Source organism: Streptomyces sp. NPDC107562, assembly GCF_055657325.1.
In genome coordinates this window covers 282,194-327,645 of sequence record NZ_JBVKBE010000002.1, presented here as the reverse complement: position 1 = coordinate 327,645, position 45,452 = coordinate 282,194, and the positions used below count along the sequence as shown (strand labels likewise).

At 72.4% G+C, this 45,452-nt stretch carries 43 protein-coding genes (1 of these 43 cut by a window edge); 30 read left to right on the top strand and 13 right to left on the bottom strand.

The window, feature by feature from the left end; genetic code table 11:
- On the top strand, nucleotides 1-2,551 hold a 2,551-nt coding region (gene dnaE / locus ACZ7LV_RS07310), incomplete at its 5' end, for a DNA polymerase III subunit alpha (protein WP_471936677.1).
- Between the two features lie 100 nt (nucleotides 2,552-2,651).
- Here dnaE and ACZ7LV_RS07305 read toward each other — a convergent pair.
- A complete protein-coding gene (locus ACZ7LV_RS07305) occupies nucleotides 2,652-2,819 on the bottom strand; it encodes a hypothetical protein (protein ID WP_401676399.1) in 168 nt (55 codons plus the stop codon).
- 235 nt (nucleotides 2,820-3,054) lie between these two features.
- Between ACZ7LV_RS07305 and ACZ7LV_RS07300 the strand changes: the two genes are divergently transcribed.
- The 4 genes from ACZ7LV_RS07300 to ACZ7LV_RS07285 all read left to right on the top strand — a co-directional run bounded on the left by ACZ7LV_RS07300 (nucleotide 3,055) and on the right by ACZ7LV_RS07285 (nucleotide 7,062).
- On the top strand, nucleotides 3,055-4,272 hold the full coding sequence (locus ACZ7LV_RS07300; protein ID WP_471936674.1) for an NYN domain-containing protein: 1,218 nt from the start codon (nucleotides 3,055-3,057) through the stop codon (nucleotides 4,270-4,272).
- 187 nt (nucleotides 4,273-4,459) lie between these two features.
- Entirely contained in the window at nucleotides 4,460-5,434 is a 975-nt protein-coding gene (locus ACZ7LV_RS07295) for an ABC transporter ATP-binding protein (protein WP_471937774.1), read from the top strand.
- A 79-nt stretch (nucleotides 5,435-5,513) separates the two neighbouring features.
- The gene (locus ACZ7LV_RS07290) at nucleotides 5,514-6,335 is read left to right on the top strand and encodes an ABC transporter permease (protein WP_471936672.1); all 822 of its coding nucleotides are present in this window, start codon (nucleotides 5,514-5,516) and stop codon (nucleotides 6,333-6,335) included.
- A 34-nt stretch (nucleotides 6,336-6,369) separates the two neighbouring features.
- Nucleotides 6,370-7,062: an AAA family ATPase gene (locus ACZ7LV_RS07285; protein WP_471936670.1), complete on the top strand. Its 693-nt coding sequence runs from the start codon at nucleotides 6,370-6,372 to the stop codon at nucleotides 7,060-7,062.
- Nucleotides 7,063-7,227: 165 nt separating this feature from the next.
- Here the strand turns inward: ACZ7LV_RS07285 and ybaK are convergent, their stop codons facing one another.
- The 3 genes from ybaK to ACZ7LV_RS07270 all read right to left on the bottom strand — a co-directional run bounded on the left by ybaK (nucleotide 7,228) and on the right by ACZ7LV_RS07270 (nucleotide 10,149).
- A complete protein-coding gene (gene ybaK, locus ACZ7LV_RS07280; RefSeq protein ID WP_471936668.1) occupies nucleotides 7,228-7,731 on the bottom strand; it encodes a Cys-tRNA(Pro) deacylase in 504 nt (167 codons plus the stop codon).
- A 28-nt stretch (nucleotides 7,732-7,759) separates the two neighbouring features.
- Nucleotides 7,760-8,497, bottom strand: a complete 738-nt coding sequence (locus tag ACZ7LV_RS07275; RefSeq protein WP_471936666.1) for an LON peptidase substrate-binding domain-containing protein — start codon at nucleotides 8,495-8,497, stop codon at nucleotides 7,760-7,762.
- Between the two features lie 71 nt (nucleotides 8,498-8,568).
- Nucleotides 8,569-10,149: an oxidoreductase gene (locus tag ACZ7LV_RS07270; RefSeq protein WP_471936665.1), complete on the bottom strand. Its 1,581-nt coding sequence runs from the start codon at nucleotides 10,147-10,149 to the stop codon at nucleotides 8,569-8,571.
- 182 nt (nucleotides 10,150-10,331) lie between these two features.
- Between ACZ7LV_RS07270 and hisD the strand changes: the two genes are divergently transcribed.
- From hisD to hisF, 8 genes are read left to right on the top strand one after another with little or no spacing between them, the layout of a single operon-like run.
- Complete coding sequence (hisD, locus tag ACZ7LV_RS07265) at nucleotides 10,332-11,657, top strand: histidinol dehydrogenase (RefSeq protein WP_471936663.1); 1,326 nt, start codon at nucleotides 10,332-10,334, stop codon at nucleotides 11,655-11,657.
- Nucleotides 11,654-12,760: a histidinol-phosphate transaminase gene (locus ACZ7LV_RS07260; protein ID WP_471936661.1), complete on the top strand. Its 1,107-nt coding sequence runs from the start codon at nucleotides 11,654-11,656 to the stop codon at nucleotides 12,758-12,760. The genes hisD and ACZ7LV_RS07260 overlap by 4 nt, the downstream gene beginning before the upstream one ends.
- Complete coding sequence (hisB, locus tag ACZ7LV_RS07255) at nucleotides 12,757-13,350, top strand: imidazoleglycerol-phosphate dehydratase HisB (RefSeq protein ID WP_471936659.1); 594 nt, start codon at nucleotides 12,757-12,759, stop codon at nucleotides 13,348-13,350. Before ACZ7LV_RS07260 ends, hisB begins: the two co-directional genes overlap by 4 nt.
- Nucleotides 13,347-13,511 carry a hypothetical protein gene (locus tag ACZ7LV_RS07250; protein WP_471936657.1) on the top strand — a complete coding sequence of 55 codons (165 nt, stop codon included), beginning with the start codon at nucleotides 13,347-13,349 and terminating at the stop codon, nucleotides 13,509-13,511. The genes hisB and ACZ7LV_RS07250 overlap by 4 nt, the downstream gene beginning before the upstream one ends.
- A complete protein-coding gene (gene hisH, locus ACZ7LV_RS07245; protein WP_401676378.1) occupies nucleotides 13,502-14,149 on the top strand; it encodes an imidazole glycerol phosphate synthase subunit HisH in 648 nt (215 codons plus the stop codon). Before ACZ7LV_RS07250 ends, hisH begins: the two co-directional genes overlap by 10 nt.
- A gap of 4 nt (nucleotides 14,150-14,153) precedes the next feature.
- Nucleotides 14,154-14,879 (top strand): bifunctional 1-(5-phosphoribosyl)-5-((5-phosphoribosylamino)methylideneamino)imidazole-4-carboxamide isomerase/phosphoribosylanthranilate isomerase PriA, encoded by a 726-nt coding sequence (gene priA, locus ACZ7LV_RS07240; RefSeq protein ID WP_471936655.1) that lies wholly within the window; start codon nucleotides 14,154-14,156, stop codon nucleotides 14,877-14,879.
- Nucleotides 14,876-15,280: a RidA family protein gene (locus ACZ7LV_RS07235; RefSeq protein WP_471936653.1), complete on the top strand. Its 405-nt coding sequence runs from the start codon at nucleotides 14,876-14,878 to the stop codon at nucleotides 15,278-15,280. The genes priA and ACZ7LV_RS07235 overlap by 4 nt, the downstream gene beginning before the upstream one ends.
- Complete coding sequence (gene hisF, locus ACZ7LV_RS07230) at nucleotides 15,277-16,032, top strand: imidazole glycerol phosphate synthase subunit HisF (protein WP_471936651.1); 756 nt, start codon at nucleotides 15,277-15,279, stop codon at nucleotides 16,030-16,032. The genes ACZ7LV_RS07235 and hisF overlap by 4 nt, the downstream gene beginning before the upstream one ends.
- Before the next feature lie 21 nt (nucleotides 16,033-16,053).
- Here hisF and ACZ7LV_RS07225 read toward each other — a convergent pair whose 3' ends face one another.
- Nucleotides 16,054-16,689 carry a TIGR03085 family metal-binding protein gene (locus ACZ7LV_RS07225; RefSeq protein WP_401676370.1) on the bottom strand — a complete coding sequence of 212 codons (636 nt, stop codon included), beginning with the start codon at nucleotides 16,687-16,689 and terminating at the stop codon, nucleotides 16,054-16,056.
- Nucleotides 16,690-16,771: 82 nt separating this feature from the next.
- On the opposite strand from ACZ7LV_RS07225, the gene hisI reads away from it, so the two are divergent.
- From hisI to lgt, 11 genes are all read left to right on the top strand, one after another.
- Nucleotides 16,772-17,161 carry a phosphoribosyl-AMP cyclohydrolase gene (hisI, locus tag ACZ7LV_RS07220; protein ID WP_471936649.1) on the top strand — a complete coding sequence of 130 codons (390 nt, stop codon included), beginning with the start codon at nucleotides 16,772-16,774 and terminating at the stop codon, nucleotides 17,159-17,161.
- An 11-nt stretch (nucleotides 17,162-17,172) separates the two neighbouring features.
- A complete protein-coding gene (locus ACZ7LV_RS07215) occupies nucleotides 17,173-18,651 on the top strand; it encodes an anthranilate synthase component I (protein WP_471936647.1) in 1,479 nt (492 codons plus the stop codon).
- Between the two features lie 52 nt (nucleotides 18,652-18,703).
- Nucleotides 18,704-19,354: a TIGR02234 family membrane protein gene (locus ACZ7LV_RS07210; RefSeq protein WP_471936645.1), complete on the top strand. Its 651-nt coding sequence runs from the start codon at nucleotides 18,704-18,706 to the stop codon at nucleotides 19,352-19,354.
- Between the two features lie 155 nt (nucleotides 19,355-19,509).
- On the top strand, nucleotides 19,510-19,791 hold the full coding sequence (locus tag ACZ7LV_RS07205; RefSeq protein WP_471936644.1) for an HGxxPAAW family protein: 282 nt from the start codon (nucleotides 19,510-19,512) through the stop codon (nucleotides 19,789-19,791).
- Between the two features lie 104 nt (nucleotides 19,792-19,895).
- Nucleotides 19,896-20,312, top strand: coding sequence for a DUF2752 domain-containing protein (locus ACZ7LV_RS07200; RefSeq protein WP_471936642.1), 417 nt, complete (start codon nucleotides 19,896-19,898; stop codon nucleotides 20,310-20,312).
- Nucleotides 20,313-20,455: 143 nt separating this feature from the next.
- Nucleotides 20,456-21,265 (top strand): indole-3-glycerol phosphate synthase TrpC, encoded by an 810-nt coding sequence (gene trpC, locus ACZ7LV_RS07195; protein ID WP_471936640.1) that lies wholly within the window; start codon nucleotides 20,456-20,458, stop codon nucleotides 21,263-21,265.
- 22 nt (nucleotides 21,266-21,287) lie between these two features.
- Nucleotides 21,288-21,452, top strand: a complete 165-nt coding sequence (gene trpM / locus ACZ7LV_RS07190) for a tryptophan biosynthesis modulator TrpM (RefSeq protein ID WP_471936637.1) — start codon at nucleotides 21,288-21,290, stop codon at nucleotides 21,450-21,452.
- 109 nt (nucleotides 21,453-21,561) lie between these two features.
- Nucleotides 21,562-22,845, top strand: coding sequence for a tryptophan synthase subunit beta (gene trpB, locus ACZ7LV_RS07185; protein ID WP_471936635.1), 1,284 nt, complete (start codon nucleotides 21,562-21,564; stop codon nucleotides 22,843-22,845).
- Nucleotides 22,842-23,660, top strand: coding sequence for a tryptophan synthase subunit alpha (trpA, locus tag ACZ7LV_RS07180; protein WP_471936633.1), 819 nt, complete (start codon nucleotides 22,842-22,844; stop codon nucleotides 23,658-23,660). Before trpB ends, trpA begins: the two co-directional genes overlap by 4 nt.
- Nucleotides 23,661-23,759: 99 nt before the next feature.
- Nucleotides 23,760-24,533 (top strand): DsbA family protein, encoded by a 774-nt coding sequence (locus ACZ7LV_RS07175; protein ID WP_471936632.1) that lies wholly within the window; start codon nucleotides 23,760-23,762, stop codon nucleotides 24,531-24,533.
- A 95-nt stretch (nucleotides 24,534-24,628) separates the two neighbouring features.
- Nucleotides 24,629-25,621 carry a prolipoprotein diacylglyceryl transferase gene (gene lgt / locus ACZ7LV_RS07170; RefSeq protein ID WP_471936630.1) on the top strand — a complete coding sequence of 331 codons (993 nt, stop codon included), beginning with the start codon at nucleotides 24,629-24,631 and terminating at the stop codon, nucleotides 25,619-25,621.
- 67 nt (nucleotides 25,622-25,688) lie between these two features.
- On the opposite strand, the gene ACZ7LV_RS07165 is transcribed toward lgt, so the two are convergent.
- The 6 genes from ACZ7LV_RS07165 to ACZ7LV_RS07140 are packed head-to-tail and all read right to left on the bottom strand — an operon-like array spanning nucleotide 25,689 to nucleotide 32,636.
- Complete coding sequence (locus tag ACZ7LV_RS07165) at nucleotides 25,689-26,516, bottom strand: HpcH/HpaI aldolase/citrate lyase family protein (RefSeq protein WP_471936628.1); 828 nt, start codon at nucleotides 26,514-26,516, stop codon at nucleotides 25,689-25,691.
- Nucleotides 26,513-27,709 carry a CaiB/BaiF CoA transferase family protein gene (locus ACZ7LV_RS07160; RefSeq protein ID WP_471936626.1) on the bottom strand — a complete coding sequence of 399 codons (1,197 nt, stop codon included), beginning with the start codon at nucleotides 27,707-27,709 and terminating at the stop codon, nucleotides 26,513-26,515. Before ACZ7LV_RS07160 ends, ACZ7LV_RS07165 begins: the two co-directional genes overlap by 4 nt.
- A 19-nt stretch (nucleotides 27,710-27,728) precedes the next feature.
- On the bottom strand, nucleotides 27,729-29,096 hold the full coding sequence (locus tag ACZ7LV_RS07155; protein WP_471936624.1) for an ADP-ribosylglycohydrolase family protein: 1,368 nt from the start codon (nucleotides 29,094-29,096) through the stop codon (nucleotides 27,729-27,731).
- Nucleotides 29,084-30,259, bottom strand: coding sequence for an ADP-ribosylglycohydrolase family protein (locus ACZ7LV_RS07150; RefSeq protein WP_471936622.1), 1,176 nt, complete (start codon nucleotides 30,257-30,259; stop codon nucleotides 29,084-29,086). The genes ACZ7LV_RS07155 and ACZ7LV_RS07150 overlap by 13 nt, the downstream gene beginning before the upstream one ends.
- Before the next feature lie 8 nt (nucleotides 30,260-30,267).
- Complete coding sequence (locus tag ACZ7LV_RS07145; protein ID WP_471936620.1) at nucleotides 30,268-31,587, bottom strand: ADP-ribosylglycohydrolase family protein; 1,320 nt, start codon at nucleotides 31,585-31,587, stop codon at nucleotides 30,268-30,270.
- The gene (locus tag ACZ7LV_RS07140; RefSeq protein WP_471936618.1) at nucleotides 31,584-32,636 is read right to left on the bottom strand and encodes an ADP-ribosylglycohydrolase family protein; all 1,053 of its coding nucleotides are present in this window, start codon (nucleotides 32,634-32,636) and stop codon (nucleotides 31,584-31,586) included. The genes ACZ7LV_RS07145 and ACZ7LV_RS07140 overlap by 4 nt, the downstream gene beginning before the upstream one ends.
- A 248-nt stretch (nucleotides 32,637-32,884) precedes the next feature.
- Here ACZ7LV_RS07140 and ACZ7LV_RS07135 point away from each other — a divergent pair, with 248 nt between their 5' ends.
- The 5 genes from ACZ7LV_RS07135 to qcrB all read left to right on the top strand — a co-directional run bounded on the left by ACZ7LV_RS07135 (nucleotide 32,885) and on the right by qcrB (nucleotide 42,647).
- On the top strand, nucleotides 32,885-33,616 hold the full coding sequence (locus tag ACZ7LV_RS07135; RefSeq protein ID WP_471936616.1) for a VIT1/CCC1 transporter family protein: 732 nt from the start codon (nucleotides 32,885-32,887) through the stop codon (nucleotides 33,614-33,616).
- A 370-nt stretch (nucleotides 33,617-33,986) separates the two neighbouring features.
- A complete protein-coding gene (gene gltB, locus ACZ7LV_RS07130) occupies nucleotides 33,987-38,582 on the top strand; it encodes a glutamate synthase large subunit (protein ID WP_471936614.1) in 4,596 nt (1,531 codons plus the stop codon).
- A complete protein-coding gene (locus ACZ7LV_RS07125) occupies nucleotides 38,575-40,038 on the top strand; it encodes a glutamate synthase subunit beta (RefSeq protein WP_471936612.1) in 1,464 nt (487 codons plus the stop codon). The genes gltB and ACZ7LV_RS07125 overlap by 8 nt, the downstream gene beginning before the upstream one ends.
- A 146-nt stretch (nucleotides 40,039-40,184) precedes the next feature.
- A complete protein-coding gene (locus tag ACZ7LV_RS07120) occupies nucleotides 40,185-40,910 on the top strand; it encodes a vWA domain-containing protein (protein WP_471936610.1) in 726 nt (241 codons plus the stop codon).
- Nucleotides 40,911-41,012: 102 nt separating this feature from the next.
- Complete coding sequence (gene qcrB, locus ACZ7LV_RS07115; RefSeq protein WP_471936608.1) at nucleotides 41,013-42,647, top strand: cytochrome bc1 complex cytochrome b subunit; 1,635 nt, start codon at nucleotides 41,013-41,015, stop codon at nucleotides 42,645-42,647.
- Here the strand turns inward: qcrB and ACZ7LV_RS07110 are convergent.
- Complete coding sequence (locus ACZ7LV_RS07110; RefSeq protein ID WP_471936606.1) at nucleotides 42,631-43,587, bottom strand: acyl-CoA dehydrogenase family protein; 957 nt, start codon at nucleotides 43,585-43,587, stop codon at nucleotides 42,631-42,633. The genes qcrB and ACZ7LV_RS07110 overlap by 17 nt on opposite strands.
- Complete coding sequence (locus tag ACZ7LV_RS07105; protein ID WP_471936604.1) at nucleotides 43,587-44,726, bottom strand: acyl-CoA dehydrogenase family protein; 1,140 nt, start codon at nucleotides 44,724-44,726, stop codon at nucleotides 43,587-43,589. The genes ACZ7LV_RS07110 and ACZ7LV_RS07105 overlap by 1 nt, the downstream gene beginning before the upstream one ends.
- Nucleotides 44,727-44,798: 72 nt before the next feature.
- On the opposite strand from ACZ7LV_RS07105, the gene ACZ7LV_RS07100 reads away from it, so the two are divergent.
- Nucleotides 44,799-45,452: the 5' portion of an SDR family oxidoreductase gene (locus tag ACZ7LV_RS07100; RefSeq protein WP_471936603.1), read on the top strand. Its footprint extends 132 nt past the window's final position; 654 of the gene's 786 nt are visible here — the first part of the coding sequence; its start codon is at nucleotides 44,799-44,801; its stop codon lies off the right edge, out of view.

Below are 45,452 nucleotides of genomic sequence, written 5' to 3'. Positions count from 1 at the left end.
CGGCGGCATCCCCGAGGACCGCCAGAAGCAGGTCGAGTACGAGATGGACGTCATCATCCAGATGGGGTTCCCGGGCTACTTCCTCGTCGTCGCCGACTTCATCATGTGGGCCAAGAACAACGGCATCGCGGTCGGCCCCGGCCGAGGCTCCGCGGCCGGCTCGATCGTCGCCTACGCCATGGGCATCACCGACCTCGACCCGATCCCGCACGGACTGATCTTCGAGCGGTTCCTGAACCCCGAGCGCGTCTCCATGCCCGACGTCGACATCGACTTCGACGAGCGCAGGCGCGTCGAGGTGATCAGGTACGTGACCGAGAAGTACGGCGCCGACAAGGTCGCCATGATCGGCACCTACGGCAAGATCAAGGCGAAGAACGCCATCAAGGACTCCGCGCGCGTGCTGGGCTACCCGTACGCGATGGGCGACCGCCTCACCAAGGCGATGCCCGCGGACGTCCTCGGCAAGGGCATCGACCTCGACGGCATCACCAACCCCTCGCACCCGCGCTACAGCGAGGCGGGCGAGATCCGGGGGATGTACGAGAACGAGCCGGACGTGAAGAAGGTCATCGACACCGCCAAGGGCGTCGAGGGCCTGGTGCGGCAGATGGGCGTGCACGCGGCCGGCGTGATCATGTCCAGCGAGCCCATCGTCGACCACGCCCCGATCTGGGTGCGGCACACGGACGGTGTGACCATCACGCAGTGGGACTACCCGCAGTGCGAGTCGCTCGGCCTGCTGAAGATGGACTTCCTCGGCCTGCGCAACCTGACGATCATGGACGACGCCGTCAAGATGGTGAAGTCCAACAAGGGCGTCGACCTCGACCTGCTGTCCCTGCCGCTCGACGACCCGACGACCTTCGAACTCCTCCAGCGCGGCGACACCCTCGGTGTCTTCCAGTTCGACGGCGGCCCGATGCGTTCGCTGCTGCGCCTGATGAAGCCCGACAACTTCGAGGACATCTCCGCCGTCTCCGCGCTGTACCGTCCGGGCCCGATGGGCATGGACTCGCACACCAACTACGCGCTGCGCAAGAACAAGCTCCAGGAGATCACCCCGATCCACAAGGAGCTGGAGGAGCCCCTCCAAGAGGTCCTGGCGGTCACCTACGGCCTGATCGTCTACCAGGAGCAGGTGCAGAAGGCCGCCCAGATCATCGCCGGGTACTCGCTCGGCGAGGCCGACATCCTGCGCCGCGTGATGGGCAAGAAGAAGCCCGACGAGCTGGCGAAGAACTTCGTCCTCTTCCAGAAGGGCGCCCGCGACAAGGGCTACAGCGACGAGGCCATCCAGGCGCTGTGGGACGTGCTGGTCCCCTTCGCCGGCTACGCGTTCAACAAGGCGCACTCCGCGGCGTACGGCCTGGTGTCCTACTGGACCGCCTATCTCAAGGCGAACCACCCCGCCGAGTACATGGCCGCCCTGCTGACCTCGGTGAAGGACGACAAGGACAAGTCGGCCGTCTACCTCAACGAGTGCCGGCGCATGGGCATCAAGGTGCTCCCGCCGAACGTCAACGAGTCGGTGCACAACTTCGCGGCCCAGGGCGACGACGTGATCCTCTTCGGCCTGGAGGCCGTGCGCAACGTCGGCACCAACGTCGTCGAGTCGATCATCAAGAGCCGCAAGGCCAAGGGCAAGTACGCCTCCTTCCCCGACTACCTCGACAAGGTCGACGCGACCGCGTGCAACAAGCGCACCACGGAGTCCCTGATCAAGGCGGGCGCGTTCGACAGCCTGGGCCACACCCGCAAGGGACTCACCGCGCACTTCGAGCCGATGATCGACAACGTGGTCGCGGTCAAGCGCAAGGAGGCCGAGGGGCAGTTCGACCTCTTCGGCGGCATGGGCGAGGAGCAGAGCGACGAGCCCGGCTTCGGACTCGACGTCGTCTTCACCGACGAGGAGTGGGAGAAGACCTATCTGCTCGCCCAGGAGCGGGAGATGCTCGGTCTGTACGTCTCCGACCACCCGCTCTTCGGCCTGGAGCACGTGCTGTCCGACAAGGCCGACGCGGGCATCGCCCAACTCACCGGCGGTGAGCACGCGGACGGCGCGGTGGTCACCATCGGCGGCATCATCTCGGGCCTCCAGCGCAAGATGACCAAGCAGGGCAACGCCTGGGCGATCGCCACCGTCGAGGACCTCGCCGGTTCCATCGAGTGCATGTTCTTCCCCGCGACCTACCAGTTGGTGTCGACCCAACTCGTCGAGGACGCCGTCGTGTTCGTCAAGGGCCGCCTGGACAAGCGCGAGGACGTGCCGCGGCTGGTCGCGATGGAGCTCCAGGTCCCCGACCTGTCGAACGCCGGCACCAACGCGCCGGTGGTCCTCACCATCCCGGCCACCCGGGTCACCCCGCCGATGATCAGCCGGCTCGGCGAGATCCTCACTCATCACAAGGGGGACAGCGAGGTGCGGATCAAGCTCCAGGGTCCGACGAAGACGACCGTGCTGCGGCTGGACCGGCACCGGGTGAAGCCGGATCCGGCGTTGTTCGGCGATCTGAAGGTGCTGCTCGGACCGTCCTGCCTGGCCGGCTGAGGTCGCCTTCCCGCCGTGCGCGACATGACCGAGGGGCGCGTCCGATCCCGGACGCGCCCCTCGTCATCCTCGGGGGCCGCAACGACCCGCTCTGCGGATGTCAGTTGTGGCCGAAGCGCTTCTGCCGGCCCTTGCGGGCCATGTCTATCGGCGACGGCTGCGCGGCCTGCTGCTCCGACATGGGCTCCGCCGACTGCTGCTGCTCCGGCTGCCGGGTGGCACGGCCGGTCTGCTGCTGCTTACGGTCACGGTTCTTGTTCTTGGCCATGGTGATCTGCCTCCTGAGGGGGATCTAGGGGCCAGGGCCGGGACCAGATTCACATATGCCGATAACGATCGCATGTCGGACAATTACCGTCTGTGACAGGGCTTGTCGGTGCGGGAGGGGCGCGGGAATCCCCGAAACGCCACGCCGAAGATCGAGTTCGGGCCGTTAACCCCCGTGTGGTCGGGCAGACTCGAAGGAAGCCCGAAGCAAACCTCCCGGGAAGAGGGTGAGTCGCGTGGACCGCTGCGTCGTCCTGGTGGACGCCGGGTATCTGCTGGGGGCCGCCGCCAGCCTCCTCGCCGGGGAGCCCTCACGGTCCCGCATCACCGTGGATCACGCCGCCCTCATCCAGGGGCTGCGAGAACGCGCCGAGTCCGACACGGAACGGCCGCTGCTGCGCATCTACTGGTTCGACGGCGCCCCGGACCGCGTTCCGCAGCCGGAGCACCGCCGCCTGCGGGTGATGCCCCGGGTCACGGTGCGGCTCGGTGCGCTCACCCGCAGCGACGGCAGGTGGAACCAGAAGGGCGTCGACGCCGCGATGCACGCCGAGCTCACCGAGCTGGCCCGCAACCGCGCCTGCTCCGACATCGTCCTGGTGACCGGCGACGGTGATCTGCTGCCGGGCATGATGGCCGCCAAGGAGCACGGGGTCGCCGTGCACCTGTGGGCCGTGCAGGCCGCCGACGGCGACTACAACCAGTCCGAGGACCTCGTCGCCGAGGCCGACGAGCGGCGCGTGCTCGACCGGACGTGGATCACCAAGGCCGTACGCGCCAAGGAACTGGGCGGGATCTGCGCGCCGCCGCCCGCGCCCCGGCCCGAGATCGCCGCCATCCTGTCCGCGCCGCTGCCCGACTCCACCCTCGCCCCGGCCGCCGAGCGGCCCGCCGACCAGCCGCCCCGCACCGCCCCCGCCGCCGCGCAGAACGGCGCCGAGGAGCGGGTCCCGGCCCCCAAGGGCGTGCCGACGCCCAAGGACCTCGCCGCACTGCGCGCCCACGGCCCGCAGCCCCCGCAGCCCGCCACCGCGACCCTGCGCTGGTCCTCCGACAAGGGCTGGGTGGACCGCCCCGGCGTCGCCGCGGAGCCGGCCGAGGTCGCCTCGATGCCGACGCTGGCCCAGCTGACCACGGCCGAGCAGCGGTGGGCCGACCGGGAGGAGGACATCACGACCGTCGGCGGGGACCCGTACGAGGTCGGACAGGTGTTCGCGCGCCGGTGGATGTCCCGGCTCGGCGACCAGGCCCACCTGCAGAAGCTGTCCGGGATGTACCCGCGCGTCCCGCACCGGATCGACGGGGAACTGCTGCGCTACGCCGCCCGCTTCGGGCTGCTCGCCCACAAGGACGACCAGATCGACGAGCACGACCGGTACGCGATCCGGGCAGGTTTCTGGCGGGAGATCGACGTCCGCACGGCGGCGGAACCCGCCCCCGCCGCGGAGCAGTGAGGCCGCCCGGGGCGGGTGCGGCGCGGCCCGGTGCCGCCGGGGGCGTGTGCCGTTGCGGGGGATTCATGCTCAGAGGCGGTTTTCGTGGCGTAGGCCGACCCGGGAGCGTGCCGGGGGCGCGGACCCCGTAGGCTCGTCCCTTGTGAGTACGCGCGCGGCAGGGGCCTTCCGGGACAGTGGTGAGGTCGTGTGCGCGGTGCGTGGGCTGACGAAGACCTATCCGGCGGTACGGGGCCGGCGCGGGGCGCCCGGCACCCCCGAGGTCCGGGCCACCGACGACGTACGGCTGGACGTGCGCCGGGGTGAGATCTTCGGGCTGCTCGGCCCGAACGGGGCCGGCAAGTCCACTCTCGTGCGCCAGCTGACCGGGCTGATGCGGCCCGACGAGGGCAGTGTCGAGATCCTCGGCCACGACATCGTGCGCCACCCCGAGCGGGCCTCGCGGATCCTCGCCTACCTCGGGCAGGAGTCCACCGCCCTCGACGAACTGAGCGTGGCCCTCGCCGCCGAGACCACCGCGCGGCTGCGCGGACTGGACGCGCGGCCGGCGCGGGACGAGCGGGACGCCGTGCTGGAGGAGCTGGGACTCACCGCGATCGCCGGGCGGCCGCTGAAGAAGCTCTCCGGTGGACAGCGACGGCTGGCCTGCGTCGCCGCGGCCCTGGTGGGGGAGCGGCCGCTGCTCGTGCTGGACGAGCCGACCGCCGCGATGGACCCCGTGGCGCGGCGGGCCGTGTGGTCGGCGGTGGACCGGCGCCGGGCCGAACGCGGCACCACGGTCGTGCTGGTCACCCACAACGTCATCGAGGCGGAGACCGTCCTCGACCGGGTCGCCGTCCTGGACCGGGGGCGCGTGATCGCCTGCGACACGCCCACGGGTCTGAAGGAGCAGGTCGCCGGCGAGGTGCGGGTCGACCTGGTGTGGCGCGAGCGGGCCCCGCTGGACGTGCCCGAGGTGGCCGCGCTGCGGGACCGGGTCGTGGAGTCCGGGCGGCGCTGGACGCTGCGGCTGGCGCCCGAGGAGGCCCGCGCGGTCGTCTCGACCGTCACCGGCGGGGCCGCCTTCGCCGCGCTGGACGACTTCACCCTGACCACGCCGAGCCTGGAGGACGTGTACATGGCACTCGGCGGGGCGGCGCGGCAGGGGCTGGTGAAGGCATGAGCCTGAGTCGTCGAGCCGTCGTATCCGTACGGAACGGGGGAGACGCCGGAGTGAAACCGGGGAAGGGGAGCAGCGCGACGTGAGTGTCGTACCCGCAGAAGTGCTGCCGGGCAGTGTCCTGGCCGCCGACGGAGCGGCCCGGGGCGCGGCCGAGCTCGCACCGCCCGCGCGGCTGTGGCCGTCCCTGGCGGCGGTCTACCGGGCGCAGCTGTCCCGGGCGCGGGTGGCGCGGATCCCGCTGCTGTTCGTGGCGACCTTCCAGTCCGTCGGCATCATGATCATGATGCGGGGCGTGGTGGACGGCGGGAGCGAGGCGCACGCCGTGGTCGCCGGCTCGTCCATCGTGGTCGTCGCGTTCGTCGCGCTGAACCTCCTCGCGCAGTACTTCGGGCAGCTGCGCGCCACCGGCGGGCTCGACCACTACGCCACGCTGCCGGTGCCGCCGGCCGCGGTGGTGCTGGGGGCCGCGGGGGCGTACGCCTCCTTCACCGTGCCGGGCACGATGGTGACCGCCGTCTTCGGCTGCGTGCTGTTCGGGCTGCCGATCGCCAACCTGTGGGTGCTGCTGGCCGTGATCCCGCTCGCCGGGGCCGCGCTGGCCGGGCTCGGGGCCGCCCTCGGACTGCTCGCGCCGCGGCCCGAGCTGGCCACCCTGCTGGGGCAGCTCGGGATGTCGGCGGCGCTGCTGCTGGGCGTGCTGCCGCCGGACCGGATGCCGCAGATCGTGCGGTTCGCCCGCGATCTGCTGCCCTCGACGTACGGCGTGGAGGCCTACGCGCGGACCTTCGCCGCGCAGCCCGACTGGGCCCGGGTAATCGCGGACCTCGCCGTGTGCGCCGGGGTCGGGGTGATCTCGCTGGCGGTCGCCACCTGGGCGTACCGCCGGGCCGCCGTCCGGTGACGCGCGCCACGGACAGGCCTGGCACGATGTCAGGGTGACAGCACCGTTGACGCCGCCTCCGCCGCCGCATGAACAGTCCGCGCACCATGCGTGGCCCCCGGCAGGGGCCGGGCACGGGGCGGGCGCGCACGCCGTCGCTCACCCGCACGCCTACGCAAGCGCCCAGGGAACCAAGGGTGAGGACGGGCCCGGGATGAAGACCGAGGTGCGGGAGGCCGCCGTCATCACGGTGGTCCTGGCGCTGTGCGGAGTGCTGCTCGGGGTGCTGTGGAACTGGCTGGCGCCGCGGGTGCCGCTGGTCGGCGACGTCGTCGGCGGGACCTGGGCCGTCTTCCTCAAGGACACCGAGGGGGAGCAGTCGATCGGGGTGGACGGAACGTTCACTCTGCTCGCGCTGGCGTTCGGCGTGCTCAGCGCGCTCCTGGTGTTCCTGGTGCGGCGGCGCGGGGGCGTGCCGCTCGTGGTCGCGCTCGGCCTCGGTGGGCTGCTCGGCTCGCTGCTCGCCTGGCGGCTCGGCGTATGGCTCGGGCCCGGGGACGACGTGCTGGCCCACGCCAAGGAGGTGGGCAAGGGCGTGACGTTCTCGGCGCCGCTGGAACTCGCGGCGAAGGGGGCACTGCTGGCCTGGTCGTTCTCGGCGCTGCTGGTGCACCTCGGTCTGACGGCGCTGTTCGGGCCCCGGGATCCCGAGCCGGTGGGGTACGGGCCGCACGGGCAGACCCGGTAGCTCACCGGCCGGGACATCGGCCGCGGGCCCGGTCGCCGGACCTCGGCCGCTACGACGGACGCCGGCCGTGGTTGGCCCGTCGTTTGCGTATGCGCCACTTGCGTTTCCGGGTTTTCTTCGACATGTCCTGTCTCCTTAACCGAGAAAGGACATCCCGTCGAGGGGTCACGCGCGCCCGATGGGCGCCAGCGTGGCCTCGGTGAGCCTCGCCAGGTCCTCCGGCGACAGCTCCACCTCCAGGCCCCGGCGGCCCGCCGAGACGCAGATCGTGGCGTGCGCGGCGACCGAGCCGTCCAGCACGGTGGCGAGCTTCCTGCGCTGGCCGAGGGGCGAGATGCCGCCCCGGACGTAGCCGGTGGTGCGTTCCGCCAGGGCCGGGTCGGCCATCGCCGCCTTCTTGCCGCCGACCGCCGCCGCCAGCGCCTTCAGGTCGAGCGAGCCCGCCACCGGGACCACCGCGACCGTCAGGGTGCCGTCCACGTCCGCCACCAGCGTCTTGAAGACGCGCTCCGGCGAGACCCCCATCGCCTGCGCCGCCTCCTCGCCGTAGGAGGGGTGGGACGGGTCGTGGTCGTAGGCGTGGATCGTGAAGTCCACGCCCGCCGCCGTGAGCGCCACCGTGGCGGGCGTGCCGCCGGACTGCTGGTTCTTCTTCGGCTTCTTCGCCATCCGGGCTGTTCCCCAGGTCGTTCGCGGGTCAGTTCAGGCTCGTGGGTGCCCGCGTCAGCTCGGACGCCGGCAGTGACGGCAGCGTACGGATGATCGCCGTCTCGGAGCGAAGGAGTTTCAGCTCGTCGCGCAGCCGCGACGCGGTGTCCGGCGCCTGGAGCAGCCGCTGCTTGGTGGGGGTGTCCAGCATCATGGCCGCCGCGACGAGGTACGACACCACCGACGGCTCGTCCGGCAGGTCGCCCGTCGACAGCGAGCGCTCCCGCGCTCCCGCGAGCCGCTTCTGGTACTGCCGGAACGCCCGCAGCACCCCCGCGGCCAGCGCCCCCGCCTCGTCGCCCGGCTCCTCCGGCAGCTCCTCAAGCTCCGCCGTGAGGAACGGCCCCGAGGCGTCCACCGACAGCAGCCGCACCCGGGTCGTCCCGGTCGCCAGCACCTCGAAGGTGCCGTCCGCCCGCTCCCGGATCGTCGCCGCGTCGGCCACGCAGCCCACGCCGTGGAACGCCTTGACCGGATCGGCGCCGAAGCCGGCCGCCGGGCCCCGCTCGGGCACCGCCGTCGGGTCGGGCATGCCGGGCTCGCTCGCCGCGACCTCGTGGCCGTCGCGGATGGTCACGACGGCGAAGCGGCGCGGTTCGTCCTCGGGGGTCTTCACAAGGGTGCGCATCATGGCGCGGTAGCGCTCCTCGAAGATGTTCAAGGGGAGCACCAGCCCCGGGAACAGCACGGTGTTCAGGGGGAAGAGAGGCAGCCGGACGGTGGTCACGACGCTAGAGCCTAATGGTCGCCGGACCGTACCCGTCCGCCCCGCCCGCTCCCCGGGCGGCGCGGGGCCCGCTAATTGCGCCGCAGCAGCCGTGTCGCCCCGGCCGCGACCGTGGTGGCGAGGATCCAGCCGAGCAGGACCAGCGCGGCGGCCAGCCACTGCCAGCCGCCGTCCAGATGCCAGAAACCCATCTGGCCCAGGTCGATGACCGGCAGCAGCAGGTCGAGGGCGAACAGGGCGGGATTCCACGGCGGCTCGCCCGTGCTGCTGCCGGTCCGGGGGCGCCCGGCGGACGCGAAGGCCAGTGAGCCCGCCGCCCACAGCACCGCCATCCACACCGCGGCCCGCCCCGGCCGGTACCCGTAGGCCACCGCCAGGTCCTGCGCGTACCCCCAGAGCTTCCCGGTCGGCGGCAGGGTCTCCCGGCGCCGCCGGTGCTTGGCGAGCAGCACCTCGCGGGCGTCCTCGTCCTCCCCGCTCGCGCGCAGCACGGCGGCGAGCCGCTCGTAGGGCTCGGGGTGGTACTCGGCGGTCGCGGCGGCCACCCATGCCAGCCGCCGCGTCAGCGGGAACGACCCCTGCGGCACCAGGTTCTCGTAGACGAAGCCCCGCATGGCCAGATCGCCGATGCCGGGCCAGCTGCCGGCCCGGTCGACCAGGTTGATCGTCCGGGCGCCGGACAGCACCACCTTGCCGCGCTGCGGCCGCTCCCCGAGGAAGCGCAGCTCGGGCGCCTGCACCCGGCGCAGGGAGAGCTCCTGGTCGTCGGTGAAGGTGAACCGCGCGCGTTCCAGGTCGACCGCGTCCCCGAACCGGCCGTCGTCCAGGCGTACCCCGCCCTGGCATTCGAAGTGCTGGATGCGGGTCCCGCGCGCGGGGGTGCGTCCGGCCAGCTGCGGGGAGCCGACGCCGGCCGGGGAGAGGTACAGCGTGCGGCCCACCGTCAGCTGCGGGGCGTTCAGCGCGTGCCGGGTGTACGGGTTGCGCAGCCGTGCCCCGCGCAGGCTGAGCGACACGCCGACGTTCGCGCTGCGCAGGCTCAGCTCGCCGTGCGACTCCAGCATCTCGGCCTGGAGGTCCTGGCCGACGGTGATGCCGTCCGCGGAGATCGAGCGGCCCGTGCGGTCCCGGTGCACGACGGCCTGGTTGAGCAGCAGGTCCGTGCCGATGTGCGCGTCGGTCAGCCGGACGCCGCCGGGAAACCTGCAGCGCGGCAGATGCAGATCGCCCTCGGTGTGCACCCGCGCCGCCTCCAGCCGCGGCACCGCGCAGTTCACCAGCCGTACGGTCCTGAACCGGGCCTCCGGCATCGACATCTCCCGCTCGAAGCGGCAGCCGCGCAGCTCGACGTAGGGCACCACCGCGCCGCCCGCGAGGTCGAGGCTGCCGCTGATCCGCACACCGGTCAGCTTCAGCGCGGCCACCCGGCCGGCGAGGGCGGGCGGCCCGTCCAGCAGCAGCCAGCACACGATGCGGGCCCGCACCGTCCGCTCGGGCCCCCAGGGGTGTCCGCCGTGCGGATCGTCCACCACGGCGTCCCCGCTGCTCAGGTCGTACACGCTGCCGTTGCGGAAGGCCTGCCACATGCCGGCCTCGGCGGCGTTCAGGTCGTCGGGCAGGTCCCCGTCTCGGACGCCGGCCCCCTCGGTCACGGTGTGCCCTCCCTCCCCTGCCTCCTCGGTTTCGTACTGCCGTTCATGCCCGCTGGGTGACACCTCGAACACGCCAGGTGAAGGCGATCTTCCGGGTCCTGGCCCGGAGCGTGAGCGGGGTCTCGTATCAGCCATTGATACGTGCGAACGGCGCCGCGTCCGGGTCTGCGAGAATTGGGTGTGTGATCTCCCGAATCGATCTGCGCGGCGACGCCCTCCCGGAGGGTCCCGCCCTGCGCGACCTGCTGCCCCGAGCCGACTTCGACGTTGCGGCCGCCCTGGAGAAGGTGCGTCCGATCTGCGAGGCCGTGCATCATCGGGGCGACGCGGCGCTGATCGACTTCGCCGAGAAGTTCGACGGCGTCCGGCTCGAACAGGTGCGGGTGCCCGCCGAGGCGCTCGCCCGCGCGCTGGAGGAGCTCGACCCGGCGGTGCGCGCGGCCCTGGAGGAGTCCATCCGGCGTGCCCGCCTCGTCCACCGTGCGCAGCGCCGCGCGGGCCACACCACCCAGGTCGTGCCCGGCGGCCATGTCACCGAGAAGTGGGTGCCGGTCGACCGGGTCGGCCTCTACGCGCCCGGTGGCCGCTCGGTCTACCCGTCCTCCGTGGTCATGAACGTCGTGCCCGCCCAGGAGGCCGGTGTCGGCTCGATCGCGCTCGCCTCCCCTGCGCAGGCCGAGTTCGGCGGGCTGCCGCACCCGACGATCCTCGCCGCGTGCGCGCTGCTCGGGGTCGACGAGGTGTACGCGGCCGGCGGCGCGACCGCCGTGGCGATGTTCGCCTACGGCACCGAGTCCTGCCCGCCCGCCAACATGGTCACCGGCCCGGGCAACATCTGGGTCGCCGCCGCCAAGCGCTTCTTCACCGGCCGGATCGGCATCGACGCCGAGGCCGGCCCGACCGAGATCGCCGTGCTCGCCGACGCCACCGCCGACCCGGTGCACGTCGCCTCCGACCTGATCAGCCAGGCCGAGCACGACCCGCTGGCGGCGGCCGTGCTGGTCACCGACTCCGTCGAGCTGGCGGACGCGGTGGAGCGCGAGCTGGAGCCGCAGGTCGCGGCCACCAAGCACATCGACGACCGGATCGTCCCGGCCCTGAAGGGCCGGCAGTCCGCGATCGTCCTGGTCGACGGCGTCGACGAGGGCCTGCGGGTGGTCGACGCCTACGGCGCCGAGCACCTGGAGATCCAGACCGCCGACGCGGCCGCCGTGGCCGACCGGGTCCGGAACGCCGGGGCGATCTTCATCGGCCCCTGGGCGCCGGTCTCGCTCGGCGACTACGCGGCCGGGTCCAACCACGTGCTGCCCACCGGCGGCTGCGCCTGCCACTCCTCGGGGCTGTCCGTGCAGTCCTTCCTGCGCGGTGTCCACATCGTCGACTACACGCGGGACGCGCTGTCCGAGGTCGCGCACCACGTGGTGACGCTGGCGGAGGCGGAGGACCTGCCGGCGCACGGCGCGGCGATCAAGGCGAGGTTCGGGTGGAAGGTACCGGAGAGCAAGTGACTGGCATCGACGATCTCCCCGTACGGGACGAGCTGCGCGGCAAGTCCCCCTACGGCGCGCCCCAACTGGACGTGCCCGTACGGCTGAACACCAACGAGAACCCCTACCCGCTGCCCGAGCCGCTGGTCGAGCGGATCGCCGAGCGGGTACGCGAGGCGGCCCGGCACCTCAACCGCTACCCCGACCGGGACGTGGTGGAGCTGCGGACCCGGCTCGCCGCGTACCTGACCGCGACCTCGGGCCACGAGGTCGGTCCCGCCAACGTCTGGGCGGCCAACGGCTCCAACGAGGTCATCCAGCAGTTGCTGCAGACCTTCGGCGGACCCGGCCGCACGGCCCTCGGCTTCGAGCCCTCGTACTCGATGCACGGCCTGATCGCGCGCGGGACCGGCACCGGCTGGATCTCCGGCCCCCGGCAGCCCGACTTCTCGCTCGACGCTGCGGCCGCCGCGCGGACCATCGCCGAGCACCGGCCCGACGTCGTCTTCGTCACCACCCCGAACAACCCCACCGGCAACGCGGTCCCGCGCGAGACGGTGGTGGCCCTCTACGAGGCCGCGCAGGCGGCGAAGCCCTCGATGGTGATCGTGGACGAGGCGTACGTCGAGTTCAGCCACGGCGACTCCCTGCTGCCGCTGCTGGACGGCCGCCCGCATCTGGTGATCTCCCGGACCATGTCCAAGGCCTTCGGCGCTGCCGGGCTGCGCCTCGGCTACCTGGCCGCGGCCCCGGCCGTCGTCGACGCCGTGCAGCTCGTCCGGCTGCCCTACCACCTGTCGGCGGTCACCCAGGCGACCGCACTGGCCGCCCTGGAGCACACCGACACCCTGCTCGGATACGTGGAGCAGCTGAAAACCGAGCGGGACCGACTGGTCGGCGAACTGCGCGCGATCGGCTACGACGTCGTCGAGTCGGACGCCAACTTCGTGCAGTTCGGCCGGTTCGCCGACGCCCACGAGGCCTGGCGGAAGATCCTCGACCGGGGCGTCCTGGTCCGGGACAACGGAGTTCCGGGGTGGCTGCGGGTCACCGCCGGCACGCCGGACGAGAACGACGCGTTCCTCGACGCGGTCCGTGAGTTGAAGAAGGAGCAGAGTTCATGAGCCGCGTGGGACGCGTGCAGCGCACGACCAAGGAGACCTCCGTCGTGGTCGAGATCGACCTCGACGGCACCGGCAAGGTCGACGTGTCGACCGGGGTCGGCTTCTACGACCACATGCTCGACCAGCTCGGCCGGCACGGCCTGTTCGACCTGACCGTCAAGACCGAGGGCGACCTCCACATCGACTCGCACCACACCATCGAGGACACCGCCCTCGCGCTGGGCGCCGCCTTCAAGCAGGCGCTCGGCGACAAGGTGGGCATCTACCGCTTCGGCAACTGCACGGTCCCGCTGGACGAGTCCCTCGCCCAGGTCACCGTCGACCTGTCCGGCCGCCCCTACCTCGTGCACACCGAGCCCGAGAAGATGGCGCCGATGATCGGCGAGTACGACACGACGATGACCCGGCACATCCTGGAGTCCTTCGTCGCCCAGGCGCAGATCGCGCTGCACGTGCACGTGCCCTACGGGCGCAACGCGCACCACATCGTGGAGTGCCAGTTCAAGGCGCTGGCCCGGGCCCTGCGCTACGCCTCCGAGCGCGACCCGCGCGCGGCCGGCATCCTCCCGTCGACGAAGGGCGCGCTGTGACCGGCACCTCCACACTGCTGATCGTCGTCGGCCTCTTCCTGGTCGGCGGCATCTTCTCCTTCGTCAAGCAGAAGATGCCCAAGGGCCTGATCGTGCTGCTCTCCATCGGCGCCGCGATGTGCCTGGTCGCGGGCGTCATGCGGCTGGAGGTGTGGAATTGAGCGCGTCGAGAAGCGTCGTCGTCTTCGACTACGGCTTCGGCAACGTGAGGTCGGCCGAGCGCGCCCTCGCGCGCGTGGGCGCCGACGTCGAGATAACGCGTGACTTCGACAAGGCCATGAACGCCGACGGTCTGCTGGTGCCGGGTGTCGGCGCGTTCGCCGCCTGCATGACCGGCCTGCGCGAGGCACGCGGCGACTGGATCGTCGACCGCCGGCTGGCCGGCGGGCGCCCGGTGATGGGCATCTGCGTGGGCATGCAGATCCTCTTCGCCCGGGGCATCGAGCACGGCGTCGAGACCGAGGGCCTCGACGAGTGGCCCGGCGCGGTCGAGCCGCTGCAGGCCGAGATCGTGCCGCACATGGGCTGGAACACGGTCGAGGCGCCCGCCGGCTCCGAGCTGTTCGCCGGCCTGGACGCCGACGCCCGCTTCTACTTCGTGCACTCCTACGCCGTCCAGGACTGGACCCTGGAGACGGCGAACCCGGCGATGCGCGCACCCCTCGTCACCTGGTCCACGCACGGCAAGCCGTTCGTGGCCGCCGTCGAGAACGGCGCCCTGTGGGCCACGCAGTTCCACCCCGAGAAGTCCGGCGACGCCGGCGCGCAGCTGCTCACCAACTGGATCGGAACCCTGTAGAGACATGGCCAAGCTCGAACTCCTCCCCGCCGTCGACGTCCGCGACGGCCAGGCCGTCCGCCTCGTGCACGGCGAGTCCGGCACGGAGACCTCGTACGGCTCCCCCCTGGAGGCCGCCCTCGCCTGGCAGCGGGCGGGCGCCGAGTGGCTGCACCTGGTCGACCTGGACGCCGCCTTCGGCACCGGCGACAACCGCGCGCTGATCGCGGAGGTCACCGGGGCGATGGACATCAAGGTGGAGCTGTCCGGCGGTATCCGCGACGACGCCACCCTCGCCGCCGCCCTCGCCACCGGCTGCACCCGCGTGAACCTCGGCACGGCCGCCCTGGAGACCCCCGAGTGGGTCGCCGAGGTGATCGCCGCGCACGGCGACAGGATCGCGGTCGGCCTCGACGTACGCGGCACCACCCTGCGCGGACGCGGCTGGACCCGGGACGGCGGCGACCTCTACGAGACGCTGGAACGCCTCGACAAGGAGGGCTGCGCGCGGTACGTCGTCACCGACATCGCCAAGGACGGCACGCTCCAGGGCCCGAACCTGGACCTGCTGAAGAACGTCTGCGCGGTGACCGACCGCCCGGTCGTGGCCTCCGGCGGGGTGTCCTCGCTGCAGGACCTGCGGGCGATCGCCGAGCTCGTGCCCCTCGGAGTCGAGGGCTCCATCGTCGGGAAGGCCCTGTACGCCAAGGCCTTCACCCTGGAAGAGGCCCTGGAGGCTGTGGCGTCATGACATCGGATGCCGTGCGGCGGGTGCGGGGCGGGAGCCCCTGGGAGGAGTCCTACGGTTTCGCACGCGCCGTCGCGGTGGGCGACCGGGTGCTGGTGGGGGGCACGACGTCCTTCAAGGGCGAGGTGCTGTACGGCGAGGGCGACCCGTACGAACAGGCCAAGGTGGCCTTCACCGGCGCGATCGAGGCGCTCGGCGAGTTCGGGCTCGGCGTCGGGTCCGTGATCCGGACGCGGATGTACCTGTCGCATCCACGGGACGTGGACGAGGTGGGCCGGGCCCACAGGGAACTCTTCGACACGGTGCGGCCGGTGTCCACCCTCCTCGTGGTGGAGGGCTTCGTGGACCCGCGCATCCTGGTCGAGGTCGAAGTAGAGGCATACAGAGGAGCCGAGCGGTCATGACCCTGGCGGTCCGAGTCATCCCCTGCCTGGACGTGGACAACGGCCGGGTCGTCAAGGGCGTCAACTTCCAGAACCTGCGCGACGCGGGCGACCCCGTCGAGATGGCCAAGGTGTACGACGCCGAGGGCGCCGACGAGCTGACGTTCCTGGACATCACCGCGTCCTCCGGCGACCGGGAGACGACCTACGACGTGGTGCGCCGCACCGCCGAGCAGGTGTTCATCCCGCTCACGGTCGGCGGTGGCGTACGCACCGCGGAGGACGTGGACAAGCTGCTGCGGGCGGGCGCCGACAAGGTGGGCGTCAACACGGCGGCCATCGCGCGGCCCGACCTCATCCGTGAGATCGCCGAGCGCTTCGGCCGCCAGGTGCTGGTGCTGTCGGTCGACGCGCGCCGCACCGACGCGGGCTCCTTCGAGGTCACCACCCACGGCGGCCGCAAGGGCACCGGCATCGACGCCGTCGAGTGGGCGCACCGGGCCGCCGAGCTGGGCGCCGGCGAGATCCTGCTCAACTCCATGGACGCGGACGGCACCAAGGACGGCTACGACCTGGAGATGATCTCCGCGGTCCGCAAGCACGTCACCGTGCCGGTGATCGCGTCCGGCGGCGCGGGCAGGCTGGCCGACTTCGCGCCGGCCATCGGGGCGGGCGCGGACGCCGTGCTCGCGGCGTCGGTGTTCCACTTCGGCGACCTGCGCATCGGCGAGGTCAAGGAGACCCTGCGGACGGCGGGCCACCCCGTACGGTGAGGCCGGCCGCCGGTCCGGGTCTCAGATGCCGAGCTGCTTGCCCTCCTCCAGCTTCGCGATCGCGTCCGCGTCGCCGTCGACGTCCACCTTGGCGGCGCTCTGCCGGCCGTAGAGGAACAGCAGCAGCTCCGACGGCTCACCCGTCACGGTGACGACCGGGGTGCCGCGGTGGGCGACCGTCGTCTGGCCGTCGGGGCGGCGCAGCACGAGGCCCGTGACCACGGAGCGGCCCATCAGACGGGCGGTGCGCTCCAGCCGGGACCACAGGGCGTCCTGGAAGACCGGATCGAGCTCGCGGGAGGTCCAGTCGGGCTGGGCGCGGCGCACGTCCTCGGCGTGGACGTAGAACTCGATGGTGTTCGACATCTCGTCGATCTGCTTGAGCTGGAAGGGTGAGAAGCGCGGCGGGCCGGAGCGGATGAGCTGGATCAGCTCCTCGTACGGCTTGTCCGCGTACTCCTCCATCACCTTCTCCAGGCGGGGCGCGAGCTGCTTGATCAGCAGTCCGCCGGCGGCGTCCGGGCGGCGCTCGCGCACGACCACGTGCGCGGCCAGGTCCCGGGTCCGCCAGCCCTCGCACAGGGTGGTGGCCTCCGGACCGGCGGTCTCCAAGAGGTCGGCGAGAAGGAGCCGTTCACGCTTGGCAAAGGTCGACATGAAGTCAGCCTACGACCGCGTATCCGTACCGCACAGTGGACGGCGCCCGGGGCTGTCGGTGCGGCGCGGCACAATGGCACCCATGACCAGCTCTCCCTCCGGTCGCCTCGACCCGAAGATCGCCGCGCGCCTCAAGCGCAGCGCGGACGGGCTCCTGCCCGCCATCGCCCAGCAGTACGACACCGGCGAGGTGCTGATGCTGGGCTGGATGGACGACGAGGCCCTGCATCGCACGCTGACCACGGGACGCTGCACGTACTGGTCGCGCAGCCGCGGGGAGTACTGGGTCAAGGGCGACACCTCCGGCCACTTCCAGTGGGTCAAGTCCGTCGCCCTCGACTGCGACGCCGACACCGTGCTCGTCCAGGTCGACCAGGTCGGCGCCGCCTGCCACACCGGCGCGCGCACCTGCTTCGACGCGGACGTGCTGCTCGCGGACGCCGACCACGGCGTGTCCGCGCGGGATCAGTAAGGTCAGCCGCCATGGACCTCGAGACCTTCCGCAAGCTGGCCTGCGACCGCCGCGTCGTCCCCGTCACGCGCAAGCTCCTCGCCGACGGCGACACCCCGGTCGGGCTGTACCGCAAGCTCGCCGCCGAGCGCCCCGGCACGTTCCTGCTGGAGTCCGCGGAGAACGGCCGCTCCTGGTCCCGCTACTCGTTCGTCGGCGTCCGCAGCGCCGCCACCCTCACCGAGCGCGACGGCCGGGTCCACTGGCTGGGCGAGCCCCCCGTGGGCGTGCCCGTCGACGGGGACCCGCTGGCCGCCCTGCGCGCCACCATCGAGGCCCTGCACACGCCCCACCAGGAGGGCCTGCCGCCCTTCACCGGCGGCATGGTCGGCTACCTCGGCTACGACATCGTCCGCCGCCTGGAGAAGATCGGCCCCGGTGAGCGCGACGACCTGCGGCTGCCCGAGCTGACCATGCTGCTCACCAGCGACCTCGCGGTGATGGACCACTGGGAGGGCTCGGTCCTGCTGATCGCCAACGCGATCAACCACAACGACCTCGACACCGGCGTCGACGAGGCCTACGCCGACGCAGTGGCCCGCCTCGACGCCATGGAGGCCGACCTCACGCGGGCCGTGGCCCAGCCGCCGGCCGAGCTGCCGCCCTCCGAGCTGCCGCCGTACAGCGCCCTGTGGGGCGGCCCCGACTTCCAGGCGGCCGTCGAGGACATCAAGGAGCGCATCCGCGCCGGGGAGGCCTTCCAGGTCGTGCCGTCGCAGCGGTTCGAGACGCCGTGCGCGGCGAGCGCGCTCGACGTCTACCGGGTGCTCCGGGCCACCAACCCGTCGCCGTACATGTACCTGCTGCGCTTCGAGGGCTTCGACGTCGTCGGCTCCTCGCCGGAGGCGCTGGTCAAGGTCGAGGACGGGCAGGCACTGGTGCACCCCATCGCCGGCACCCGGCCGCGGGGCGCCACCCCGCAGGAGGACCAGGCGCTCGCCGAGGAGCTGCTCGCCGACCCCAAGGAGCGCGCCGAGCACCTCATGCTCGTCGACCTCGGCCGCAACGACCTCGGCCGGGTGTGCGAGCCCGGCTCGGTGGAGGTCGTCGACTTCATGTCCGTCGAGCGCTACTCGCACGTGATGCACATCGTCTCCACGGTCACAGGGCGCGTCTCGGCGGGCCGCACCGCCTTCGACGTGCTGACGGCCTGCTTCCCGGCGGGCACCCTCTCCGGCGCCCCCAAGCCGCGCGCGATGCAGATCATCGACGAACTGGAGCCGTCCCGGCGCGGGCTGTACGGCGGCTGCGTCGGCTATCTGGACTTCGCCGGCGACTCCGACACGGCGATCGCCATCCGCACCGCCCTGCTGCGTGACGGCACGGCCTACGTGCAGGCGGGCGCGGGCATCGTCGCGGACTCCGACCCGGTCGCCGAGGACACGGAGTGCCGCAACAAGGCGGCGGCGGTCCTGCGCGCGGTCCACACGGCGAACCGGCTCGCACAATAGGGCGCTTCTCACGTGAACCCCGGGTGACGCCGCACCGCCCGGGCAGGCGATAGTGGAGTACGTGACTGCTGTTCCTCACCCCCGTTCCGAAGCCCCCGGCGACGCGCGCGCCGGGCGCCGGAGTCTTGCCCTCGCCCTGCTGAGCGGTGCGCTCGGGGCTACCGTGGCGCTGCTGGCCACCCGTCAGCAGTGGTCGCAGGGCACGGCGTCGGTGGCCGGTGGCGCCTTCCCGCTGACCGCCCGGGGCAGCGACGTCACCGGCGTGCCGGCGTCCCTCGCCATAGTGGGCCTCGCCGCGCTCGTCGCCGTCTTCGCCGTCCGCCGGGCCGGCCGCTTCCTGGTGGCCGGGCTGCTCGCGCTCTGCGGCGCCGGCACCGTCGCCGCCGCCCTGTACGGCGCCTCCGACAGCTCCGCGCTCGACGAGAAGGCCGCGCAGGCCTCCGGCGACACCTCCGCGGGCGTCGAGGCCCTCACCCACACGGCGTGGCCGTACGCCGCGGCCGTGGGCGGCGCCCTCATCCTGCTGGCCGGGCTGCTCGCCCTGCGCTACGGCCGCCTGTGGCCCGCGATGTCCGGCCGCTACGAGCGCGGCGGCGCCCCCCGGCCGCGCCCCAGCGCCCCGGCGGTGGACCCCGACCGGCCCGAGGACCTCTGGAAGGCCCTGGACCGCGGCGAGGATCCGACGGGCACCGGCCCGGCGTAGCCTCCGGGCCCCTGCCCGGTGCGTCACCGCCCGCCGCGGTGTGGCGAAAGAGACGCACCCGGGATGAGCCCCCGGCACCTGAAGGGCGCGCGGGTACGGGACAATGAATGTCGAGCGTCAGGCTCACACACGCATACAGCAACGAGGAGCAAGCAATGGCGGACAGCAGCCACGGGCACGGTCACACCCCCGCCGCCTGGACCGGTGTCATGATCATCTTCATCGGTTTCTGCGTCGCGGGAGCCTTCATGGTGATGGACAACCCGCTCGGCTTCTGGGGTGGCATGGCGATCATCGCCCTGGGCGGTGTCGTCGGCGGGATCATGCGCGCGATGGGCCTCGGCGCGCCCAAGGCGCAGCCGCTCAAGATGACCGGCGACGCGACCCGGCCCGCGCCGGCCGTGACCACGCGCGAGCCGGTCGCCGCCGAGAGCTGATCCTTCCCGTACGGCCTTCCTCCGTCGCGACCTCGTCGAGGGGCGGACCCGCACCGCGCGGGTCCGCCCCTCGCGCACGTCCGTGGCCGGGCACAATGCGGGGCATGAACGCCGACAGCCGCAGCACCCGGACCGGACGGCTGGCCGCCCCCGTCGGCGTCCTCGCGGCCGTCGCCGCCGCCTTCGCCTACGTGGCCGCCGTGGACCCCAACGAGCCCGGCCACTACCCCGTCTGCCCCCTGCTGCGCGTGACCGGCCTGTACTGCCCCGGCTGCGGCGGCCTGCGCAGCGCGCACGCCTTCGTGCACGGCGACCTGCCCGCGGCGCTGCACGCCAACGCCGTCGCCGTCGTCGGCTTCCTGCTCTGCGCCGCGCTGTGGACCGTATGGGTGGTCCGTGCGGCGCGGGGGCGTCCGACGCGGTGGGATCCGTCGCCCGCGGCCCTGTGGACCGTGGGCGCGTTGCTGCTGCTCTTCACGGTTGTCCGGAACCTGCCGTTCGGTGGCTGGCTCCACCCTTGATCAACTGGCGGATGTCCAGGTAGTGGGACCGCCGTCAACCGGATGTGAGGCCAACGCCCGGCTCCGGATACCATCGCAGTGACCACCGGTTTTCCTCTTCGGTGCCGCTTCGACAGTCAACCGTCTGGAAGGGGGCCACTCGCGTGAGTGTGCTCGACGAGATCATCGACGGAGTCCGTGCCGACCTCGCGGAGCGGCAGGCGCGCGTGAGCCTCGACGAGCTCAAGGAGCGCGCGGCGAAGGCCCCCGCCGCCAAGGACGGACTGGCCGCCCTGCGCGGCGACGGCGTCAAGGTCATCTGCGAGGTCAAGCGGTCCAGCCCCTCCAAGGGGGCGCTGGCCGCCATCGCCGACCCGGCCGGCCTCGCGGCGGACTACGAGGCGGGCGGCGCGGCCGTCATCTCCGTCCTCACCGAACAGCGCCGCTTCGGCGGCTCCCTCGCGGACCTGGAGGCGGTCCGCGCGCGCGTGGACATCCCCGTCCTGCGCAAGGACTTCATCGTCACCTCGTACCAGCTGTGGGAGGCCCGGGCCTACGGCGCCGACCTCGCGCTGCTGATCGTCGCGGCCCTCGACCAGCCCGCCCTGGAGTCCCTGATCGAGCGGGCGGTGTCCATCGGACTCACCCCGCTCGTCGAGGTGCACGACGAGGACGAGGTCGACCGCGCGGTCGACGCCGGCGCCAAGCTGATGGGCGTCAACGCCCGCAACCTCAAGACGCTGGAGGTCGACCGGGGCACCTTCGAGCGGGTGGCCCCCGAGATCCCGGAGGGCGTCGTGAAGATCGCCGAGTCCGGCATCCGCGGCCCGCACGACCTGATCGCGTACGCCAATGCGGGCGCGGACGCCGTGCTCGTCGGTGAGTCCCTGGTCACCGGCAAGGACCCGAGGACGGCGGTCTCCGACCTGGTCGCGGCGGGCGCCCACCCGGCACTGCGGCACGGCCGGGGCTGACCCGCCGGTAGGCTTGGCCGCGATGACGACCACGACGACCCCGGACCGGCACCCCCGCCTCGCGCGCGGCTGCCGCCCGCGAGGCTGCCGCGCCCCCGCCCGCCGGGTGCACGGCCGCCGGGTCCGCTACGTCATCGGTGACGAACCCGGCCAGGTCAACGGCCGTCGATGGCAGCAGGCCTTCTAGGGGCGCGGGGAACTGCGCGAGAAGCCACAGCGCATCCGCAGCCGATCGAACCACCCCCGCCCCCACGGCGCTCAGTGTCCTTTCCGCACACTCACCGTGAGGCCCACGCATGCCCAGCAACTTCTTCATCCCCGACCCACTGGGTCAGCTCCCCAGCACGGAGGGCTACTTCGGCTCCTTCGGCGGCAAGTTCATCCCCGAGGCCCTCGTCGCCGCCGTCGACGAGGTCGCCGTCGAGTACGACAAGGCCAAGGCCGATCCCGAGTTCGCCCGCGAGCTCGACGACCTGCTCGTCCACTACACCGGCCGCCCCAGCGCCCTCACCGAGGTGCCCCGGTTCGCCGCGGAAGCGGGCGGTGCCCGGGTCTTCCTCAAGCGCGAGGACCTGAACCACACCGGCTCCCACAAGATCAACAACGTGCTCGGCCAGGCTCTGCTCACCCGGCGGATGGGCAAGACCCGTGTCATCGCCGAGACCGGTGCCGGCCAGCACGGCGTCGCCACCGCCACCGCGTGCGCCCTCTTCGGCCTCGACTGCACGATCTACATGGGCGAGATCGACACCAGGCGCCAGGCGCTGAACGTCGCCCGGATGCGCATGCTCGGCGCCGAGGTCATCGCCGTGCGGTCCGGCAGCCGCACGCTGAAGGACGCCATCAACGAGGCGTTCCGCGACTGGGTCGCCAACGTCGACCACACCCACTACCTGTTCGGCACCGTGGCCGGCCCCCACCCCTTCCCCGCCATGGTCCGCGACTTCCACCGCGTGATCGGCGTCGAGACCCGCCGCCAGCTGCTGGAGCGCGCCGGCCGGCTGCCCGACGCCGCCGTCGCCTGCGTCGGGGGCGGCTCCAACGCCATCGGCCTGTTCCACGCCTTCATCCCGGACGCCGACGTACGCCTCATCGGCTGCGAGCCCGCCGGGCACGGCGTGGAGACCGGCGAGCACGCGGCCACGCTGACCGCGGGCGAGCCCGGCATCCTGCACGGTTCACGCTCGTACGTCCTCCAGGACGACGAGGGCCAGATCACCGAGCCGTACTCGATCTCCGCCGGACTCGACTACCCCGGCATCGGCCCCGAGCACTCCTACCTCAAGGACATCGGCCGCGGCGAGTACCGCGCGATCACCGACGACGCCGCCATGCAGGCACTGCGCCTGCTCTCGCGGACCGAAGGCATCATCCCGGCCATCGAGAGCGCGCACGCGCTCGCCGGGGCCCTGGAGGTCGGCCGGGAGCTCGGCGAGGACGGGCTGATCGTGGTCAACCTGTCCGGCCGCGGCGACAAGGACATGGACACCGCCGCCCGCTACTTCGGGCTGTACGACACCGACGCCGAGGTCGCCGAGGACGCCTCCGGCACCGCCGAGATCGAGGGGGACGCCAAGTGAGCGGGAACATCCAGCTGCTGAGCGACACCCTCGCCGCCGCCAGGTCGCAGGGACGCTCCGCCCTGATCGCCTACCTCCCGGCCGGGTTCCCGACCGTGGACGGCGGCATCGAGGCGATCAAGGCCGTCCTGGACGGCGGCGCCGACGTCGTTGAGGTGGGGCTGCCGCACAGCGACCCCGTGCTCGACGGCCCGGTCATCCAGACCGCCGACGACATCGCCCTGCGCGGCGGCGTGAAGATCGCGGACGTCATGCGCACGGTCCGCGAGGCGTACGAGGCGACCGGCAAGCCGGTCCTCGTCATGACCTACTGGAACCCGATCGACCGCTACGGCGTCGAGCGCTTCACCGCCGAACTCGCCGAGGCGGGCGGCGCCGGGTGCATCCTGCCCGACCTGCCGGTGCAGGAGTCGGCGCTGTGGCGGGAGCACGCCGAGAAGCACGGCCTGGCGACGGTCTTCGTGGTCGCGCCGAGCAGCAAGGACGAGCGGCTCGCGCAGATCACCGCGGCGGGCAGCGGCTTCGTGTACGCCGCCTCGCTGATGGGTGTCACGGGCACCCGCGAGACGGTCGGCGCGCAGGCCCAGGACCTGGTGCGGCGGACCCGGGCCACGGGCACCGAGCTGCCGGTCTGCGTCGGGCTCGGCGTCTCCGACCCCGCGCAGGCCGCCGAGGTGGCCGGCTTCGCCGACGGGGTCATCGTCGGCTCGGCCTTCGTCAAGCGGATGCTGGACGCGCCGGACGACGCGGCCGGCGTCGAGGCGGTCCGCGCGCTCGCGGGCGACCTGGCGAAGGGCGTGCGGGGACAGGCGTAGCGGCCCCCAGGAAGAAGCGGCACGTCATACGGGTCCCTCGTACGGGTGGACCTGGGACCGGGGAGGCGCGGTGCGCCTCCCCGGTTCGTTCTGCGGGGTGTGAGCGAGAAGAACCGTGACGGAAAGCGCACCGCCCGTGAGCGGCTGGCGGTCGAGCGTGACAAGCAGAAGGCCGCGGAGAAGCGCCGGCGGACGCTGATCGTCGGCACCGCGGTCGTCGGCGTCCTGGGCCTGGCCGCGGTGATCGGCGTGGTCGCCGCGAACGCCGGCAAGGACACCGGCGACAGCGCGGGCCCGGTCGTGGCCCCCTCGGGGGCGAACGGCGAGGACAACCTCGCCATCCCGGTCGGCAGGAGCGACGCCAGGTCGACGCTCACGGTCTGGGAGGACTTCCGCTGCCCGGCCTGCCAGTCCTTCGAGCAGACCTACCGCTCGACGATCCACGAACTGACGGATGCCGGCCAACTGCGGGTGGACTACCGGCTGGCCACGATCATCGACGGCAACATGGGCGGCACCGGCTCCCGCAACGCGGCCAACGCCGCCGCCTGCGCGCAGGACGCCGGCCACTTCACGGCGTACCACGACGTGCTCTACGACAACCAGCCCCCCGAGACCGACGACGCCTTCGCGGACAACGCGAAACTGATCGAACTGGCCGGGAAGGTCAAGGGACTCGACACGCCAGCGTTCCGCACGTGCGTCGAGGACGGCCGGCACAACAGCTGGGTCGACAAGTCCAGCGCCGCCTTCGGCAAGGGGGGCTTCAGCGGCACGCCGACCGTGCTGCTCAACGGCAAGAACATCTACCAGGACCAGACGATGACGCCACAGAAGCTGAAGCAGCAGGTGCAGGAGGCCGCCAAGGGCTGAGGCGCGAGCCCACCGGGCCGCCGTGGCCCTGTTATGGAGCCGTTGCCGGGCTGCTCGACATCGGGCCTGCCCGGCACGGTAGCGTCGACCTTGCCATGGAACTTGCCTACATCCCCAGCCCCTCGCGCGGAGTGCTGTACATCGGCCCGATCCCGCTGCGCGGCTACGCGTTCTGCATCATCCTCGGCGTCTTCGTGGCCGTGTGGTACGGCAACAGGCGCTGGATCGCCCGTGGTGGGCGCACCGGCACGGTGGCCGACATCGCGGTCTGGGCGGTGCCGTTCGGCCTGGTCGGCGGCCGTCTGTACCACGTGATCACGGACTACGAGCTGTACTTCAGCGAGGGCCGTGACTGGGTGGACGCCTTCAAGATCTGGGAGGGCGGCCTCGGCATCTGGGGCGCGATCGCGCTGGGCGCGGTCGGCGCGTGGATCGGCTGCCGCCGGCGGGGTATCCCGCTGCCCGCGTACGCCGACGCCGTCGCCCCCGGTATCGCGCTGGCGCAGGGCATCGGGCGCTGGGGCAACTGGTTCAACCAGGAGCTGTACGGGCGGCAGACCGACCTCCCCTGGGCACTGCACATCACCTCCACCGCGGACGGCCGGGTACCGGGGTACTACCACCCGACGTTCCTGTACGAGTCCCTGTGGTGCATCGGTGTCGCGGTGCTGGTGGTCTGGGCCGACCGGCGGTTCCACCTCGGCCACGGCCGGGCGTTCGCGCTGTACGTCGCCTCCTACTGCGCGGGCAGGTTCTGGATCGAGTACATGCGGGTCGACGACGCGCACCACATCCTCGGGCTGCGCCTGAACAACTGGACCGCGCTGCTGGTGTTCGTGCTGGCCGTCGTCTACATCGTGGTGTCCGCGAAGAAGCGGCCGGGCCGTGAGGCCGTGGTGGAACCGGATCCCGCCGCCGTCGACGACGGAGCCGTGGCCGGGGAGACCGACGCGGCGGACGAGACCGACGCGGCCGGCGATGCCGACAAGACGCGGACGGCCGAGAAGGCCGACGGTGACGGTGCGTCCGGCACGGCCGGGGACGAGGCCGAGGCCGATGAGGCCGGGACGGCGACGAAGAAGACCTGACGACCGCGTCGTACACGTCCGAGGGCGCCCGGAGTTCCGCCGGGCGCCCTCGTCGTGTTCCGGGGCGTCAGTCGCGGTGCGCCAGCGCCAGCGTCCGGGTCGCCTCGCCGACCACGGCCGCGTCGATGAACGTGCCGTCCGGGAGGGCCTGGGCGGAGCTGTTGACGGCCGCCGCCCGGAGGATGGTCTGCGCCTTCTCGATCTCCTCCGGGGTGGGGAGGTAGGCCCGTTCGATGATCGGGAGCTGGCGGGGGTGGATCGCCGCCCGGCCCATGAAGCCGAGGGCCCGGCCGTGGGCGCAGGTCGCCGCGAGCCCCTCCAGATCGCGGACGTCGGGGTGCACCGACTGGGGTGGCGGGGCGAGGCCCGCCGCCCGCGCCGCGTTGACGACGCGCGAGCGCGGCCAGTCGAGCCCGCTGTCGCACCGCACGCCCAGGTCGGCCCGCAGATCGGCCTCCCCCAGGGAGATGCCGCGCAACGCAGGGTGGGCGCAGGCGATGGCGTAGGCGTGCTCGATGGCCAGGGCCGACTCCAGCAGCGCGTACAGAGGTGGCCGACTGCCGTCGGCGTCCGTCCGGTCCGCCGTCTCCGTGATGTGGCAGGGCGACGCCACCTTGGGCAGGCGCAGTCCCGCCACGCCGGGGAGGGCGGCCAGCGTCTTCAGGTCCGTGTCGGCCCACGGGGTGTCCAGGGCGTTGACACGGACGTGCACCGGTGTGGGGTGACGGGGCTCGGAGAGGAGTTCCGCGGTGGCGGCGCGGGCGTAGTCCTTGCGCTCGGGCGCGACGGCGTCCTCCAGGTCGACCACGACGACATCGGCGCCCGCGACGAGGGCCTTGCCGACCACGTCGGGGCGGTCACCGGGGGCGTACAGCCAGGTCAGTGGGGTGGTCACAGGGCGCCCTCCGCGCGCAGGGCGGTCAGCTCCTCGGGGGTCAGACCCAGCTCGGTGAGCACCTCGTCGGTGTCCGCGCCGTGCGGGCGGCCCGCCCAGCGGATCGAGCCGGGCGTGGCGGAGAGGCGGAAGAGGACGTTCTGCATACGGAGCGGGCCCAGGTCGGGGTCGTCGACGGTCGTGACGGTGTCCAGGGCCGCGTACTGGGGATCGGTCATCACGTCGCGGACGTCCTGGATCGGGGCCACCGCCGCCTCCGCCTTCTCGAAGGCCGCGAGGACCTCCTCGCGGGGGCGTTCGGCGATCCAGCTGCCGACCGCCTCGTCGAGCACGTCCGCGTGCCGGGCGCGGTCGGCGCCCGTGGCGAACCACGGCTCGTCGATCAGCTCGGGGCGGCCCACCAGCCGCATGACACGTTCCGCGATGGACTGGGCCGAGGTCGAGACCGCGACCCAACTGCCGTCGGCGGTGCGGTAGGTGTTGCGTGGGGCGTTGTTCTGGGAGCGGTTGCCGGTACGGGGCTGGACGTGGCCGAGCTGGTCGTACCAGAGGGGGTGCGGGCCGAGGACCGTGAGGATCGGTTCGATGATCGCCATGTCGACGACCTGGCCCTCGCCCGTGCGGTCGCGGGCGGCGAGGGCGGCCATCACCGCGTACGCCGTGGCCAGTCCGGCGATGGAGTCGGCGAGGCCGAAGGGCGGGAGGGTCGGGGGCGCCTCGGGCTCCCCCGTGATCGCGGCGAAGCCGCTCATCGCCTCGGCGAGGGTGCCGAAGCCCGGGCGGTGGGCGTAGGGGCCGAACTGGCCGAAGGCGGTGACGCGGGTGAGGACCAGGCGGGGGTTGACGGCGGACAGCTCCGGCCAGCCGAGGTCCCATTTCTCCAGGGTGCCCGGGCGGAAGTTCTCGATGACGACGTCCGCGTCGGCGACCAGGCGGCGCAGGGTGGCCTGACCGCCGGGCTTGGAGAGGTCGAGGGTGATGGTGCGCTTGTTGCGGCCGAGGTGCTTCCACCACAGGCCGATGCCGTCCTTGGCGGGGCCGTGGCCGCGGGAGGGGTCCGGTTTCCTCGGGTGCTCGATCTTGACGACCTCCGCGCCGAAGTCGCCGAGCAGGGTGGCGGCGAGGGGGCCGGCGAAGAGGGTGGCCAGGTCGAGGACGCGGAGGCCGCCGAGCGGCGGGGTGGGCGTGGTCATGTCGTGCACTCGGTACGGGTCATGGGCGGGTCGCCTCCAGGAGGGTGAGGTGGGCCAGCGTGTCGAAGCCGGTGCCGTCGAAGTCCGCGATGGAGGTGGCGAGGCGGTTCTTGAGGGGGGCCGTCCAGTGGTCCGGGAGCGCGGCGGGGGTGCCCGCGAGCAGGCCGGCGACGCTGCCGGCGGTGGCCCCGTTGGAGTCGGTGTCCCAGCCGCCGGAGACGGCACGGCAGACGGCGCCCGTGAAGTCGCCGTCCGCGTGGGTGAGGGCGGCGGCGATCAGGGCGGTGTTGGGCACGGCGTGCACCCAGTGGTAGGCGGCGTGCCGGATGTGGAGTTCGTCCACGACCGTGTCGAAGTCCTCGTGGGACCGGGCGAGTTCGACGGCGTGCCGGACGGCCTCGGCCAGGCGGGAGTGCGGGGGGACGACACCGAGTCCGGTCCGCAGGCTGGTGTGGACGTCGGCGGTGCCGGTGGCCGCGGTGGCGATGGTGGCGGCGGTGAACATCGCCGCGTAGACGCCGTTCGCGGTGTGGCTGAGCGTGGCGTCCCGGTGCGCCTGTTCGGCCGCGGCGGCGGGGTCGCCGGGACGGGTCCAGCCGTGCAGGTCGGCGCGGATGAGGGCGCCGATCCACTCGCGGAAGGGGTTGCGGTGGCGGGCGGTGTGCGGGGGCTCGATGCCGGTGAGGAGATTGCGGTAGGCGACGCGTTCGGCGGTGAAGGCGCGGCCGGCGGGGAGTTCGTCGAGCCAGAGTCCTGCCACGTCCGCGGTGGTGAAGTCCCTGGTGCGCCGCTGGAGCAGGAGGAGGTTGAGGAGGGCGTAGTTGAGGTCGTCGTCCTCGGGCATGCCGTCGATGTTCTCGGCGAGCGAGGTACCGGCCGAGCGGCGGTTCCAGGGGTAGATGTCGAGGAGCGCCTGGGGGACTCCCCGGGCGGTGAAGTAGGCGGCCAGGGGCCAGTTGCCGGCGGCGCGGGCGAGCCGGCGGATTCCCGTGAGGGGGAGCTTCTCGACGGGTTTGCCCAGCAGACAGCCGACGGCCCGGCCCAGCCAGGCGGCGTGCAGGCGTGCCTCCAGGCCGGCCGGCACTCCGGCGGCGCGGTCCGGCGACGGCCAGTCGGGGCACAGGGACCTGATCCTCGCCAGTCCCGTCGGCTCCCGGTCCTGGAGCCGGCTGGGCAGGTCCGCCAGTTCGTCCAGCAGGTCCTCGGCCAGTTGCCGCAGGTAGCGGGAGGCCGGTTGCGGGGAGGCGCCCGCCCGGACGGGGGCGTCGGGACCGCCCGCCAGTTTCCAGCGCCTCTCGACGGCGGTCGGGCGGCGGCCGTCCTGGTGCGCCTGGCGGAGTTCGTGGCCGAGCAGGTCCTCGGGCTGGACCCAGGTCAGTCGGAGCATCCGCTGCCTCCCAGCGCGGTGAACGACTCCTCGTGGGCACGGCGCCGCTTCACGTCCCGCTGGAAGATCTCCGCCGTGACCTCGCCGAGCGCGCGCGCCGGTTCCCACAGGTCGAGGCGGCTCGCCTCCGCCACCGTCTTCGACCACTCGTCCGGGACCGGGGAGCCCAGTGCCCCGGCCAGGGCGCCCGCCATCGTCGCGATCGAGTCGCAGTCGCGGCCGTAGTTGACCGCGCCGAGGACCGCCTGGCGGTAGTCGCCGCCCGCCACCAGCAACATGCCGAGCGCGACGGGCAGTTCCTCGATGGCGTGCAGCCGGGAGGGGCGGCGGGCACCGAGCGAGGGGGCGCGGTAGTCGGGGCCCACCGTGTCGTACGGGGTCACCGCCTCGCGCAGCGGAGTCAGCGCGGACTCGAAGTCCGAGTACCGGCCCGCCACTTCGCACACCGCCGCGATCGCGGCCCGTGTGCCGTCCTTCGCGTGCTCCAGGCAGGCCGCCACCACCGACTCCGGTGTCGCCCCGGGGACGCAGGCCGCCGCCACCGCCGCCGCGAAGACGCCCGCCGCCTCGCGGCCGTACGAGGACTGGTGGGCGCCCGCGACGTCCAGGGCCTCGGCGTAGGCGCCGGCCGGGTTGGCCGCGTTGACCAGGCCGACCGGGGCCATGTACATCGCGGCCCCGCAGTTGACGATGTTGCCGACGCCCGCCTCCCGTGGGTCGACGTGACCGTAGTGGATCCGTGCCACCAGCCACTTCTCCGCCAGGAAGATCCGCTGCAGGGGGAGTGCCTGCGCCTCCAGCTCCGGGATCCAGCGCGGGGTGCTGATCAGGTCCGGGACCAGGTGGTCGGCGACGGCATAGGCGTCGAGGTGGTCGCGGACCTCGGTGTAGACCCGTACCAGCGCATGGGTCATCAAGGTGTCGTCGGTGACGTGGCCGTCGCCCTTGTGGTACGGCGCGAGGGGGCGGGCGGTGCGCCAGGCGCCGCCGTTCCAGGGGCCGACGATGCCGTGGACGCGGCCGCCGTGGCGCTCGGTGATCTGGTCGGGGGAGTAGCCCTCGACGGGGCCGCCGAGAGCGTCGCCGACGGCCGCGCCGACCAGGGCGCCGGTGATCCGCTCGCTGAGGGAGTCTGCTTGGCTTTCTGCTCCTTTGGGGGTCATGAGCCGAATCATCCCCCTGGCGGGGCCGGTTGTGCGGCTTCCAGGAGTTCGGCGAGTTCCACCAGGTCGGTGCCGGTGAGGCGGGGGAGTACGCAGCCGGAGAGGTGCCGGCAGGTCTCGCGCCAGGTGCCGGGGATCGCCGCGCCGCCGCCGAGCGCGCCGGTCAGGGCCCCCGCGAGGGCCGGGGCCGAGTCCGCGACGCGCGAGAGGCAGGCCGCGGCGGGCACCGCCTCCGCGATCCGGCCCCGGGAGGCCAGGGTGAGCGCGAGGGCGACCGGGACGGTCTCGGCGGCGGCGATGCCGTAGCTGTAGACGTGGTCCACGATCTGATGTTCCAGGAGGGGGATCAGCGCGAAGGCACTGACGGCCTCCGCCGCCAGCTTCAGGGCGTGGCGGGCGTTGCGGCCGATCTCCGTCCCCTCGGGCAGTTCGGCGAGCGCCGCGGTCGCGCAGGCGTGCGGGCTCGCGCCGGTGAGCGCGACGGACACGGCGGCGGCCATCGCCCGGGCGCCGTGCACCCCGTCGCCGTCCTGGGTGTAGCGGGCGTCGAACTCGGCGAGGGACGCGGCGAGCGCGGGGTCGCCGGGGTGGGCGACGGCCAGCACGCAGGCGCGGACACAGGCGGCGTCGTCGAAGTAGTGCGGGTTGTCGTGGCCGGTGGCGGGCGGGCGCAGGCCGGCGGCGAGGTTGCCGAGGCCGGCCCGCACGGAGATGCGGGCGCGCAGCGGGAGGACGGCGGACTCGATCTCGGGGGCACGCATCGCCGCCGCCGCGACCTCGCTGGCCACGGAGTTCCAGGTGAGGTCGATGGCCGCCCGGACCCGGCGTTCCCGGCTGAGGTCGCCGAGGACGGTGTCGTCGCCGGCGCGCAGCACGGCCTCCGCGGCGAAGGCCGCCCACTCGGCGTCGTCGGAGGGACCGAGGCGCAGGGGCTCGGGGGGCTGGTTGAGGGCGATGGGGACGGGGAGGGTGGTCGTCGCGTTGTTCTCGGCGAAGGTGTCGAGTTCGCGGGTGAGGCGCCGGGTCCATTCGGGCATGCGGGCGGCGCGGTGGCGGGCGGCGGGCCAGCCGGCGGCGTCACCCGCTGCCAGGCCCAGGAGGAGGCCCTCGATCCTGCTGCCGGCGGGGCGGGGTGCCGTCCCGGCCTCGGCTGCGACCCTGGGTTGCTCGACCGCACCGCCCGTGCGGGTTGCGTCGGCTGTGTCTGTGTCTGTCTCTGTGGGCTCGGGGTCCGGGTGGCCTGTCAGGGCCTCTTCGAGGTCCGTCGACGTCGGCGGGGTGTCCAGGGTCAGCGGGGCCGTCTCGTCCCACGGGGCCGGAGGTCTCATCGGACCGCCTCTCCCGGCGCGGCCGTCGCCCGCCCGCCCCGGTGGGGGCTGTCGTCCTCCGGGGTGAGCAGGTCCGCGACCTCCAGCACGTGGTGGCCGGCCATCGACGGCAGGCAGCTCCCCCGCGCCGGGCCGATCGCCGCCGCCCACTCCTGCGGGATCGCGGACTCGCCCTGCGAGGCCCCGGCCAGGGCGCCCGCGACCGCGGCCGTGGTGTCGGCGTCCCGGCCCATGTTGACGGCCGTGAGCACCGACTCCTTGAAGTCGCCGTCGGCCGCCGCGTAGGCCCCGAAGGCCAGGGCGACGGCCTCGGGGGCCAGGTCGGTCCAGGGGTAGCCGCCGATGACCACGGCGGAGCGCACCGCGCGTTCGCCGCGGTGGGCCACGACCACGGCCCGGCGCAGGGAGCGCGCGGTCCAGGAGTCGTCCGGCACGACGGCGAGCGCGGAGGCGACCACGGCGGTCGCCGGGGCGCCCGCCATCGCCGCGGCCACCCCGGCCGCGACCGCCTGGCCGCCGTAGATGCCCTCGCCCTCGTGGCTGACGGAGCCGTCGATCGCGACCAGCCGGGCCGCCTCGGCGGGGCGGCCGGCGGCGAACACCCCGAACGGTGCGGCGCGCATCGCGAGGCCGTCGCTCCAGGCGTGCCGGTGCTGGGCGGAGATGGGAGCGGCGAGGCCGCGGCGGAGGTTCTCCAGCGTGCCGCGCTCGCTGAAGCCCGCGCCCCGGAACTGGCCCTCGGCGCGGTCCGCGATCCAGGCGTGCCATGCCGCCTCCACATGGGCGGGGGTGAGCGCGGAGCCGTGCCGGGCGAGCAGCAGGCCCGAGAAGATCGCGTACTCGGTGTCGTCCGTGCCCGACGGGCGCTCGGCGACGTAGCCGGTGATACGGCCCCAGCGGGCGCGGATCTCGGACGGCTTCATGTTCTCGGCGGGGGCGCCCAGGGCGTCGCCGACGGCGAGGCCGAGCAGGGCGCCGCGGGCCCGGGACCGTAGTGCGTCGGCCTCCCCGGGGGCCGGTACCGAGGGAACGCGGGCGATCGATGGCATCGCGGCCTCTCCTCTCAGGGCGTTCAACCCTTTGCGGAACTGTCCCCGGTGCGGTGTGCCGCGCAGCCTCACGCGCCTCAGTGTCACCCGGTCGACATCTGAGCGGATGAGTATTCGAATGAGCAAGAAAGGGTAAAGCCGCAGGTTAGACGAGCCTTTCCTTCCTGGCGGGGGTGAAATCCAGAGCGTAGGCTGGGTGATGTCAAAAAATAGAACGCATCCAAGTTTGCTCTCCTGGGGGACCTGTCATGGCGATCATCGAGACCGAGGCCGCGCTGCACGAGGCGCATCGCGACAACCACACGCACCGGGACGTCAACGGCGGCTGGCTGCGCCCCGCCGTCTTCGGTGCGATGGACGGCCTGGTCTCCAACCTCGCCCTGATGACCGGTGTCGCGGGTGGCGCGGTCGGCCAGCAGACGATCGTGCTGACCGGCCTCGCGGGCCTCGCCGCCGGTGCCTTCTCGATGGCCGCCGGCGAGTACACCTCGGTGGCCTCGCAGCGTGAGCTGGTCGAGGCCGAGCTGGACGTCGAGCGCCGCGAGCTGCGCAAGCACCCGCAGGACGAGGAGGCCGAGCTCGCCCGGCTCTACGAGGCCCGCGGCGTCGAGCCGGGGCTGGCCCGTGAGGTGGCCCGGCAGCTGTCGAAGGATCCCGAGCAGGCGCTGGAGATCCACGCCCGCGAGGAGCTCGGCATCGATCCGGGCGATCTGCCCTCGCCGCTGGTCGCGGCGGTGTCGAGCTTCGGTTCCTTCGCGCTCGGGGCCCTGCTCCCCGTCCTGCCGTACCTGCTCGGTGCGACGGTGCTGTGGCCCGCGGTGCTGCTCGCGTTGCTCGGGCTGTTCGGATGTGGTGCCGTGGTGGCGAGGGTGACGGCGCGGACCTGGTGGTTCAGCGGGCTGCGGCAGCTCGCCCTCGGCGGTGCGGCCGCCGGTGTGACGTATGCCCTGGGCAGTCTGTTCGGAACGGCCGTAGGATAGGGTCTCCGGGCTTTATGCGGAGGACCGCATAAGTAGCCGTTACCGCCTGGTTTCGAGTGCGTAATCGCCGGGCATGAGCCGTAAGCGCTGTGGGCAATGAGGCCTTTGGCGCACTCACGGGGCGAGCGGCGCTGCTTGCCCCTCTACCGGGCCGACGGACAAGGATCTGTCCTCCCCGGCCCCCCATAATCTGCTGCCGCCGAGCCGCGGTGCCTTCGTCGCGCACCCTCGCGAGAAGTCCGCATGTTGGAATGGTCTATCCGGTTCCCGAGATCCGCTCCATCATGTAACCTGCACGAAATTTTGATCCACGCGAGGGCCAGCGTCGTCCCTCGGCACTTGAACATGCCACTTGACGACGGGAGAGCCGATGCGTACGCCGCGCCAGCCGTCCCAGCACTCCGCGAATGGCCGGAACTGGTCTTTCATGGATGCTCGCCCTGCTGCGCAGGGTATGTACGACCCCCGCAACGAGCACGACGCCTGCGGCGTCGGCTTCGTGGCCACCCTCACCGGTGAGGCGAGCCATGCGCTGGTCGAACAGGCGCTCACGGTGCTGCGCAACCTGGAGCACCGCGGGGCCACCGGCTCCGAGCCGGACTCCGGTGACGGCGCGGGCATCCTCGCCCAGGTGCCGGACTCCTTCTTCCGCGAGGTGGCCGGATTCGCACTGCCGCAGGCCGGTGGCTACGCCGTCGGTATCGCCTTCCTGCCCGAGGGCGGCACCGACGAGGCCGTCTCGCGGATCGAGACGATCGCCGCGGACGAGGGCCTGACCGTCCTCGGCTGGCGCGAGGTGCCGGTCGCGCCCGAGCTGCTCGGCGCCACCGCCCGCTCGACGATGCCCGCCTTCCGGCAGATCTTCGTGACGGACGGCGCGTCCGAGGGCATCGCGCTGGACCGCAAGGCCTTCGTGCTGCGCAAGCGCGCCGAGCGCGAGGCCGGCGTCTACTTCCCCTCGCTGTCCGCGCGGACGATCGTCTACAAGGGCATGCTGACCACCGGCCAGCTGGAGCCGTTCTTCCCGGACCTGTCCGACCGCCGGTTCGCCTCCGCGATCGCGCTCGTGCACTCCCGGTTCTCCACGAACACCTTCCCGTCCTGGCCGCTGGCGCACCCGTACCGCTTCGTCGCGCACAACGGTGAGATCAACACCGTCAAGGGCAACCGCAACTGGATGCGGGCCCGCGAGTCGCAGCTGTACTCCGAGCTGTTCGGCGCCCCCGAGAAGCTGGAGAAGGTCTTCCCGGTCTGCACGCCCGACGCCTCCGACTCGGCGTCCTTCGACGAGGTGCTCGAACTGCTGCACCTCGGCGGGCGCTCGCTGCCCCACTCGGTGCTGATGATGATCCCCGAGGCGTGGGAGAACCACGACTCCATGGACCCGGCCCGGCGCGCGTTCTACCAGTACCACTCCACGATGATGGAGCCCTGGGACGGCCCGGCGTGCGTCACCTTCACCGACGGCACCCAGGTCGGCGCCGTTCTCGACCGCAACGGTCTGCGCCCCGGCCGCTACTGGGTCACCGACGACGGCCTCGTCGTCCTCGGCTCCGAGGTCGGCGTCCTCGACATCGACCCGGCGAAGGTGGTCCGCAAGGGACGCCTCCAGCCCGGCCGCATGTTCCTCGTCGACACCGTCGAGCACCGCATCATCGAGGACGACGAGATCAAGCGCTCGCTCGCGGAGGATCAGCCCTACGCGGAGTGGCTGGAAGCCGGCGAGATCGAGCTCTCCGACCTGCCCGAGCGCGAGCACATCGTGCACACCCACGCCTCGGTCACCCGCCGCCAGCAGACCTTCGGCTACACCGAGGAAGAGCTGCGCATCATCCTGGCGCCGATGGCCAAGACCGGCGGTGAGCCGCTGGGCTCGATGGGCACGGACTCGCCGATCGCGGCACTCTCCGAGCGCCCGCGCCTGCTCTTCGACTACTTCACCCAGCTGTTCGCGCAGGTCACCAACCCGCCGCTGGACGCGATCCGCGAGGAGCTGGTCACCTCGCTGCGCTCCTCCCTCGGCCCGCAGGGCAACCTGCTCGAGCCGACGGCCGCTTCCTGCCGCTCGGTCACCCTGCCCTTCCCGGTGATCGACAACGACGAGCTGGCCAAGCTGATCCACATCAACGCCGACGGCGACATGCCCGGCATGAAGGCCGCCACGCTCTCCGGGCTCTACCGCGTCAGCGGGGGCGGTGACTCGCTCGCCGCGCGGATCGAGGAGATCTGCGCCGAGGCCGACGGCGCCATCGAGAACGGCGCCCGGCTGATCGTGCTGTCCGACCGGCACTCGGACGCCGAGCACGCCCCGATCCCCTCGCTGCTGCTCACCGCGGCCGTCCACCACCACCTCATCCGCACCAAGCAGCGCACCCACGTGGGCCTGCTGGTCGAGGCCGGTGACGTCCGCGAGGTCCACCACGTCGCCCTGCTGATCGGCTACGGCGCCGCCGCCGTCAACCCGTACCTGGCGATGGAGTCCGTCGAGGACCTGGTCCGCGCGGGCACCTTCCTGCCGGGCATGGAGGCCGAGAAGGCCATCCGCAACCTGATCTACGCGCTCGGCAAGGGCGTGCTGAAGGTCATGTCCAAGATGGGCATCTCCACCGTCGCCTCCTACCGCGGCGCCCAGGTCTTCGAGGCCGTCGGTCTCGACGAGACCTTCGTGGAGAAGTACTTCAACGGCACCGCCACCAAGATCGGCGGCGTGGGCATCGACGTCGTCGCCAATGAGGTCGCCGCCCGGCACGCCAAGGCGTACCCGGCCTCGGGGATCGCCCCGGCGCACCGCGCGCTGGAGATAGGCGGCGAGTACCAGTGGCGCCGCGAGGGCGAGCCGCACCTGTTCGACCCGGAGACGGTCTTCCGCCTCCAGCACTCCACGCGCACCGGCCGCTACGACATCTTCAAGAAGTACACCGAGCGCGTGAACGAGCAGTCCGAGCGCCTGATGACGTTGCGCGGCCTGTTCGGCTTCGCGTCCGGCCGGCAGCCGATCCCGCTCGACGAGGTCGAGCCGGCCAGTGAGATCGTCAAGCGGTTCTCCACCGGCGCCATGTCCTACGGCTCGATCTCGCGCGAGGCGCACGAGACGCTCGCCATCGCCATGAACCAGCTGGGCGGCAAGTCCAACACCGGTGAGGGCGGCGAGGACCCGGACCGCCTGTACGACCCTGCCCGCCGGTCGTCGATCAAGCAGGTGGCCTCCGGCCGCTTCGGCGTGACCAGCGAGTACCTGGTCAACTCCGACGACATCCAGATCAAGATGGCGCAGGGCGCCAAGCCCGGCGAGGGCGGTCAGCTGCCCGGCCACAAGGTGTACCCGTGGGTGGCGAAGACCCGGCACTCCACGCCGGGCGTGGGGCTCATCTCCCCGCCGCCGCACCACGACATCTACTCCATCGAGGATCTGGCCCAGCTGATCCACGACCTGAAGAACGCCAACCCGCAGGCACGCATCCACGTGAAGCTGGTCTCCGAGGTGGGCGTCGGCACCGTCGCCGCCGGTGTGTCCAAGGCGCACGCCGACGTGGTGCTGATCTCCGGTCACGACGGCGGCACCGGTGCCTCGCCGCTGACCTCACTGAAGCACGCGGGCGGCCCCTGGGAGCTCGGTCTCGCCGAGACCCAGCAGACGCTGCTGCTCAACGGCCTGCGTGACCGGATCGTCGTCCAGACCGACGGTCAGCTCAAGACCGGCCGCGACGTCGTGATCGCCGCGCTGCTCGGCGCCGAGGAGTTCGGTTTCGCGACCGCGCCGCTCGTCGTCTCCGGCTGCGTCATGATGCGCGTCTGCCACCTGGACACCTGCCCGGTCGGCATCGCCACCCAGAACCCGACGCTGCGCGAGCGCTTCACCGGCAAGGCCGAGTACGTGGTGAACTTCTTCCAGTTCATCGCCGAGGAGGTCCGCGAGCTGCTGGCCGAGCTGGGCTTCCGCTCCATCGAGGAGGCCGTCGGCCACGCCGAGGCGCTCGACGTCACGCGCGCCGTCGACCACTGGAAGGCGCAGGGCCTGGAGCTGGAGCCGCTGTTCCACGTGCCCGAGCTGCCCGAGGGCGCGGTCCGCCACCAGCTGATCGCACAGGACCACGGTCTGGAGAAGGCGCTCGACAACGAGCTGATCAGGCTCGCCGCCGACGCCCTGGCCGCGGCCGGTGCCGCCGACGCGCAGCCGGTGCGCGCCCAGGTCGCCATCCGCAACATCAACCGCACGGTCGGCACCATGCTCGGCCACGAGGTGACCAAGAAGTTCGGTGGCGCGGGCCTGCCCGACGACACCATCGACATCACCTTCACCGGTTCGGCCGGCCAGTCCTTCGGTGCCTTCGTCCCGCGCGGCATCACGCTGCGCCTGGAAGGCGACGCCAACGACTACGTCGGCAAGGGCCTGTCGGGCGGCCGTGTGATCGTGCGCCCGGACCGGGGCGCGGACCACCTCGCCGAGTACAGCGTCATCGCGGGCAACACCCTCGCGTACGGCGCGACCGGCGGCGAGATGTTCCTGCGCGGCAGGGTCGGCGAGCGCTTCTGCGTGCGCAACTCCGGCGCGCTGGTGGTCTCCGAGGGTGTGGGCGACCACGGCTGCGAGTACATGACCGGCGGCCACGCGGTGGTGCTCGGCGAGACGGGCCGCAACTTCGCGGCCGGCATGTCCGGCGGCATCGCGTACGTGATCGACCTCGACCGCGACAACGTCAACGTCGGCAACGTCGGGGCCGTGGAGGCCCTCGACGACACCGACAAGCAGTGGCTGCACGACGTGGTGCGCCGTCACCAGGAGGACACCGGCTCCACGGTCGCCGAGAAGCTCCTGGCCGAGTGGGACACCGCGGTCGACCGCTTCAGCAAGATCATCCCCAGCACGTACAAGGCAGTGCTCGCCGCCAAGGACGCCGCCGAGCGAGACGGTCTGACCGAGTCCGAGATCACCGAGAAGATGATGGAGGCGGCGATCAATGGCTGACCCGAAGGGCTTTCTGAACCACGGCCGCGAGGTCGCCAGGTCCCGCCCGGTCGAAGAGCGCGTCCGGGACTGGAACGAGGTCTACGTCCCCGGTTCGCTGCTGCCGATCATCAGCAAGCAGGCCGGCCGCTGCATGGACTGCGGCATCCCGTTCTGCCACAACGGCTGTCCGCTCGGGAACCTGATCCCCGAGTGGAACGACTTCGCCTACCGCGAGGACTGGGGCGCCGCGTCCGAGCGCCTGCACGCCACGAACAACTTCCCGGAGTTCACGGGCCGTCTGTGCCCGGCCCCGTGCGAGTCGGCGTGCGTGCTCGGCATCAACCAGCCGGCGGTCACCATCAAGAACGTCGAGGTCTCGATCATCGACAAGGCGTGGGAGACCGGGGACGTGGCCCCGCAGATCCCGGAGCGCCTGTCCGGCAAGACGGTCGCGGTGATCGGCTCGGGCCCCGCGGGTCTGGCGGCGGCCCAGCAGCTGACCCGCGCCGGCCACACCGTGGCGGTGTACGAGCGGGCGGACCGCGTCGGCGGCCTGCTGCGCTACGGCATCCCCGAGTTCAAGATGGAGAAGCGGCACATCAACCGCCGCATCGAGCAGATGCGCGCGGAGGGCACCCGCTTCCGCACCGGTGTCGAGATCGGCCGCGACCTGAAGGCGACGGACCTGCGCAAGCGCTACGACGCGGTCGTCATCGCCGCCGGTGCCACGACCGCCCGTGACCTCCCCGTCCCGGGCCGGGAACTCCAGGGCATCCACCAGGCGATGGAGTACCTGCCGCTGGCCAACAAGGTCCAGGAGGGCGACTACGTCACCACCCCGCTCTCGGCCGAGGGCAAGCACGTGGTCGTCATCGGCGGCGGCGACACCGGCGCCGACTGCGTGGGCACCGCCCACCGGCAGGGCGCGGCCTCCGTCACCCAGCTGGAGATCATGCCCCGCCCCGGCGACGACCGCGACGCCGTCGCGCAGCCGTGGCCGACCTTCCCCATGCTGTACAAGGTCACGTCCGCGCACGAGGAGGGCGGCGAGCGGGTCTACGCCGTCTCGACCACCCACTTCGAGGGCGACGAGGACGGCAACGTCCAGTGGCTGCACCTGGCCGAGGTCGAGTTCGTCGACGGCAGGCCGACCCCGCAGCCGGGCACGGAGCGCAAGATTCCCGCCCAACTGGTCACGCTGGCGATGGGCTTCACCGGCACCGACCGCGACAACGGCCTGGTCGACCAGTTCGGCCTGGACCTCGACGAGCGCGGCAACATCGCCCGCGACGCCGACTTCCAGACCAACGTGCCGGGCGTCTACGTCGCCGGTGACGCCGGTCGCGGCCAGTCCCTCATCGTGTGGGCGATCGCGGAGGGCCGCTCGGCCGCCCGCGGCGTGGACCGCTTCCTCACGGGCGCCAGCGACCTCCCGGCCCCGATCCGCCCGACCGACCGCGCGCTGATGGTCTGACGCGCCGGCCGAAGAAGACGTCCCGTACAACGGCGTACGGGCTGGTTGTCTGGGGGTCCCCCAGACACCCCCGAGACGGCGCCCGCCCGCCAGTCCCCGACCGGACGACAGGGCGGGCGCCGTCAGTTGTGCCGTAGTCTCGCCGCGTGGCAGCCATCAGTCTCACCAAGGTGGAACAGAGCGCGCCCGCGCTCGTGAACCTGTACAAGAGCGCCGCGGTCTCGCTGGCCAAGCACGGTCTGGAGGGACAACGGGCCGCGGTGTACCTCGTCGTCGACTACTCGGGGTCCATGAAGCCGTACTACCAGGACGGCAGCGTGCAGGCGCTCGCCGACCGGGTGCTGGGGCTCTCGGCGCACCTGGACGACGACGGGAGGGTGCCCGTGGTCTTCTTCTCCACGGACGTCGACGCCGTCACCGAGATCGCGCTAGCCGACCACCAGGGCCGGATCGAACGGATCGTGTCGGGCCTCGGACACATGGGCAGGACCAGCTACCACCTGGCCATGGACGCCGTCATCGACCACTACCTCGACAGCGGCTCCCGCCACCCGGCCCTCGTCGTCTTCCAGACCGACGGCGGACCCATCAACCGGCCGGCCGCCGAGAAGTTCCTCTGCAAGGCGGCGAAACTGCCGCTCTTCTGGCAGTTCATAGGCTTCGGGGATCCGCACAGCAAGCAGTTCGACTTCCTGCGCAAGCTCGACGAACTGCCCGTGCCGCAGCGGCGGGTGGTCGACAACGCCGGGTTCTTCCACGCCGGTGAGGACCCGCGCGAGGTGTCCGACGCCGAGCTGTACGACCGTCTCGTGGGGGAGTTCCCCCAGTGGCTGGCGGCGGCACGGGAGCGGGGCATCGTGACGGCCGGCTGAGCAGCCTCCGTTCCGGCCGAGATCTTTCGCGCACCTTTGGCTTGAGCTCTCCGCCCTGTCACTGTCACCCTGAGGGTGATCCGACGGGGAGGGCGGCGACGCATGGACGGCGCGGGATCGGTGAACACGGCGCAGGGCAGGGGGAGTTCCCCGGCGCGGGGCGAGAAGCTGGCCGACTGGGCCGATGGGCGCCTCGGGCTCTACTCGCTCGCCAAGGCCAACATGCGCAAGGTGTTCCCGGACCACTGGTCCTTCATGCTGGGAGAGGTCTGCCTCTACAGTTTCCTGATTCTCCTCCTCACCGGCGTCTACCTCACGCTGTTCTTCGAGCCGAGCAGCGTCGAGGTGGTGTACGAGGGGTCCTACACGCCGCTCAACGGCATCGTGATGACCCGGGCGTTCGAGTCCACCCTGGAGATCAGCTTCGACGTCCGCGGTGGTCTGCTGATCCGGCAGATCCACCACTGGGCGGCCCTGGTCTTCGTCGCCGGGATGCTCGTGCACATGATGCGGGTGTTCTTCACCGGGGCCTACCGCAAGCCCCGCGAGGTCAACTGGGTCTTCGGCTGGACCCTGTTGCTGCTCGGCGTCATCACCGGCCTCACCGGCTACTCGCTCCCCGACGACCTGCTCTCCGGCACCGGCCTGCGCTTCGCCCAGGGCGCCATCCTGTCGATCCCGATCGTGGGCACGTACGTGGCGTTCTTCCTGTTCGGCGGCGAGTTCCCGGGCCACGACATCATCTCGCGGCTGTTCCCGATCCATGTGCTGCTGCTGCCCGGCATCATGCTGGGCCTGGTGGTGGCCCATCTGATCCTGGTCTTCCACCACAAGCACACGCAGTACCCCGGCCCCGGCCGTGAGGAGAGGTCCGTCGTCGGCATGCCCTTCCTGCCGGTCTACATGGCCAAGGCCGGCGGCTTCTTCTTCCTCGTCTTCGGCGTGCTCGCGATGATGGGCGGACTGGCGCAGATCAACCCCGTGTGGGCGTTCGGCCCCTACCGCGCCGACCTCGTCACCACCGGCGCCCAGCCCGACTGGTACCTCGGCTTCTCCGAGGGGCTGATCCGGGTGATGCCGGGATGGGAGATCGACCTCGGCGGGCACACCCTCGTCCTCGGCGTCTTCATCCCCTTCATGCTCTTCCCGCTGATCCTGGCCGCCATCGGCGTCTATCCCTTCATCGAGGCCTGGATCACCGGCGACAGACGCGAGCACCACCTCCTGGACCGGCCGCGCAACGCCCCCGTCCGCACCGGCCTCGGCGTCGCCTGGCTCACCCTGTACGTGGTGTGCCTGATCGGCGGCGGCAACGACATCGTCGCCACCCATCTGCATCTGTCGATCAACGCCATCACGTGGTTCGTGCGGATCGCCTTCTTCGCCGGGCCGGTGCTGGCCTTCCTCGTCACCAAGCGCATCTGCCTGGGCCTGCAACGCCGGGACCGCGAGAAGGTGCTGCACGGCCGGGAGACCGGCACCATCAAGCGGCTGCCGCACGGCGAGTACGTCGAGGTCCACGAGCCCCTCAGCCAGGCCGACCGGCACACCCTCACCCAGCACGAGCAGCAGCCGCCGTACGAGATCGGGCCGCGGGTCGACGCGAACGGTGTGCGGCGTCCCGTCACCGTCTCCCAGCGGGTGCGCGCCCGGCTGGCCCGGGCCATGTTCGGACCCGACAGCCAGATCCCGAAGCCGACCCCGCAGGAGTACCGGGAGATCACGCGCGGGCACTGAGGACGACGTCCCGGCACTCGTCCGGGCCGCCCCAGGCACCGAGCAGGGCCCGTGCCTTGGTCAGCCACAGGGACAGGTCGTACTCCGCCGTGTAGCCGAGCGCGCCGTGCAGCTGGAGCGCCGTGCGGGCCGTGCCGTACGCCGCCTGGCACGCCGTGACCTTGGCCGCGGCCACGTCGGCGGGGTCCATGGTCAGCGCGGCGCCGAACAGCAACGGGCGGGCGAAGTCCAGGGCGATCCTGGCGTCGGCCAGCCGGTGCTTGACCGCCTGGAACGAGCCGACGGCGACACCGAACTGGGTGCGCCGCCGGACGTGCGCGACGGTCCGTTCCAGCAGCGCGAGGCCCACGCCGAGCGCCTGCGCGGCCGTGGCGAGCCGCGCCCACGTGACGGCCTGTTCGACGGCCGGGGCGGAGGACAGCAACTCACCGCCGGGGAGGAGGGCGGTGAGACGGCGGGCCGGGTCCAGGGAGGGGCGGACGGGAGCGGCGGGGCCGGGGGACAGGCGCAGGCCCTCGGGAGTGAGGGCCAGACGGGTGGTGGCCGCGTCGCCGTCGAGTGCGTACGGGCCGCCCGCCGGCGTCAGCGTCGTCATCGTCGCACCCGCCGCGAGGGGCGGCAGGAAGCGCCGCGCGAGGGCCGGTTCCGTGAGCAGCGCGGCCGCCGCGACCGTCTCCACCAACGGACCCGGGACGGCGTGCCGGCCCAACTCCACGAAGGCGACGGCCAGTTCCACCGGACGCGGGCCCAGCCCGTCGTACTCCTCGGGCACGGCCAGCGCGAAGACGCCCGCCTCGGCGATCCGGGACCACAGCGCGCGTCCGCCGGTGGGGTCGCCCCGGCTCCAGTCCCGCACCACGCGGGGGGTGTCGGCCGACGTGAGCAGGGCGTCCAGGGAGGCGGCGAAGGCGCGGTGCTCGGGGTCGAGGAGGAAGCGCATCAGCGGCGTCCCTTCGGCAGGCCCAGCAGGCGCTCGGCCACGATGTCGCGCTGGATCTCGTTGGTCCCGGCGTAGATCGGGCCGGCCAGGGCGAAGACGTACGGCTCGGACCAGGGGGTGGTGGACAGCTCGCCCTCGGGGCCGAGCAGGTCGAGGGCGGTCTCGTGCAGCGCGATGTCGTACTCCGACCAGAACACCTTGTTCAGGCTGGACTCCGCGCCCAGCGGCTCGCCGTCCAGGAAGCGGGAGGCGGCGGCGTGGGTGAAGAGCTGGTAGGCGCGGGCGCCGATCAGCGCGTCGGCCACCCGCGCGCGGGTGGCGGCGGGGCTGCCCGCGGCCCGCCACAGCCGGTGCAGGCGGTCGGCGGCGGCCAGGAAGCGCCCCGGCGAACGGAGGGTGAGGCCACGCTCGTTGGCCGTTGTCGACATGGCGACATACCAACCCTGACCGGGCTCGCCGATGACGTCCTCGTCGGGGACGAACACCTCGTCCAGGAAGAGCTCGGCGAAGGCCGGCCTGCCGTCCAGCCGGGCGATCGGGCGGACGGTGACGCCGGGCGCGCGCAGGTCGAACATCAGGTACGTCAGGCCCTGATGAGGTTTCGGCGTGCCCCGCTCACTGCGGAACAGCCCGAACGCGCGGTCCGCGAAGGGCGCCCGGGAGGACCAGGTCTTCTGGCCGGACAGCAGCCAGCCGCCGTCGGTGCGGTCTGCCCGCGACGTGAGCGAGGCGAGGTCCGAGCCCGCCTCCGGCTCCGACCACGCCTGCGCCCAGACGGTGCGGCCCGAGGCCATCGGCGGCAGGACGCGGGCCCGCTGCTCCCGCGTGCCATGGGCGAAGAGGGTGGGGGCCAGCAGGTGGATGCCGTTCTGGCCGACGCGCGCCGGAGCGGCCGCCGCGTAGTACTCCTCCTCGAAGAGCAGCCACCGGACGAGCCCGCTGTCCCGGCCGCCGAACTCCTCGGGCCAGTCGACGACCGACCAGCGGTCCGCGGCCAGTTCGGCCTCCCACGCGCGGTGCGCCGCGAAGCCCTCGGCGGTCTCCAGCGACGGCAGCGGCGTGCGCGGCACATGGACGTCGAGCCAGGCGCGCGCCTCGGCGCGGAAGGCCTCGTCGGCGGCGGAGTGCGTGAGGTCCACGGTCGCCTCCCTCCTGCGTTCCCGCCCCGCGGATTCTTCCCTAACAAGTGTTTGGTAGGTTAGCGTGGGCCCATGACAGACGTCGAGACTCCGGCGTACGAGCCCGGGCACGGTCTCCTCAGCGGGCGCAGCGCCGTCGTCACCGCGGCGGCGGGCGCCGGGATCGGCGGCGCGACCGCGCGCCGGTTCCTGGAGGAGGGCGCGCGCGTGCTGATCAGCGACGCCCACACGCGCCGGCTGAAGGAGCACGAGGCCGCCCTCACCGCGCGGTTCGGCGCGGGGTCGGTCGCCGCGCAACCCTGCGACGTCACCGACGAGGCACAGGTCGGTGCGCTGTTCGCCAGGGCGGTGGCCGAGCACGGACGGCTGGACGTCGTCGTCAACAACGCGGGACTCGGCGGCACCTCGGCGCTCGTCGACATGACGGACGAGCAGTGGTCCCGCGTGCTCGACGTGACGCTGAACGGCACGTTCCGGTGCACGCGGGCGGCCCTGCGCGCCATGAGGGCGACCGGCGGCGTGATCGTCAACAACGCCTCCGTCGTCGGCTGGCGGGCCCAGGCCGGGCAGGCCCACTACGCCGCCGCGAAGGCCGGTGTGATGGCGCTGACCCGGTGCGCGGCGATCGAGGCCGCGCAGTACGGGGTGCGGGTCAACGCCGTCGCGCCGAGTCTCGCCCTGCATCCGCACCTGGCGAAGGTGACCACCCCCGAACTGCTCGCCGAA

What these genes read in the sequence shown, in the direction of transcription:
- ACZ7LV_RS07305 (WP_401676399.1), bottom strand. Translation starts at nt 2,819, where the DNA reads ATGGCCAAGAACAAGAACCGTGACCGTAAGCAGCAGCAGACCGGCCGT.
- ybaK (WP_471936668.1), bottom strand. Translation starts at nt 7,731, where the DNA reads ATGGCGAAGAAGCCGAAGAAGAACCAGCAGTCCGGCGGCACGCCCGCC.
- hisB (WP_471936659.1), top strand. Translation starts at nt 12,757, where the DNA reads ATGAGCCGCGTGGGACGCGTGCAGCGCACGACCAAGGAGACCTCCGTC.
- priA (WP_471936655.1), top strand. Translation starts at nt 14,154, where the DNA reads ATGGCCAAGCTCGAACTCCTCCCCGCCGTCGACGTCCGCGACGGCCAG.
- ACZ7LV_RS07235 (WP_471936653.1), top strand. Translation starts at nt 14,876, where the DNA reads ATGACATCGGATGCCGTGCGGCGGGTGCGGGGCGGGAGCCCCTGGGAG.
- hisF (WP_471936651.1), top strand. Translation starts at nt 15,277, where the DNA reads ATGACCCTGGCGGTCCGAGTCATCCCCTGCCTGGACGTGGACAACGGC.
- ACZ7LV_RS07225 (WP_401676370.1), bottom strand. Translation starts at nt 16,689, where the DNA reads ATGTCGACCTTTGCCAAGCGTGAACGGCTCCTTCTCGCCGACCTCTTG.
- hisI (WP_471936649.1), top strand. Translation starts at nt 16,772, where the DNA reads ATGACCAGCTCTCCCTCCGGTCGCCTCGACCCGAAGATCGCCGCGCGC.
- ACZ7LV_RS07215 (WP_471936647.1), top strand. Translation starts at nt 17,173, where the DNA reads ATGGACCTCGAGACCTTCCGCAAGCTGGCCTGCGACCGCCGCGTCGTC.
- ACZ7LV_RS07205 (WP_471936644.1), top strand. Translation starts at nt 19,510, where the DNA reads ATGGCGGACAGCAGCCACGGGCACGGTCACACCCCCGCCGCCTGGACC.
- ACZ7LV_RS07200 (WP_471936642.1), top strand. Translation starts at nt 19,896, where the DNA reads ATGAACGCCGACAGCCGCAGCACCCGGACCGGACGGCTGGCCGCCCCC.
- trpM (WP_471936637.1), top strand. Translation starts at nt 21,288, where the DNA reads ATGACGACCACGACGACCCCGGACCGGCACCCCCGCCTCGCGCGCGGC.
- trpB (WP_471936635.1), top strand. Translation starts at nt 21,562, where the DNA reads ATGCCCAGCAACTTCTTCATCCCCGACCCACTGGGTCAGCTCCCCAGC.
- lgt (WP_471936630.1), top strand. Translation starts at nt 24,629, where the DNA reads ATGGAACTTGCCTACATCCCCAGCCCCTCGCGCGGAGTGCTGTACATC.
- ACZ7LV_RS07160 (WP_471936626.1), bottom strand. Translation starts at nt 27,709, where the DNA reads ATGACCACGCCCACCCCGCCGCTCGGCGGCCTCCGCGTCCTCGACCTG.
- ACZ7LV_RS07155 (WP_471936624.1), bottom strand. Translation starts at nt 29,096, where the DNA reads ATGCTCCGACTGACCTGGGTCCAGCCCGAGGACCTGCTCGGCCACGAA.
- ACZ7LV_RS07150 (WP_471936622.1), bottom strand. Translation starts at nt 30,259, where the DNA reads ATGACCCCCAAAGGAGCAGAAAGCCAAGCAGACTCCCTCAGCGAGCGG.
- ACZ7LV_RS07145 (WP_471936620.1), bottom strand. Translation starts at nt 31,587, where the DNA reads ATGAGACCTCCGGCCCCGTGGGACGAGACGGCCCCGCTGACCCTGGAC.
- ACZ7LV_RS07140 (WP_471936618.1), bottom strand. Translation starts at nt 32,636, where the DNA reads ATGCCATCGATCGCCCGCGTTCCCTCGGTACCGGCCCCCGGGGAGGCC.
- ACZ7LV_RS07135 (WP_471936616.1), top strand. Translation starts at nt 32,885, where the DNA reads ATGGCGATCATCGAGACCGAGGCCGCGCTGCACGAGGCGCATCGCGAC.
- gltB (WP_471936614.1), top strand. Translation starts at nt 33,987, where the DNA reads ATGCGTACGCCGCGCCAGCCGTCCCAGCACTCCGCGAATGGCCGGAAC.
- ACZ7LV_RS07125 (WP_471936612.1), top strand. Translation starts at nt 38,575, where the DNA reads ATGGCTGACCCGAAGGGCTTTCTGAACCACGGCCGCGAGGTCGCCAGG.
- qcrB (WP_471936608.1), top strand. Translation starts at nt 41,013, where the DNA reads ATGGACGGCGCGGGATCGGTGAACACGGCGCAGGGCAGGGGGAGTTCC.
- ACZ7LV_RS07110 (WP_471936606.1), bottom strand. Translation starts at nt 43,587, where the DNA reads ATGCGCTTCCTCCTCGACCCCGAGCACCGCGCCTTCGCCGCCTCCCTG.